At 74.5% G+C, this 57,671-nt stretch carries 49 protein-coding genes and 1 pseudogene (1 of these 50 running past the window's edge); 22 read left to right on the top strand and 28 right to left on the bottom strand.

What is annotated here, in order from left to right; all coding sequences use genetic code 11:
* Window positions 1–97, bottom strand: a pseudogene (locus tag MN205_RS22340) (hypothetical protein) (its annotated part extends 113 nt beyond the left edge of the window); the annotation flags it as partial.
* Here MN205_RS22340 and MN205_RS11780 point away from each other — a divergent pair.
* Window positions 83–1,069 carry a GNAT family N-acetyltransferase gene (locus MN205_RS11780; RefSeq protein WP_242127449.1) on the top strand — a complete coding sequence of 329 codons (987 nt, stop codon included), beginning with the start codon at window positions 83–85 and terminating at the stop codon, window positions 1,067–1,069. The pseudogene MN205_RS22340 and the gene MN205_RS11780 overlap by 15 nt on opposite strands.
* A 20-nt stretch (window positions 1,070–1,089) precedes the next feature.
* On the opposite strand, the gene MN205_RS11775 is transcribed toward MN205_RS11780, so the two are convergent.
* Window positions 1,090–3,849, bottom strand: a complete 2,760-nt coding sequence (locus tag MN205_RS11775; RefSeq protein ID WP_242127447.1) for a SpoIIE family protein phosphatase — start codon at window positions 3,847–3,849, stop codon at window positions 1,090–1,092.
* A gap of 230 nt (window positions 3,850–4,079) precedes the next feature.
* Between MN205_RS11775 and MN205_RS11770 the strand changes: the two genes are divergently transcribed.
* A complete protein-coding gene (locus MN205_RS11770) occupies window positions 4,080–4,469 on the top strand; it encodes an ATP-binding protein (protein WP_242127445.1) in 390 nt (129 codons plus the stop codon).
* Window positions 4,470–4,569: 100 nt separating this feature from the next.
* On the opposite strand, the gene MN205_RS11765 is transcribed toward MN205_RS11770, so the two are convergent.
* From MN205_RS11765 to typA, 3 genes are all read right to left on the bottom strand, one after another.
* Entirely contained in the window at window positions 4,570–6,537 is a 1,968-nt protein-coding gene (locus tag MN205_RS11765) for an AAA family ATPase (RefSeq protein ID WP_242127909.1), read from the bottom strand.
* A 189-nt stretch (window positions 6,538–6,726) separates the two neighbouring features.
* Window positions 6,727–7,668, bottom strand: coding sequence for an N-acetyl-1-D-myo-inositol-2-amino-2-deoxy-alpha-D-glucopyranoside deacetylase (gene mshB / locus MN205_RS11760; protein WP_374115928.1), 942 nt, complete (start codon window positions 7,666–7,668; stop codon window positions 6,727–6,729).
* Window positions 7,669–8,007: 339 nt separating this feature from the next.
* Complete coding sequence (typA, locus tag MN205_RS11755) at window positions 8,008–9,900, bottom strand: translational GTPase TypA (RefSeq protein ID WP_242738377.1); 1,893 nt, start codon at window positions 9,898–9,900, stop codon at window positions 8,008–8,010.
* 192 nt (window positions 9,901–10,092) lie between these two features.
* On the opposite strand from typA, the gene MN205_RS11750 reads away from it, so the two are divergent.
* A complete protein-coding gene (locus MN205_RS11750) occupies window positions 10,093–11,709 on the top strand; it encodes a BCCT family transporter (RefSeq protein WP_242127441.1) in 1,617 nt (538 codons plus the stop codon).
* Here MN205_RS11750 and MN205_RS11745 read toward each other — a convergent pair.
* The 4 genes from MN205_RS11745 to MN205_RS11730 form a co-directional block, all read right to left on the bottom strand.
* Window positions 11,706–12,116, bottom strand: a complete 411-nt coding sequence (locus tag MN205_RS11745) for a (deoxy)nucleoside triphosphate pyrophosphohydrolase (RefSeq protein WP_308220274.1) — start codon at window positions 12,114–12,116, stop codon at window positions 11,706–11,708. The two genes, MN205_RS11750 and MN205_RS11745, sit on opposite strands and share 4 nt — an antisense overlap.
* Complete coding sequence (locus MN205_RS11740) at window positions 12,113–12,787, bottom strand: DUF305 domain-containing protein (RefSeq protein WP_242127439.1); 675 nt, start codon at window positions 12,785–12,787, stop codon at window positions 12,113–12,115. Before MN205_RS11740 ends, MN205_RS11745 begins: the two co-directional genes overlap by 4 nt.
* Window positions 12,788–12,789: 2 nt before the next feature.
* Window positions 12,790–13,431, bottom strand: a complete 642-nt coding sequence (locus MN205_RS11735; protein WP_242127436.1) for a DUF3105 domain-containing protein — start codon at window positions 13,429–13,431, stop codon at window positions 12,790–12,792.
* 129 nt (window positions 13,432–13,560) lie between these two features.
* Complete coding sequence (locus MN205_RS11730) at window positions 13,561–13,725, bottom strand: hypothetical protein (protein ID WP_242127434.1); 165 nt, start codon at window positions 13,723–13,725, stop codon at window positions 13,561–13,563.
* A gap of 96 nt (window positions 13,726–13,821) precedes the next feature.
* On the opposite strand from MN205_RS11730, the gene MN205_RS11725 reads away from it, so the two are divergent.
* Window positions 13,822–14,535 carry a VIT1/CCC1 transporter family protein gene (locus tag MN205_RS11725; protein ID WP_242127433.1) on the top strand — a complete coding sequence of 238 codons (714 nt, stop codon included), beginning with the start codon at window positions 13,822–13,824 and terminating at the stop codon, window positions 14,533–14,535.
* A 45-nt stretch (window positions 14,536–14,580) separates the two neighbouring features.
* Here MN205_RS11725 and MN205_RS11720 read toward each other — a convergent pair whose 3' ends face one another.
* From MN205_RS11720 to MN205_RS11690, 7 genes are all read right to left on the bottom strand, one after another.
* Entirely contained in the window at window positions 14,581–16,329 is a 1,749-nt protein-coding gene (locus MN205_RS11720) for an ABC transporter ATP-binding protein (protein ID WP_242127431.1), read from the bottom strand.
* Window positions 16,326–17,273 carry an ABC transporter permease gene (locus MN205_RS11715; protein WP_242127429.1) on the bottom strand — a complete coding sequence of 316 codons (948 nt, stop codon included), beginning with the start codon at window positions 17,271–17,273 and terminating at the stop codon, window positions 16,326–16,328. Before MN205_RS11715 ends, MN205_RS11720 begins: the two co-directional genes overlap by 4 nt.
* Window positions 17,266–18,192, bottom strand: a complete 927-nt coding sequence (locus MN205_RS11710; protein ID WP_242127427.1) for an ABC transporter permease — start codon at window positions 18,190–18,192, stop codon at window positions 17,266–17,268. Before MN205_RS11710 ends, MN205_RS11715 begins: the two co-directional genes overlap by 8 nt.
* Before the next feature lie 123 nt (window positions 18,193–18,315).
* On the bottom strand, window positions 18,316–19,947 hold the full coding sequence (locus MN205_RS11705; RefSeq protein ID WP_374115927.1) for an ABC transporter substrate-binding protein: 1,632 nt from the start codon (window positions 19,945–19,947) through the stop codon (window positions 18,316–18,318).
* Between the two features lie 306 nt (window positions 19,948–20,253).
* The gene (ychF, locus tag MN205_RS11700; protein ID WP_242127423.1) at window positions 20,254–21,339 is read right to left on the bottom strand and encodes a redox-regulated ATPase YchF; all 1,086 of its coding nucleotides are present in this window, start codon (window positions 21,337–21,339) and stop codon (window positions 20,254–20,256) included.
* Between the two features lie 74 nt (window positions 21,340–21,413).
* Window positions 21,414–21,680: an acyl carrier protein gene (locus tag MN205_RS11695; RefSeq protein ID WP_242127420.1), complete on the bottom strand. Its 267-nt coding sequence runs from the start codon at window positions 21,678–21,680 to the stop codon at window positions 21,414–21,416.
* On the bottom strand, window positions 21,677–23,731 hold the full coding sequence (locus MN205_RS11690; RefSeq protein WP_242127418.1) for an HAD family hydrolase: 2,055 nt from the start codon (window positions 23,729–23,731) through the stop codon (window positions 21,677–21,679). Before MN205_RS11690 ends, MN205_RS11695 begins: the two co-directional genes overlap by 4 nt.
* Window positions 23,732–24,180: 449 nt before the next feature.
* On the opposite strand from MN205_RS11690, the gene MN205_RS11685 reads away from it, so the two are divergent.
* Window positions 24,181–25,365: a DNA recombination protein RmuC gene (locus MN205_RS11685; protein WP_242127416.1), complete on the top strand. Its 1,185-nt coding sequence runs from the start codon at window positions 24,181–24,183 to the stop codon at window positions 25,363–25,365.
* Here MN205_RS11685 and MN205_RS11680 read toward each other — a convergent pair.
* The gene (locus MN205_RS11680; protein WP_255819297.1) at window positions 25,352–26,353 is read right to left on the bottom strand and encodes a 4-hydroxy-3-methylbut-2-enyl diphosphate reductase; all 1,002 of its coding nucleotides are present in this window, start codon (window positions 26,351–26,353) and stop codon (window positions 25,352–25,354) included. The genes MN205_RS11685 and MN205_RS11680 overlap by 14 nt on opposite strands.
* A 130-nt stretch (window positions 26,354–26,483) precedes the next feature.
* Between MN205_RS11680 and xseA the strand changes: the two genes are divergently transcribed.
* Together xseA and MN205_RS11670 are read left to right on the top strand one after the other, a co-directional pair.
* A complete protein-coding gene (gene xseA / locus MN205_RS11675; RefSeq protein ID WP_242127412.1) occupies window positions 26,484–27,770 on the top strand; it encodes an exodeoxyribonuclease VII large subunit in 1,287 nt (428 codons plus the stop codon).
* Between the two features lie 126 nt (window positions 27,771–27,896).
* Window positions 27,897–28,145, top strand: coding sequence for an exodeoxyribonuclease VII small subunit (locus MN205_RS11670; RefSeq protein ID WP_374115926.1), 249 nt, complete (start codon window positions 27,897–27,899; stop codon window positions 28,143–28,145).
* A 17-nt stretch (window positions 28,146–28,162) separates the two neighbouring features.
* On the opposite strand, the gene MN205_RS11665 is transcribed toward MN205_RS11670, so the two are convergent.
* Window positions 28,163–28,786 (bottom strand): DUF4245 domain-containing protein, encoded by a 624-nt coding sequence (locus MN205_RS11665; RefSeq protein WP_242127408.1) that lies wholly within the window; start codon window positions 28,784–28,786, stop codon window positions 28,163–28,165.
* Between the two features lie 130 nt (window positions 28,787–28,916).
* Between MN205_RS11665 and glpX the strand changes: the two genes are divergently transcribed.
* From glpX to MN205_RS11650, 3 genes are all read left to right on the top strand, one after another.
* Window positions 28,917–29,882 (top strand): class II fructose-bisphosphatase, encoded by a 966-nt coding sequence (gene glpX, locus MN205_RS11660; protein WP_242127903.1) that lies wholly within the window; start codon window positions 28,917–28,919, stop codon window positions 29,880–29,882.
* On the top strand, window positions 29,879–30,796 hold the full coding sequence (locus tag MN205_RS11655) for a carbohydrate kinase (RefSeq protein ID WP_242127406.1): 918 nt from the start codon (window positions 29,879–29,881) through the stop codon (window positions 30,794–30,796). The genes glpX and MN205_RS11655 overlap by 4 nt, the downstream gene beginning before the upstream one ends.
* A gap of 157 nt (window positions 30,797–30,953) precedes the next feature.
* On the top strand, window positions 30,954–32,162 hold the full coding sequence (locus tag MN205_RS11650; RefSeq protein WP_305037205.1) for a mandelate racemase/muconate lactonizing enzyme family protein: 1,209 nt from the start codon (window positions 30,954–30,956) through the stop codon (window positions 32,160–32,162).
* 46 nt (window positions 32,163–32,208) lie between these two features.
* On the opposite strand, the gene MN205_RS21875 is transcribed toward MN205_RS11650, so the two are convergent.
* The 5 genes from MN205_RS21875 to MN205_RS11625 all read right to left on the bottom strand — a co-directional run bounded on the left by MN205_RS21875 (window position 32,209) and on the right by MN205_RS11625 (window position 38,172).
* The gene (locus tag MN205_RS21875; protein WP_242127404.1) at window positions 32,209–33,633 is read right to left on the bottom strand and encodes a GNAT family N-acetyltransferase; all 1,425 of its coding nucleotides are present in this window, start codon (window positions 33,631–33,633) and stop codon (window positions 32,209–32,211) included.
* Between the two features lie 162 nt (window positions 33,634–33,795).
* The gene (locus MN205_RS11640; protein WP_242127402.1) at window positions 33,796–35,049 is read right to left on the bottom strand and encodes an ABC transporter ATP-binding protein; all 1,254 of its coding nucleotides are present in this window, start codon (window positions 35,047–35,049) and stop codon (window positions 33,796–33,798) included.
* Window positions 35,050–35,072: 23 nt separating this feature from the next.
* Window positions 35,073–35,915, bottom strand: a complete 843-nt coding sequence (locus tag MN205_RS11635; RefSeq protein ID WP_242127400.1) for a carbohydrate ABC transporter permease — start codon at window positions 35,913–35,915, stop codon at window positions 35,073–35,075.
* On the bottom strand, window positions 35,915–36,868 hold the full coding sequence (locus MN205_RS11630) for a carbohydrate ABC transporter permease (protein ID WP_242127399.1): 954 nt from the start codon (window positions 36,866–36,868) through the stop codon (window positions 35,915–35,917). Before MN205_RS11630 ends, MN205_RS11635 begins: the two co-directional genes overlap by 1 nt.
* A complete protein-coding gene (locus tag MN205_RS11625) occupies window positions 36,865–38,172 on the bottom strand; it encodes an extracellular solute-binding protein (RefSeq protein ID WP_242127397.1) in 1,308 nt (435 codons plus the stop codon). The genes MN205_RS11630 and MN205_RS11625 overlap by 4 nt, the downstream gene beginning before the upstream one ends.
* 214 nt (window positions 38,173–38,386) lie before the next feature.
* On the opposite strand from MN205_RS11625, the gene MN205_RS11620 reads away from it, so the two are divergent.
* The 8 genes from MN205_RS11620 (at window position 38,387) to MN205_RS11585 (ending at window position 48,191) form a co-directional block, all read left to right on the top strand.
* Window positions 38,387–39,829, top strand: a complete 1,443-nt coding sequence (locus tag MN205_RS11620; protein ID WP_242127395.1) for an aspartate ammonia-lyase — start codon at window positions 38,387–38,389, stop codon at window positions 39,827–39,829.
* 173 nt (window positions 39,830–40,002) lie between these two features.
* Complete coding sequence (locus tag MN205_RS11615) at window positions 40,003–40,656, top strand: DUF624 domain-containing protein (RefSeq protein WP_242127393.1); 654 nt, start codon at window positions 40,003–40,005, stop codon at window positions 40,654–40,656.
* Between the two features lie 73 nt (window positions 40,657–40,729).
* Entirely contained in the window at window positions 40,730–42,268 is a 1,539-nt protein-coding gene (locus MN205_RS11610; protein ID WP_242127391.1) for an extracellular solute-binding protein, read from the top strand.
* A 74-nt stretch (window positions 42,269–42,342) separates the two neighbouring features.
* Window positions 42,343–43,239: an ABC transporter permease subunit gene (locus MN205_RS11605; RefSeq protein ID WP_242738455.1), complete on the top strand. Its 897-nt coding sequence runs from the start codon at window positions 42,343–42,345 to the stop codon at window positions 43,237–43,239.
* Window positions 43,239–44,120, top strand: a complete 882-nt coding sequence (locus MN205_RS11600; protein ID WP_242127387.1) for a carbohydrate ABC transporter permease — start codon at window positions 43,239–43,241, stop codon at window positions 44,118–44,120. Before MN205_RS11605 ends, MN205_RS11600 begins: the two co-directional genes overlap by 1 nt.
* The gene (locus MN205_RS11595) at window positions 44,117–44,785 is read left to right on the top strand and encodes a rhamnogalacturonan acetylesterase (protein WP_242127385.1); all 669 of its coding nucleotides are present in this window, start codon (window positions 44,117–44,119) and stop codon (window positions 44,783–44,785) included. The genes MN205_RS11600 and MN205_RS11595 overlap by 4 nt, the downstream gene beginning before the upstream one ends.
* The gene (locus MN205_RS11590; protein WP_242127383.1) at window positions 44,782–45,483 is read left to right on the top strand and encodes a DUF1961 family protein; all 702 of its coding nucleotides are present in this window, start codon (window positions 44,782–44,784) and stop codon (window positions 45,481–45,483) included. The genes MN205_RS11595 and MN205_RS11590 overlap by 4 nt, the downstream gene beginning before the upstream one ends.
* On the top strand, window positions 45,480–48,191 hold the full coding sequence (locus MN205_RS11585) for a hypothetical protein (RefSeq protein ID WP_242127378.1): 2,712 nt from the start codon (window positions 45,480–45,482) through the stop codon (window positions 48,189–48,191). Before MN205_RS11590 ends, MN205_RS11585 begins: the two co-directional genes overlap by 4 nt.
* Window positions 48,192–48,263: 72 nt before the next feature.
* Here the strand turns inward: MN205_RS11585 and rpsD are convergent, their stop codons facing one another.
* Window positions 48,264–48,872: a 30S ribosomal protein S4 gene (gene rpsD, locus MN205_RS11580; protein WP_242127376.1), complete on the bottom strand. Its 609-nt coding sequence runs from the start codon at window positions 48,870–48,872 to the stop codon at window positions 48,264–48,266.
* 98 nt (window positions 48,873–48,970) lie between these two features.
* Here rpsD and MN205_RS21870 point away from each other — a divergent pair, with 98 nt between their 5' ends.
* Window positions 48,971–49,906, top strand: a complete 936-nt coding sequence (locus MN205_RS21870; protein ID WP_242127374.1) for a DUF2470 domain-containing protein — start codon at window positions 48,971–48,973, stop codon at window positions 49,904–49,906.
* A gap of 40 nt (window positions 49,907–49,946) precedes the next feature.
* On the opposite strand, the gene MN205_RS11570 is transcribed toward MN205_RS21870, so the two are convergent.
* From MN205_RS11570 to MN205_RS11560, 3 genes are all read right to left on the bottom strand, one after another.
* Window positions 49,947–50,642, bottom strand: coding sequence for a hypothetical protein (locus MN205_RS11570; RefSeq protein ID WP_242127372.1), 696 nt, complete (start codon window positions 50,640–50,642; stop codon window positions 49,947–49,949).
* Window positions 50,643–51,042: 400 nt separating this feature from the next.
* Window positions 51,043–52,365 (bottom strand): PhoH family protein, encoded by a 1,323-nt coding sequence (locus MN205_RS11565; protein WP_242127369.1) that lies wholly within the window; start codon window positions 52,363–52,365, stop codon window positions 51,043–51,045.
* 304 nt (window positions 52,366–52,669) lie between these two features.
* Window positions 52,670–53,431 carry an isoprenyl transferase gene (locus tag MN205_RS11560; protein ID WP_242127367.1) on the bottom strand — a complete coding sequence of 254 codons (762 nt, stop codon included), beginning with the start codon at window positions 53,429–53,431 and terminating at the stop codon, window positions 52,670–52,672.
* A gap of 104 nt (window positions 53,432–53,535) precedes the next feature.
* On the opposite strand from MN205_RS11560, the gene MN205_RS11555 reads away from it, so the two are divergent.
* The gene (locus MN205_RS11555) at window positions 53,536–54,201 is read left to right on the top strand and encodes a hemolysin III family protein (RefSeq protein WP_242127366.1); all 666 of its coding nucleotides are present in this window, start codon (window positions 53,536–53,538) and stop codon (window positions 54,199–54,201) included.
* A 65-nt stretch (window positions 54,202–54,266) separates the two neighbouring features.
* Here the strand turns inward: MN205_RS11555 and MN205_RS11550 are convergent, their stop codons facing one another.
* Window positions 54,267–56,333 (bottom strand): thioredoxin domain-containing protein, encoded by a 2,067-nt coding sequence (locus tag MN205_RS11550; protein WP_242127364.1) that lies wholly within the window; start codon window positions 56,331–56,333, stop codon window positions 54,267–54,269.
* A gap of 420 nt (window positions 56,334–56,753) precedes the next feature.
* Between MN205_RS11550 and MN205_RS11545 the strand changes: the two genes are divergently transcribed.
* Together MN205_RS11545 and MN205_RS11540 are read left to right on the top strand one after the other, a co-directional pair.
* Window positions 56,754–57,014: a hypothetical protein gene (locus MN205_RS11545; RefSeq protein ID WP_242127362.1), complete on the top strand. Its 261-nt coding sequence runs from the start codon at window positions 56,754–56,756 to the stop codon at window positions 57,012–57,014.
* Between the two features lie 297 nt (window positions 57,015–57,311).
* Entirely contained in the window at window positions 57,312–57,665 is a 354-nt protein-coding gene (locus MN205_RS11540; protein ID WP_242127359.1) for a hypothetical protein, read from the top strand.
* Window positions 57,666–57,671 lie beyond the last annotated feature (6 nt).

Below are 57,671 nucleotides of genomic sequence, written 5' to 3'. Positions count from 1 at the left end.
TCCTAGTATCGCGGACGCCGTCGGTGCTCGCCGTCGGGGAGCGGGGGCTGCGGTGGACGAGGGCGGTTCGGGACTGGCGCACGTGCTGCGCGAGCACGAGCTGGTGGTGGGCGCGCGGGTGGTCGTGCGCCACCGGCTGGCGGACGGCTCGGCGAGCGACGCCCTCGGGGAGCTGGTGGCCGCCGGGGAGGCGGAGCTGGTCGTGGCGACGCGCCGCGGCGAGGTGCGGGTGCGTCGCGCGGACGTGCTGGCCGCCAAGGCCGTGCCCCCGCCGCCGCGCAGGCGCGGCGCCGCGCACGAGGCCGTCGGCGTCGACGAGCTGGAGGCCGTGGTGGCCGAGCACTGGCGTCCCGACGAGCGGGTGGACCTGGGCGGCTGGCGGCTGCGCGCGGCCGGCGGGTTCACCGGCCGGGCGAACTCGGCCCTGGCGATCGGCTCACCGGGGGTTCCGCTGGACGGGGCGGTGGCCGCGGTGGAGGACTTCTACGACCGGCGCGGCCTGCCGCCACGGGTGGCGGTCCCCCACCCGGCGGGCGCGCCCCTGGACTCCCCGGCCGTGGCGGGCGAGCTGGCCGCGCGCGGCTGGGCCGTGGACACGCCGACCCTGGTGCTGACCGCGGCGCTGCGCGCGCTGCCCGCCGCCGCGGACGCGCCGCTGCCGGCGGGCTGCTCGGTGGCGAGCACCCCGGAGCCGGACGAGGAGTGGCTGGCGCACTACCGCTACCGCGGCACCACGGCGGTGCCGCCCGCCGGGCGGCGCGTGCTGGTCTCCGCCGACGAGCAGGTGTTCGTGCGCGTCCTCGACGGCGACGCCACCGTCGCCGTGGCGCGCGGCTCGCTCAGCCCCGGCTGGGTGGGGCTCACGGCCGTGGAGGTCGCCCCGTCCCACCGGCGACGCGGCCTGGCCCACCGGCTGCTCGCGGAGGTCGCCGACTTCGGCCGCGCGCGCGGGGCGGTCTCGGCCTGCTTGCAGGTGGCGGAGGCGAACACCGGGGCCCGGGCCCTGTACGCGGCCGCGGGGTTCTCGGTGCACCACGCCTACCACTACCGGGTGCGCCCCGGCTCCTGACCTCCCCGCCCGCGGGGGCCTCAGGTCGCGGGCGGCGGGGGTTCGTCGGGCACGTGCGGCGGCACCCGTCGGGGGCCCGCCCCGGCGGGGCGGGGGCGGTCCTGGGGGTGCAGGCGCACGGCGACGAGGGCCACGTCGTCCTCGGCGCGCTCGGGCAGCAGTCGCTCCAGCACGCCGTCGCACAGGCCGTCCAGGTCCTCCCCCACCAGCTCGGCGATCGCTGCGCGCAGCCGCAGCAGGCCCTCGTCGTAGTCCTGGCCGCGTCGTTCCACCAGCCCGTCGGTGTACAGCAGGACCGTCGAGCCGCGGTCCAGCGCGACCTCCTCGTCGAGGCGCGGCAGGTGCGGGTCGATGCCCAGCAGCAGGTCGTGCCGCAGGCCCGTCAGGGCGGTCACGGTGCCGTCGGGGGTCAGCAGCATCGGCGCGGGGTGCCCGGCGTTGGACCAGCGCAACCGGGTCACGTCGCGCTCGCGCTCGTCCACGCTCTGCTCCAGGCGCGCCACCACCGCGGTGGCGGTCATCCCGACGGTCAGGCCCTCCATCGCCGCGTCCAGGCCGGACAGCACGGCGGCGGGGGCACCGCCGCTGAAGTAGGCGATGCCGCGCAGCAGGGAGCGCACCTGGCTCATCCCCGCGGCCGCGTCGATGTCGTGGCCCATGACGTCGCCGATGACCAGGACGGTGGCGCCGTCGCGCTGCATGAACGCGTCGTACCAGTCGCCGCCGACCTGGGCGGCCTGCGCGGCGGGGCGGTAGCGCACCACGATCTGCAGGTGGTCCGGCTGCACCGGTGCGGTGAGCAGGCTGTGCTGCAGCCCCTCGGCGATGCGCTGCTGCTGGCCGTACAGGCGGGCGTTGTCCAGCGCCAGGCCCGCCCGGTCGGCGACCTCGCTGGCGGTCAGCAGGTCCTGGCTGCTGAAGTCGCCCGAACCCGCGCCGCGCAGGATGGTCACCAGCCCCACGGTGCGCCCCCGCGCGCGCAGCGGCAGCACCTGCCCGCTCTCCGGGGCCAGCTGCACCAGCAGGTCTCGCGCCTCACCGTCCAGCAGGGCCGCGATGGCCCCGGTGGCACCGGAGGGCACCAGGACCGGGCTGTTGGCGCGCAGCGCCTGGTGCAGGAAGGAGGTGGGTGAGCTGAGCGAGCCCAGCCGGATCTCGCGGTAGCGCTGGACCAGCGGGCGCATCTCCTCCTGCGCGTGCCAGGCCCCGATGTCGCGCAGGGCGCCCCCCTCGTCGACGAGGGTGACGAGGCACCAGTCCCCCAGCGCCGGCACCAGGTGCTGGGCCAGGCGGGCGACCGCCTCCTCGGTGTCCAGCGTCGCGCTCAGGTCGGCGCTGACCCGCGCCAGCAGCTGCAGGCGCTCGGCGGTGCGCTCGGCGGCCGTCTGCGCCCGCTGCGCCTCGCGCCGGGCCTGCTCGGCGGCCCGCAGGGCCTCCTGCGCCGCCGCCCGCTCGGTCTCGGCCTGCTGCTGCGCGGTCTTGCGCGCGGTGATGTCCAGGAAGTACACCGACAGCCCGTCCGGGTCGCGCCAGGCGCGCACCTCGTACCAGCGGTCCAGGGGCGCGGGGTAGTACGCCTCGAAGTCGACCTGCTCGCCCGTGGCCATCGCGCGGCGGTACTGCTCCTCGAACTGCGAGCCCACCGCGTCGGGGAACAGCTCCCACACGTCCCCGCCGAGCAGCTCCTCGCGCGGGCGCTGCAGCACCCGCTCCGCCTCGGCGTTGACGTAGCTGAAGCGCCAGTCGCGGTCCAGGGAGCAGAACGCCGACGACATCGCCTCCAGCACCCGGGACACGCGGACGTCCTCGCGCCGCTCGGCGGTGGTGTCGTACACCGCGCCCAGCAGGTGCGCGGGGCGCCCGTCGGCGCCGACCAGCGCCTCCCCGCGCGCCTTGACCCACCGGGTGTCCCCGTCGGGCAGGACGAGGCGGTACTCGGCCTCGAAGGTGGCACCGGTGCGCACGGCCTCGGCCAGCAGCCGCCGGACCCGCCCCAGGTCGTCGGGGTGGACGCGGTCCTCGAAGGCGCCCATGGTGCCGTCGAAGTCGCCGGCGTCGTAGCCGAACAGCTCCAGGACCCGCTCGTCCCAGGTCAGGACGTCGGCGCGCAGGTCCCAGTCGAAGCTGCCGACCCCGCCGGCGGCGATCGCCAGCTGCCAGCGCAGCCGGTCGGTCTCGTACTGCAGCGACAGCGCCGACAGCTCCAGCTCCGCGATCGCCGCCTCGGCCAGGTCGACCAGCACGGCGACGTCGCTGGTGGCCCACTGGCGCGGGGCCGGGTCGAAGACGCACAGCGCACCGACGACGTGACCGTCCTGGCCCACCAGCGGGACACCCAGGTAGGCGCCCACCGCCCCGCTGGTCACCGGCGGCAGCGCGGCCACCCGCGCGTCGGCGACGGCGTCGACCACGATCAGCGGCTCCGCGCCGGAGGCCGTCACCGTGCACAGCGACTCCGCCAGCGGGCCGGTGCTCCCCAGCAGGTCGGGGTCCTGCCCCGCCTGCGCGCTGATGGTCTGCACGTCGGTCAGCAGCGAGACCTGCGAGGCCGATGCCGACAGCAGCCGCGCCGCCAGCTCCGCCAGGTGCTGCAGGGCCGGGTTCGCCGGGGCGCTCGCCAGCCGCCGGGCGGCCCGGACCCGCTCGTCGGCCGCCGACCCCGCCGGTGCGGGCGCCGGCGGGTCCCCCGGCTGCGGGACGGGCGCCGCACCGGCCCCCTCGCCACCCGGAGCACCGGTCCTCGGAGCGCTCTCGCCTCCCGGCACGGGTGCTGCGACCACTTGCACGACCTCGACTCCAGCGCTGCACCGCGTGCAGACGCACCGACAGGTGCGACGGTGCGCTCCGGGGAGCACCACCGCCCGCATCGACCTTACGGCAGCACCCGCGGACCCTGCGCTTGCCGCCACCCCGCCGTGGCGGCACAGTGGCGGTGCCGGGCCCCCGGTTCCCCGCGGATCCGCGGTACCAGTGAGCGATCACCCCTGGTGATCGGGTGGGAAGAGGACCGATGGCTCAGCTCGTCGTGGCCCCTGAGCTCTCAGCGGTCTGCACCGCCCGGCACTGGGTCAGCGACGTGGTCGCCCGCTGCTGCGCGACCTCGGGGCCGCAGGTCGACGAGGACCTCGTGGAGCTGCTGACCTCCGAGGTGGTCGCCAACGCGGTGCGCCACGGTCAGGGCCCGGTCACCGTCGAGGTGGCGTGCGCCGAGGAGCACGTGCGCATCGCCGTCACCGACGCCAGTCCCACCGCCCCCGTGGTCCGCCACGTGGGACCGGAGGCCACCGGCGGGCGCGGCATGGCCCTGACCGACCTCCTCGCCACCCGGTGGGGCGTGGAGACCGCCCACCCCCCGGCCAGGGGCAAGACGGTGTGGTTCCAGCTGTCCGGCAGCACCTGAGCGCCCGGCCCGCCCGCGCTCCCTCCCCCCGGAGGGCGCGGGCGGGCCCGGCCTCGGTCCCCGCGCGTCCGCGCCTCCCCTCCGGGCGCGGTGGCGCGGGTCAGCCCCGGGGCGTGCCCGGGGACGTGCGCAGCGCGGCGCCGTCGCGCAGGTCGAGCACGCGCGGCGCGCCCGCGGCCCGCGGGTCGGCGCCGTGCGCGGCGTGCGCCGCTTCGAGGACGTCGGTGATCTCCCGGCCGATGAGCTCGTGCCGCTCCAGCAGGGCGTCGCGCAGCGCCGCGACGAGGTAGCGGTGGCGCTCGAGCAGCTCGCGCACGGCGCCCTTCTGCTCGGCGAGCAGGCTCTCCACCAGGCGGCGGCCCTCCGCGTCGCCGAGGACGCGGGCGACGAGGTTGCCGTCGGCCAGGGCACCGTTCTGCACGGCGGCGAAGGACACGAGCGTGCCGGCCATGCCCGCGGCGCCGACCATCTGCGCCGCCGTGGAGGTGGCCGCCTGCAGGTCCCCGGCCGGGCCGGTGGACACGTCGCCGAAGAACAGCTCCTCGGCGACCTGCCCGCCGAAGGCGATCTTGATGAACCCGGCCAGCTCGGCGCGCGAGCGGGTGTAGACGTCCTCGGCGTCGCCGTGCGCGAGCAGCCCCAGGGCGTCGGCGCGCTTGACGATGGTGAGCACCTCCAGGCGGCGCTGCGGCGCCACGAGCCAGGCGACGGTGGCGTGCCCGGCCTCGTGGGTGGCGATGAGCCGCTCCTCGTGGGCGGTGTAGCCGACGGGCTGACCCAGCCCCACCTCGGTGACCAGGCGGGCGTGCTCGACGTCCGCCCAGGACATGCCGTCGGCGCCGCGGCGCACCGCGTTGACCAGCGCCTCGTCGAGGAGGTTCTCGATCATCACGGGGCTGTAGCCGTTGGTGATGCCGGCCAGGGCGTCGCGCCGCTCCGCGTCGTCCAGCTGCGGCTCGTGGGCCTTGGCCGCCAGGAAGTGGTCGACGAGCTCGCGGCGGCCGGTCTTGTCGGGCAGCCCGAAGGTCAGGCGGCGGTCGAAGCGCCCCGGGCGCAGCAGGGCGGGGTCGAGGGCGTCGGCGCGGTTGGTGGCGGCGATCACGAGGACCTCGGCGGGTTCGCTGCGCGGGCGAGCCAGGCGCCGGTGCGCGGGCAGGAACCGGTTGACGGCGTCCACGGCCCAGCCGTGCAGCCGCTCGGAGGCGGTGGGCTCGTCGAAGGACTGCATCTGCACCAGCAGCTCGTTGACGACGCCGCTGGCGCCCTCGCTGCTGGCGAGGCGCTCCACCCGCACCGGCGCGGCGGCGGTGGGCGCACCCATCGCCAGCCCGGTCAGGCCGCCGCAGCCCAGCACGGCCGCGGCGGGCGCCGGGGTGGCGGCGGCCATGCCGCCGCGGGCTGCGGCGATGGCGTCGATCTCCTCGATGAAGGCGATGGCGCCGCCCTCGGCGCGGGCGGCCTTGCGCAGCGCCCGGAAGTACGAGCGCACCTTCCGGGCGGTGGCGCCGTACCACATGGACTGGAACGAGGTGGCGGAGACGAACAGGAACGGCACCCCGGCCTCGTGGGCCATGGCCTTGGCCATGTGCGTCTTGCCGGTGCCGGGTGAGCCCTCGAAGAGCAGGCCGCGGCGGGGGCGGCCACCCATGTCGCGGCGGAAGCTGCGCGCGGACAGGAAGAGGTCGAGGCTGCGCTCGACGTCCTCCTTGACGGGGGCCAGGCCCTTGACGTCCTCGAGGGTCACGTCGATCTGCTCGGGCCGGTAGACCACGTGCGGGGAGCGCCCGGCGACGAGGGTCTGCCCGAGGAGCACCGCGATGAGCACCGCGAAGAACAGCCCGGACATCAGGTACAGCGGGTCGATCGAGGGCCACGCCGGCAGCAGGGTGCGGCCGCTGGCCACGCGCGCGGCGCCGGCGGCGACCACGGCGAGGACGATCCCGGCCAGCACCGCGGTCCGGCGGCGGCGGCGGCGCTCGCGGAGCCGGCCGACGTCCCCCGCGTCGCGGCCCGTGCGCCGCACGGGGGTGATCCCCGCACCGTCCCGCCCGTGCGGTGCCCTGAGCATCTCGGCCACGGTCGCTCCCCTCCTCGCCGCCCGGACGGAGCACCGGGCCTGACGCCCACCCAACCCCCGCCGTGCAGGGACCACGACCGGTCGTGACCTGTTCGGAGGATCGTGTTCCCCCGACCGGCGCAACGGAGGGTGAAGCTGCGACCACGTGGAGGCGGGTGGGCGACGGGGTGGGGGGTGGGATCAGGAGGTGGCGATGCCCGCGAAGAGGTCCGTCTCGCGGCCGTCGGCGTCGAGGGGGCCGGCGGCCACGCCGTGCACGAGCCGGAAGTGCTCGCGGGCGACCAGCGGCTGCGGCACCCCGTTGGACAGCCGCACCGCGGGCACCTCCGCGTCCAGGTCGAGGGCGACCTGGGTGGCGTGGGCGCGCAGCGCGGCGATCTTCGCCGGGAGCTGCTCGGCGCCGTCGACCACGGTGGTGACCTCCCCGTCGGGCACGACGACGCTGGGCAGCGGGCCGTCGGGGTCCGCGGCTCCGGGCGCCCCCGTCTCCACCAGCCGGCGCAGCGCGACGCGCGCCTCGCTGAGGGGCTGGACGATCTCGTAGACCTTCGCGACCTGCCACGGCACGTCCGCGTCCGCCGCGCCGTCGCCGTCGGCGCCCCGGCCGGCGGCCAGCACGAGGGCGCGGGCGGTGGCCTCGGCGACGCGCACGTGGTCGGGGTGGCCGTACCCGCCGCCGGGCTCGTAGGTGACGACGACCTGCGGGCGCACCTCGCGCAGCACCTGCGCGATGCGCCCGGCGACCTCCTCGGGGTCGGCGGCGGTCAGCGCGCGCGGGTCGACGTCCTCGCCGGCGGCCGCCCGGCCCGGCTCGGCCCACACCATCCCCGAGTCGCGGTAGCCGCTGCCGTCGGGGCGGGTGAGGAAGCGGTGGTCCTCCACGCCGAGCGCCTCCATGGCCGCGGCCAGCTCCCCCGTGCGGTGCCCGGCGAGCTCGTCGGGCGTCAGGTGGGCCAGCTCGGGCGGGATGACCTCGCCCAGCTCGCCGCGGGTGGCGGTCAGCAGCACCACGTGCGCACCGGCGTCGGCGTAGCGCGCCATGGTCAGGGCGGTGCCGAGGGACTCGTCGTCGGGGTGGGCGTGCACGAGCAGCAGCCGGTGCGGCTGGTCCAGGCGCTCCATGGAGGCCAGCTCGGCGGGGTCCAGCTCGCGGGCGACGTCGTCCACGACGTCCTCGGCGATCTCCATCGGGTCCCGCCCCTGCGTGGCGGCACCGGCGGCACCCTCGGTCGCGGCGTCCGGCTCGTCGGGGGGTCCGGGCAGGGTCGTCATGCTCCCATCCTGCCCCGCACGGGGATCACCGCAGCCCGGAGCGGGCCGGCACCGCCACCGCGGTCGCTGCCGCGGTGCTGTGGCCGGCGGCCGGCACGGCTCGTGGGGCGGCGGGGGGTGCGCGTCACGCACGCGCGGCGGGCCGCCCCGGCAGCGACACCGGGGCGGCCCGCGAGGGTCGGGGGCGCGTCAGCCGCGGCGGGCCTTCGAGGCCGACTTGGCGCGCTGGGAGGCGTCCAGCTCGACCTTGCGGATGCGCACCGCCTCGGGGGTGACCTCCACGCACTCGTCCTCGCGGCAGAACTCCAGAGCCTGCTCCAGCGAGAGCTTCTTCGCCGGCACCAGGCGCTCCAGCTCGTCGCCGGTGGAGGAGCGCATGTTGGTGAGCTTCTTCTCCTTGGTGATGTTGACGTCCATGTCGTCGGCGCGGGAGTTCTCCCCGACGATCATGCCCTCGTACACCTCGGTGGTCGGCTCGATGAACAGCTGGCCGCGCTCCTGCAGGTTCGCGATGGCGAAGCCGGTCGCCGCGCCGGAGCGGTCGGCGACCAGGGAACCGGAGTTGCGCGTGCGGATCTCACCCGCCCAGTGGTCGTAGGCGTCGAAGACGTGGTGGGCGATGCCGGTGCCGCGGGTCTCGGTGAGGAACTCGGTGCGGAAGCCGATGAGGCCGCGCGAGGGCACGACGAACTCCATGCGCACCCAGCCGGTGCCGTGGTTGGTCATCGTCTCCATGCGGCCCTTGCGCGACGCGAGCAGCTGGGTGATGGCCCCCAGGTACTCCTCGGGGGAGTCGACCGTCAGGTGCTCGAAGGGCTCGAGGACCTTGCCGTCCTCGTCCTTGCGGGTGACCACCTGCGGCTTGCCCACGGTCAGCTCGTAGCCCTCGCGGCGCATCTGCTCCACGAGGATCGCCAGCGCCAGCTCGCCGCGGCCCTGGACCTCCCAGGCGTCGGGGCGCTCGGTGGGCACGACGCGGATGGAGACGTTGCCGATGAGCTCCTTGTCGAGGCGGTCCTTGACCAGGCGCGCGGTGACCTTGGCGCCCTTGACGCGCCCGGCCATCGGGGACGTGTTGGTGCCGATGGTCATGGAGATCGCGGGCTCGTCGACGGTGATGAGCGGCAGCGGCCGCGGGTCGTCCGGGTCGGCGAGCGTCTCGCCGATGGTGATGTCCGGGAAGCCGGCGACGGCGACGATGTCGCCGGGACCGGCCTTCTCCCCCGGCACCCGCGTCAGCGCCTCGGTGACGAGCAGCTCGGTCACCTTGACGCGGTCGACGGAGCCGTCCTGCTTGCACCAGGCGACCTGCTGGCCCTTCACGAGCTCACCGGCGCGCACGCGCACCAGCGCCAGGCGCCCCAGGAACGGGGAGGCGTCGAGGTTGGTGACGTGCGCCTGCAGCGGCGCCTCGGGGTCGTACTCCGGGGCCGGCACCGCCTCCAGGATGGTCTGGAACAGCGGGACGAGGTCCTCGGCGTCCGGCAGCCCGCCGTCGGCGGGGCGGTTGGTCGAGGCCCGGCCGTTCTTCGCCGAGGCGTAGACGACGGGCACCTCCAGCAGCGACTCGGGATCGATGCCGGCCGCGTCGTCGGCGACGTCGAGCAGCAGCTCGTAGGTGTCCTCCAGGACGCCCTCGATGCGGGCGTCGGGGCGGTCGACCTTGTTGACCACGATGATGATCGGCAGCCCGGCGGCGAGCGCCTTGCGCATCACGAAGCGCGTCTGCGGCAGCGGGCCCTCGGAGGCGTCGACGAGCAGCACGACGCCGTCGACCATGGACAGACCGCGCTCGACCTCACCGCCGAAGTCGGCGTGGCCGGGGGTGTCGATGATGTTGATGGTCATGCCACCCTCGGGGGCACCCGGGCCGGCGTACCGGACCGAGGTGTTCTTCGCGAGGATGGTGATGCCCTTCTCGCGCTCGAGGTCGCCGGAGTCCATGACGCGGTCGGCGACGTCGGCGTTGGCCCGGAACGCGCCGGACTGCCAGAGCATCGCGTCGACGAGCGTCGTCTTGCCGTGGTCGACGTGGGCGACGATCGCGACGTTGCGCAGGTCTTCGCGGGTGCTCAGGGGCATGGGGAGGAGTCTCGATCCGGTGCGCGGGGGTGGGGACGCCCCATTCTAGCCGCCGGGGCGGGCCGGCCTGCTCGCCGCGCCCCGGAGCACCCCGCTGACCTGCGACGACGCCTCGCGCGAGGCCCTGCGGGAGGGTGCCTCCACGGGATCTCGATTGGTTCCAGACAACCGCACCGTGCCATCCTGGGAGTCATGTCAGCACCCCCTGACCACCGATCGCCCACCCCCCCGACGGCCCCGGAGCACCCCGCGGCGGGCCCCAGCCGGTACCCGGTCGACAAGGTCGTGTTCGGCGTCAGCGCCCTCGCTGTCGTCGCCTTCCTGACCCTGGCCCTCGCCTTCCCCGCCGGCTTCAACACGGCCGCGGCCGACGCGCTCGGGTGGTTGACCGAGAACTTCGGCTGGGCCTTCGTCCTGGCCGCCACCGGCTTCGTCGGCTTCGCCTTCTGGCTCATGCTCTCCAAGCACGGCAAGAAGCGCCTGGGGCGCGACGACGAGCGCCCGGAGTTCTCCACCGGTTCCTGGTTCGCGATGATGTTCAGCGCCGGCATGGGCATCGGCCTGCTCTTCTACGGCGTCAGCGAGCCGCTCTCGCACACGCTGACGCCGCCCGAGGCCGGGATCGCGCCGGGCACCGAGAACGCCGAGCGCTACGCGATGATCTACTCGATGTTCCACTGGGCCCTGCACCCGTGGTCCATCTACGCCGTCGTGGGCCTCGCACTGGCCTACGCCTGGTACCGCAAGGGCCGCACGGGCGGCTTCTCGGCGCCGTTCGCCCCGCTGCTGCGCGGCCGCACCGGCCTGGCCAAGCTCATCGACATCCTCGCGATCTTCGCGACGATCTTCGGCACCGCCACCTCGCTGGGTCTCGGTGCCGCGCAGATCAACGGCGGCCTCGACCAGGTCTTCGGCGTCGAGGTCAGCAGCTCGACGCAGGTCTGGATCGTCGTGATCCTCACCGCCTGCTTCGTGCTGTCGGCCTTCAGCGGCATCGAGCGCGGCATCAAGTGGCTGTCGAACACCAACATGGTCTTCTCGGTCCTGCTGCTGCTCTTCCTCTTCGTGGTCGGCCCGACCGTCTTCATCCTCAACCTGGCGCCGTCGACCGCCGGGAACTACCTCTCGCAGCTGCCGCGGATCTCCTTCCGCACCGGCGCCTACGGCGGCACGGAGTGGCTCGGCGGCTGGACGATCTTCTACTGGGCCTGGTGGATGTCCTGGGCGCCCTTCGTCGGGACGTTCCTGGCGCGCATCTCCCGCGGCCGCACCATCCGCGAGTTCGTCCTCGGCGTCGTGGCGGCCCCGAGCGCGATCGCCCTCGTGTGGTTCTCCGTGCTCGGCGGGACGGCCCTGTACGAGCAGTTCCAGGGCGGCACGGACATCAGCGAGCTCTCGCAGGAGAGCCAGTTCTTCACGGTGCTGGACGCGCTGCCGCTCAGCGCCGTCAGCTCCCTGCTCGTCATGACGATGATCGTCATCTACTTCGTCACCAGCGCGGACTCCGCGAGCGTCGTCATGGGCTCTCTCAGCTCCCACGGGGCCGACGAGCCGAACCGCTGGGTGACGGTGACGTGGGCGCTGCTCACCGGTGCGACCGCGGCGATCCTGCTGGGCGTCGGCGGCTCCGAGGGTGAGGGCATCCAGGCCCTGAAGAACGTCGCCATCATCGTCGCGGCGCCGTTCCTCGTCGTGATGATCGGGCTGTGCGTCGCGCTGGTGAAGGACCTGGGCGCCGAGCGGAGCACCGTGCCCGTCTCCGACGCCCCGCAGCGCGGCACCGGGGCGGAGAGCGCCCCGCGCGCCTAGGCGCCGGCCAGCTCCTCCAGCCGCTGGGCGAGGGCGACGTCGGCCGGCAGCCAGTCGACCGAGCGCCACTCGCCCGGCGCCAGCCACCGCAGCTCGTCGTGGTCCTGCAACGGCGCAGGCCCACCGAGCACCACGCGGGCCCACCAGACCCGCATCACGAGGTCCCCGCCGAGCGGCCACGCGCCCCGGGCGGGACCGGGCACCTCGACGCCGAGCTCGACGCCCACCCCGAGCTCCTCGCGCAGCTCCCGCAGCAGCGCCGCCTCCGGCTCCTCCCCCGGCTCCACCTTGCCGCCGGGCAGCTCCCACCGGCCCGCGAGCGCCGGCGGGGCGCTGCGCCGGGCGGCCAGCAGGGAGCGGGGGCGGCGCAGGTCGTCCACCAGCGCCGCCGCCACCACGAGCCTCACGCCCCGGCCGCCTCGTCCGCCGGGAAGGGCAGCGGCTGCGCGCCCCGCTCGGCCAGCAGGTCCGTCAGCACCTGCGTCTCGCTGCTCTGGCTGGCCAGGATCGCCGCGGCCAGCTCGCGCAGCTGCTCGTCGCCGACGAGCTCGGCGCCGGACTCGGCCATCTGCAGGCCGCCCGCGTGGTGGCGCAGCATCAGCTGCAGGAAGAAGACCTCGAACTCCTCGCCGGTCAGCTCGGACAGGCGGGCCATCTCCTCGGCGGTCGCCATGCCCGGCATGGCCCGCCCCTCCTGCTGCGCCAGCTCGGCGTGCCCGGCGTGGCCCTGGGAGGTGCTCATCCACGCCATGGCGGGCGCCGAGCCGGTGAGCGGGTGGCCCCACTCGCGCAGCAGGGCCTGCATGCGCCCGACCTGGTTGCCCTGGGTGGAGGCGATGTCCACGGCGAGCTGGCGGACCTCGGCGCTGGGCGCCTCCTGGACCGCCTCGAACGCCATCGCGATCGCCTGCTGGTGGTGGGTGGTCATGTCCCGGGCGAACCCCACGGCGGCGGACCGCTCGCCGGGCGCGTCGGGCAGGGCCCGGCCAGCGAGGACGCCGCCGACCAGGGCCACCAGCACGGCGGCCGCGACCAGCAGGACCCGCCCGGCGCGGGGGCGGGAGTCGCGGGGGGACACGGTCAGCCGACGGGGGTGCCGACGCCGTTGCTGCACAGGGCGCCGGGCTCGGGGGTCTGCGGGCCGTTGACGTACTCCGACAGGAACGCGCCGATGCGCGGGTCGTCGGCGTCCTGGAGCGTCAGCTGGTGGTTCCAGGCGGACAGGACGACCGGCGAGGGCAGGCCCTCGTAGGGCGAGAGCAGGGTGTACTCGCGGCCCTCGACCGCCTCGCGCAACTGCTCCACCTGCTCGGCGGGCAGGTCGGGGCCGTAGGTGATCCACACCGCGCCGTGCTCGAGGCTGTGCACGGCGTTCTCGTTCGGCACGGGCTCGGCGTAGACGCCGCAGTTCAGCCACACGGGGGCGTGCTCGCCGCCGACGGGCGGGGTCTCGGCGTACTGCACGGCCTCCTGGGTGTGCTGGCCGCCGGTGTACTCGAAGGTGCTCACCGCCTCCAGGGACGGCGGGTCCGGCTGGGCGGCGATGACGGCGGCCACCCCGGCCCCGGCGCCCAGCACCAGCACGGTCGGGACGGCGATCAGCGCCACCCGGCGCCGGCGTGCGCGCGCCTTGTCGGCCCTCTGCATGGCGGCCACCCGCGCCGCGCGGTCCTGGCGGCCTGCGGCCGCCGAACCGGTGCGCTCGTCCTGCGTGTCGGCCATCGACTCCCTCTCCCCGGGGGCGCTCGGGTGGCGCCCCTCACCAGTCTGCAACGTCGCAGCGGGTGCGGGGGTTCGGCCCGCGCCGGGGGGACCTGCGTGATCCCCGCCACGGGCCCGGCCCGGGGCCGCTCAGCCGTGGTGGGGCGTGCCCGAACTCTCGCGGTCGCGACGGGCACGGCTGCCGTACCCCACCCGCTCGCAGGCGTCGAGGCGGTGTCGCGGGTCCGTGCGCCAGTACACGACGGCGACACCGGCAGCGACGGCCAGCACGATCAGTGCGACGGCGAACTGCATCCGGCCACGGTAGCGGCCCGACGCGGCGACGGCAGCCGCAAGGGGGTGGCGCGGTGCGCCCGGTGGTGCGGGAGCACCCCGCTCTAGGCTCCCGGCGTGGTCGAGACGCACCCGGACGAGCCCGCCCTGCACGTCTCCGACGTCGACGCGCGGCTGAACCGCCTGCGCGCCGGTGTCCTGGGCGCCAACGACGGCGTCGTGTCGGTGGCCGGGGTGGTCCTCGGCGTGGTGGCGGCCACCGACCACGGCAGCGCGCTGGCGGCGGCGGGCGTGGCCGCGCTCGTCGCCGGGGCCCTGTCGATGGGCACCGGCGAGTACGTCTCGGTGAGCACCCAGTCCGACACGCAGCGGGCGCTGCTGGCGAAGGAGCGCCGGGAGCTGGCGGAGATGCCCGGCGAGGAGCTGGCGGAGCTGGCGGCCATCTACGAGGGCAAGGGGCTCTCACCGCAGCTGGCCCGGCGCGTCGCCGAGGAGCTGACCGCGCACGACGCGCTCGCAGCGCACGCCGAGGCGGAGCTGGGGCTGGACCCGGAGGAGGTCACGAGCCCCTGGCAGGCCGCGGCCGCCTCGACGGTGGCGTTCACGCTCGGCGGGCTGCTGCCGCTGCTGGCGGTGCTGCTGCCGCCGCCGGGGACGCGGGTGGCCGTGTGCGTGGCGGCGGTCGTCGTGGCGCTGCTGGTCACCGGGGTGGTCAGCGCCCGCCTCGGCGGTGCACCGGTTCCGCGCGCGGTGGCCCGCAACGTCGGCGGCGGCCTGCTGGCGATGGCCGTCACCTACGGCATCGGCCACCTGGTCGGTGTCACCCTGTGACCGCGCCCCCGCCCCCGGCGGACGGGGCGGGGCGCGCTGGACCGGTCAGGCGCCGAGCCGGATGCTCCCCCCGGGGATCGCCTCCAGCAGCGCCTTCGTGTATGCCTGCTTCGGCGACTCGAACACCTCGTCGGTCGTGGCCGACTCCACCAGCCGGCCCTTCTCCATGACGACCACGTCGTCGGCGATCTGGCGCACCACGGCCAGGTCGTGGGTGATGAACAGGTACGTCAGCCCCAGCTCCGCCTGCAGGTCGTTGAGCAGGGTGAGGATCTGGCCCTGCACGAGGACGTCGAGGGCGCTGACCGCCTCGTCGCAGACCACGACCTCCGGGTTCAGCGCCAGGGCCCGCGCGATGGCGACGCGCTGGCGCTGGCCGCCGGAGAGCTCGTTGGGGAAGCGGCGCAGCGAGCTCGCCGGCAGGGACACCTTCTCCAGCAGGTCGCGCACGCGCGCCTCGCGGGACTTCGCGTCGCCCACGCCGTGCACACGCAGCGGCTCCTCCACGGTGCGGAAGATGCTCCAGCTGGGGTCCAGGGAGCCGTAGGGGTTCTGGAAGATCGGCTGGACGCGCCGGCGGAACTCGAACAGCTGCTTGCGGTCCAGCTCGGTGAGGTCGACGCCGTCGAAGAGCACCGAGCCGCTGGTGACGGGCAGCAGGCTCAGCACCATCTGCGCGACGGTGGACTTGCCGGAACCGGACTCGCCGACCACCGCGGTGGTCGTGCCGCGGCGCACGCTGAAGCTGACGTCGTCCACGGCGCGCAGGGTCTCCCCCCGCAGGCCGGAGCCGCGCAGGTGGAACTCCTTGACGAGGTTGCGGACCTCGATGACGTTCGGCGTGGCGGTGTCGGCGCCCACCGCCGCGTGCGTTCCCCCGGCGACGCGCTCGTGCGCCTCCACGGCGTGCTCGCGGGCGTGCTCGACGACCTCGGCGCGGTGCACCGACTCCAGGCGGCGCGAGGCCAGGGAGGGTGCCGCGCTCACCAGGCGCTGGGTGTACGGGTGCTGCGGCCGCTGCAGGATCTCCAGCGCCGGGCCGGACTCGACGACCTGGCCCTTGTACATGACCACCAGGTGCTCGGCGCGCTCGGCGGCCAGGCCCAGGTCGTGGGTGATGAGCAGCACGGCGGTGCCCATCTCGGCCGTCAGGGTGTCCAGGTGGTCGAGGATCTGCCGCTGCACGGTGACGTCCAGGGCGGAGGTCGGCTCGTCCGCGATCAGCAGCCGCGGCCGGGAGGACAGCCCGATGGCGATGAGGGCGCGCTGGCGCATGCCGCCGGAGAACTCGTGGGGGTACTGCTTGGCGCGCCGGGCGGCGTCGCCCAGCCCCGCCTCCTCGAGCAGCTCCACCGCGCGCTCCTTCGCCGCGGCGCCCTTGGCGAGGCCGTTCGCCTCCAGCGCCTCCCGGATCTGGAAGCCGATCGACCACACCGGGTTGAGGTTGGACATCGGGTCCTGCGGCACCAGGCCGATGTGCCGGCCGCGCAGGGCGACGAACTCCTTCTTCGAGGCGTGGGCGATGTCCTGCCCGTCGAAGAGGACCTGCCCGCCGACGACCTTGCCGTTGCCCGGCAGCAGCCCGATGACGGCCTGCGCGGAGGTCGACTTGCCGGAGCCGGACTCCCCCACGACCGCGACGGTCTGCCCGGGGTAGACGGAGAAGTTCACACCGCGCACGGCGTGCACCGGCTTGCCGCCGGAGCTGAAGTCCACGTGCAGGTCGCGGACCTGCAGCAGCGGGGCGTCGCCGCCCACGGGGCGTTCGGCGGGCGTCGAGGTGGGCTCGGTCACCGGGTGCGGCCCTTCGGGTCGAGGGCGTCGCGCAGGGCGTCGCCGAGCATGAGGAACGACAGGACGGTCACCGACAGGGCGATCGAGGGCCACAGCAGGATCCACGGGTCGGTGCGCACCGACGGAACCGCGTTGCTGATGTCACCGCCCCAGGAGACGACGCTGCTGGGCAGGCCGATGCCGAGGAAGGACAGCGTGGCCTCGGCGGCGATGAAGGTGCCCAGCGAGATGGTCGCGATGACGATGACGGGCCCCAGCGCGTTGGGCAGCACGTGGCGCGCCAGCGTGCTGAAGCGGCCGAGCCCCAAGGACTTCGCGGCGGTGACGTACTCGTTGCCGCGCACCTGCAGCACGGAGCTGCGCATGATGCGGGCCACCTGCGGCCAGCCGAAGAGCGACAGGGTCAGCGCGACCGTCCACACGTTGCGGCCCTGCAGCGCCTGGAGCATGACGATGGCGCCGAGGATCAGCGGCAGCGCGAAGAACATGTCCACCAGCCGGGACAGCAGCGCGTCGATCCAGCCGCCGAAGAAGCCGGCGAGGGCGCCGACGACGCCGCCGACCACGACGACGATCGCCGTGGTGATCAGGCCGACGCTGATCGAGGCGCGGGCGCCGTGCACGAGGCGGGCGTAGACGTCGGTGCCCAGGCGGGTGAACCCCAGCGGGTGCCCCTCCGAGCCGCCCTCCAGCGCGCGCGACAGCTCCTGGTAGCGCGGGTTCACCGAGGTGAACAGCGAGGGGAACAGCGCCACCACGATCAGCAGCACGATGATCAGCGAGGGCACGATGAACAGCGGGCGGCGGCGCAGCTGCTTCCAGGCGTCGCCCCACAGGCTCGCCGAGGGCGTGCTCTCGTCGACGGCGTCCACGGCCGCCAGGGGCGTCGTGTCCAGCGGGGCGACGTAGTGCTCCTGCCCGGGGCGCACGGTGGTCTCAGACATAGCGGATCCTCGGGTCCAGGACGGCGTAGAGCAGGTCCACGACGAGGTTGGCGAGAAGGTAGACGAGCACCAGCACCGTCACGACGGACACCACGGTGGGGCCCTCGCTGCGGATGACGGCCTGGTACAGCAGCCGACCGACCCCCGGGACGTTGAAGATGCCCTCCGTGACGAGCGCCCCGCCCATCAGGGCGCCGAGGTCGGCGCCCAGGAAGGTCACGACGGGGATGAGGGAGTTGCGCAGGACGTGCACGGTCACCACCCGCGGACGGCCCAGCCCCTTGGCCGTGGCGGTGCGCACGTGGTCGGCGCTGAGCGCCTCGGCCACGGAGTTGCGGGTCAGCCGCAGCACGTAGGCGAACGACAGCGCCCCGAGCACCGCTCCCGGCAGCAGCAGCTCCGCGAAGGTCGGGTCACCGCCCACCGTGGGGTCGACGACGCCCCACTTCACCCCGAAGAGGTACTGCGCGGTGAAGCCGAGGACGAAGACGGGGATGCCGATGACGACCAGGCTGAGGAACAGCACGGTCGAGTCGAACAGGCCGCCGCGGCGCAGGCCGGCGAGGAAGCCGAAGGCGATGCCGAACACGGCCTCGATGGCCAGGGCGATCAGGGCCAGCTTGATCGTGACGGGGAACGCCTCGGCCAGCTGCTCGATCACGGGCCGGCCGGAGAAGGACTCCCCGAAGTCCAGCGTGAAGATGCCCTTGATGAAGAGCAGGTACTGGACGATGAACGGCTCGTCCAGGTTGTACCGCTCGCGCAGCTCGGCGACCGCCGCCGGGCTGGCCGGGCGCTCGCCGAACAGCGCGAGGATCGGGTCCCCCGGCAGCAGGAAGACGAGCGCGTAGATCAACAGCGTCGCGCCGAAGAAGACGGGCACCATCTGCAGCAGACGGCGTCCGATGTACCAACCCATCACGAGCCTCCTCGGGGAGCGGGCCCTCGCTGCTCGCCCCCGGCCGTTGTCCTTGCCGGCGTCGGTCCTCCACGCGCGTCAGGGGTGGACCGGCCGGAAGCGGTCCACCCCTGAGCGCTGCGGTCAGCTCTTGGTGATCTGGTAGTACAGCGGCACGCTGTTCCAGCCGAACTGGACGTCGCTGGCCGCCTCCGAGGAGCCGCCGGTGACGTTGGAGTACCACAGCGGGATCGCGGGCAGGTCCTCGAAGAGGATCGTCTGCGCCTGCTGCAGCAGCTCGTTCGACGCCGCGGCGTCCGTCTGGGCCGCCGCCTGGTTCAGCAGGGCGTCGAACTCCGGGTTGCTGTAGTCGCCGTCGTTGGAACCGGCGCCCGTGGCGTAGATCGGGGCCAGGAAGTTGTACAGACCCGGGTAGTCCGCCTGCCAGCCGGTGCGGAAGGCGCCGGTGATGGTGCGGTTGGTGACGTCGGTGCGCAGCGCCGCGAACGTCGGGTACGGCGCGCCCTCGGCCTGGATGCCCAGCGTCTGGCGGATGTAGGCGGCGGTGGCGTCCACCCACTCCTGGTGCCCGCCGTCGGAGTTGTAGGCGATGGTGAACGTGCCCGTGTACGGGGAGATCGCGTCCGCCTCCGCCCAGAGCCGCTTGGCCTCCTCCGGGTCGTAGGCGAGCACCTCGCTGCCCGGGACCGTCTCGGAGTAGCCGTCGATGACGGGGGACGTGAAGTCCTTCGCCGGGGTGCGGGTGTCCTGGAAGACCGTCTCGCAGACCTGGGCGCGGTCGATGGCGTGGGAGATCGCCTGCCGGCGCAGCTTGCCCTCCTCGCCGCTGAAGTGCGGGAGGTTCTGCGGGATGGTGAAGGACTGGAAGACCGCCGCGGGCTGGTTGACGGCGCGCTCGCCCAGGTCGTCCTGGAAGGTCGCCAGCGCCGACGGCGGGATGTTGTCGATGACGTCCAGGTTGCCGGACTGCAGGTCCGCGTACGCCGCGTCGTAGGTCTCGTAGAAGACGAAGGCCAGCGAGTCGTTCTGCGCCTGCCGCGGGCCGGTGTAGGTCTCGTTCGGCACGAAGTCGATGCGCACGTTGTGCTGCCAGGCGTCCGGGGCGGCCAGCTTGTACGGGCCGTTGCCGATCGGGCTCTCGCCGAAGGCGGCCATGTCGTCGAACGCGGAGGCGGGCAGCGGGTAGAAGGCCGAGTAGCCCAGGCGCAGCGGGAAGTCGCTCTCCGGCTGGGTCAGCGCCACCGTGAAGGTGGTGTCGTCGACGACCTGCAGGCCGGACATGGTCTGCGCGACCGGCGGCTCGGCCTGGACGTCCTCGAAGCCCTGGATGGGCTCGAAGAAGTAGCTGGACAGCTGGGCGTTGGTGCCCAGCGCGCCGTAGTTCCAGGCGTCCACGAAGGACTGCGCCGTGACGGGCGTGCCGTCGGAGAACGTCTGGTCCGGCTTGATCGTGATGGTGTAGTTCTGCGCGTCCGCGGACTCGATGGACTCCGCCACGTCGTTCTGGGGCGAGCCGTCGGCCTGGTAGTACACGAGGCCGGCCCACAGGGAGTCCAGCAGACGGCCGCCGCCCACCTCGTTGGTGGAGGTCGGCACCAGCGGGTTCTGCGGCTCGGTGCCGTTGGCGATGACGTCGCCGCCGGAGCCGCCGCCCTCGGTGCCGCCGCTGCCCTCCTCCTCGCTGCCGCCGCAGGCCGCGAGCGTGGTGACGGCCGCGGCGCCGAGCAGGCCGGCCAGGCCGGCGCGACGGGTGATGACGGGGCCGCGGGAGACGAGACCGACGCGGCGCGAGCCGCTCTGCTCGTCGTCCTTCTCGAAGCTGCTCACGGTGGGACTCCTCCTAGCAAGCACGTCTGCTTGGGCACCTTGCCCAGGTGTGGCGACTCCTGGCGAGCAGGATGTCCACCTCTAGCGGTCGGGCTGCACGTTAACACCCGGGGGCGCGGGTGTGGCGCGAAGTCGTCCGGACACCCCTCGGTGCCGGGGCGACTCCCCTCCAGTGTCACTCCACGTAGGTGGTGCTGCACGCCACGCACCCCGACCGGCACGGGGCGGTGCGGGTCAGACGTTGAAGCGGAACTCCACGACGTCGCCGTCGGCCATCACGTAGTCCTTGCCCTCGATGCGCACCTTGCCCTGCGCCTTCGCCTCGGCCATCGACCCGGCGGCGACCAGGTCGGCGAAGGAGACGACCTCGGCCTTGATGAAGCCGCGCTGGAAGTCGGTGTGGATCACGCCCGCGGCCTGCGGGGCCGTGGCGCCCTCGCGGATCGTCCAGGCCCGCGCCTCCTTCGGCCCGGCCGTCAGGTAGGTCTGCAGGCCCAGCGTGGCGAAGCCCACCCGCGCCAGCTGGTTCAGGCCCGGCTCGTCCTGCCCGACCGAGGCCAGCAGCTCGGCGGCCTCCTCCGCGTCGAGCTCCGCCAGCTCCGACTCCAGCTTGGCGTCCAGGAAGACGGCCTCCGCCGGCGCCACCAGGGCGCGCAGCTCGTCCATCCGCCCCTCGTCCCCCAGCACGGTCTCGTCGACGTTGAAGACGTAGAGGAAGGGCTTGGTGGTCAGCAGCCCCAGCTCGCGCAGCAGCTCGACGTCCACGTCGTCCGCCGCGGTCGCCGCCGACAGCGGCCGGCCGGAGTCCAGCACGGCCTGCGCCGCCTGCGCCGCCCGCAGGACCGCCGGGTCGGTCTTCTTGCCCTTGACCTCCTTGTCGAGGCGCGGCAGCGCGCGCTCGAGGGTCTGCATGTCGGCCAGGACCAGCTCCGTGTGGACGGTCGCGATGTCCTCGGCCGGGTCGACCGCGCCGGCGACGTGCACCACGTCCGGGTCGGCGAAGGCGCGCGTGACCTGGCAGATCGCGTCCGCCTCGCGGATGTTGGCGAGGAACTTGTTGCCCAGCCCCTCGCCCTCGCTGGCGCCCTTGACGATGCCGGCGATGTCCACGAAGGAGACGGTGGCGGGCACCGTGCGCTCGCTGGCGAAGAGGCGGGCCAGCTCGTCCAGGCGCGGGTCCGGCAGCGGGACCACCCCGACGTTCGGCTCGATCGTCGCGAACGGGTAGTTCGCCGCGAGCGCGTCGTTCTCGGTGAGCGCGTTGAACAGGGTGGACTTGCCGACGTTGGGCAGACCGACGATGCCGATGGTGAGGGCCACGGGGACAGCAGCCTACCGCCGTCCGGCCCGCGAGCCCGCCACGGGCGGGCCCGCGGGCCGGGTCGCGGGCAGGGTCAGCCCGCGGCCGACGCGAGGAAGCGGCGCAGCTCGCCGACGTCCGCGAAGGAGGTCATCTGGGCGTCGGTGAACTGCACGCCGAACTCCGACTCCAGGGAGAACATGATGTTGACGTGGGCCAGGGAGTCCCAGCCCGGCACGTCCTTCGCCGTCGTGGTCTCGCTCAGCTGCAGCTCCTCGTCGCCCAGCACGTCGCGGAAGACGCGCAGCACGCGCCCGTCCACGCCGTCCTCGCCCAGCAGCTCACCCGTCGTCTCGCTCACCGCGACACCTCCTGCTCCTGCCGGCGCTGCGCCGGCACCTCGTCACCGTCCTGCTGCAGCCCGCGCGCGCCGCGCGGACCGGTACCCGCCGCCACGTCGACCTGCACCGCCACCAACCCGGGCGTGGCCGCCTCCTCGGGCACCTCGAGCACCCACCCGGTCGCCCCCTCCCCGGCCGCGCCGTCGGCGCTCTCGTCCCGGGTGAAGCCCAGCCGCTCGTACAGGCCCGCGACCTGCCCGTTCTTCGCCGTCGGCACGTACGTCCCGCGCAGCCGGGTGCACCCGGCCGCCCGGGCCTGCCGCACCAGCACGCCGAACATCTCGTCCTCCAGGGTGCGGCCGATGACGCGGCAGCTCATCAGCCAGCTGTCCACCTCCAGCACCGCCCCGGCGCGCCGCGCCAGCAGCACGCCCACCACGCCGTGGTCGGCGAAGCGGTCGCGCAGCCGGACGACCTGCGCGTGCCAGGCCGGGTCGGCCGCGAAGGACTCGACGTCGGCCAGGGAGTGCCTGCGGGTGGTGAGGTTGAACTGGTTCGTCTTGCCCAGCAGCTGCGCGACCCGCGCGACGTTCTCCGGCCCCAGCGGGGCCACCTCGGCGCGCATGTCCAGGCCGCGCAGGAAGTCCTCCAGCGACCCGGCGCTCTCGCGCTGCTCGGCGACCTGCGCGCGGGCGCGGTACTGGGCGGTGCGGGCGGCGTCCTCGGCCGTCAGGGCGTCCGTCTCGAAGAACGGGTAGCGCGACAGGGCCGCGACGTAGCCGGCCGGCTCGGCGGGCAGCGGCACCACGTCCACGGCCGGGGCCAGCTCCCGCACGGCCTCGCGCTCGGCGGGGTTGTCGTCGACGAAGACGAGCGCGTCCTCGCCGATGCCCAGAGCCGCCGCGATGCCGCGCACCGCGGTGGGCTTGTCCTGCCAGCTCGCCCTGAGCACGGCGACGTCGTCGAGGGAGAGGAGCATCTCGGGGTTCTGCTCGAAGGCCTCGCGCACGAGGTGCTCGTCGTTCTTGGAGCACACCGCCAGCACCACGCCCTTGTCCTTCAGCGCCAGCACGTGGCGCTGGAAGGCGCTGAACGCCTCCCCGGCCGCACCGGCCCCCAGCGCGATGCCGTGCACGCCGACCTCGCCCAGGACGCCGCCCCACAGCGTGTTGTCCAGGTCGAGCACCAGGCACTTGCGCGAGGCACCCAGCTGGGCGGCGAGGACCGCGGCGGTGTGCCGCGCCAGCAGGGGCACGCACGCCAGGGACACGGCCTGCTTGGCGGCGTGCACGTAGCGCGGATCGCTCCAGACGCGCTTGCCGACGTCGGAGGCGAGGCGCTCGCAGTCCACCAGGGCCACGCCCCGGCCCGCCTCGGAGGCGGCCACCTCCCCCATCCGCTCCTGGAGGCGGCGCAGCAGCGCCGACCGGGAGCCGGGCACGCGCGCGGCGAGGTGGCCCAGCGGCTCGTCGGGGGGCACCACGACGCCGTGCTGGACGACGCGGGCGCCGAAGCGCTCGCGCGCCAGGTCCCACAGGGACGTCCAGCGCCCCAGCTCCGCCTCGACGGCCGCCTCGGGGTCGTCGGCGAGCTGCGGGAGGTCCACCTCGGCGGCGTCGACGGCCAGGACCACGACGTCGGGGTCGAAGGCGTGCAGACCGCTGGAGGGGTCCAGCAGCTCCTGCCGGTAGAGCCCGTAGCCGCACTCGTAGACCTCCACGTCCACCCCGGCGCGCGCGCACGCCAGCGGCAGCAGGCCGGTCAGCTGGGTCGTGGTGTAGCTGCCGAGCACGGCGACGCGCGCCCGGCGCGCGGGCCGCGGCACGTCGTCGCGGTGGCGCTGCCACAGCCGGGACGCGGCGAGCCAGCCGGCGAAGTCCTCGCCGGCGTCGATCGACGCGAACGCCCAGCGCACCGCGCGGCCGGCGTCGCCCGCGCCGGACAGGGCCCGCGCCAGGTCCAGGCAGGCGCGCTGCGTGGGTACCTGCTCCCCGGACACGGTCGCCAGTGCCCGGGCCACCGGGTCCTGCGACCGTCCCGCCTGCTCGTCGGCGGCTTCGACGTGCTGCATCTGTTCCCCCCTGGTCGAGCGGTGCCGATCGGTGCCGATCGGTGTCGAGCAGCCGCGGGCGCGGACCGGTGCCCGCCGGTGCCGGGTGCCCCCCACCCGCCGCGCACCACGCAGCCGCCCCCGCAACTCTCTCGCTGCGTCACTGTAGTGGAGGGGCGCTGCGGCGCAGTAGGAAAGCGTCCGCTCCCGCGGCCCTCACTGGCCACGCCACGGAGCCGGTTGACCACGCAGCGCAGCGGTGTTGCGGGCGCCGCCCACCACCAGGCTCCCGGAGGGGTGGCGGCGACCGACATGCCGCCACGGTGAGCACCGAAGTGGTCACCGTGCGTACCGACAGGACTGCTCCAGCACCACCCGGACGGAGCAGTGCGCGGCACCGCCCGGACACCCGCCGCGACCGGCACCGCGACCGGCACCGCGACCGGCACCGCGACTGGCACAGTGCACACGTGGACGTCGGCCCCGCCCTGCTCCTGCTCACCGGCCTCGTCGTGGGCCTGCTCGCCGGGCTCGCCCTCGGCCTCGTGCTGGCACGCGCGCTGCGCGGTGCCGACACCGCCCGCGCCGCCGCCGCGACCGCCGAGCGCGACCTGCTGCGCCGGCGCGTCACCGAGCTGGAGGAGCGCGCCACCGACGGCCGCGCGCTCACCGCGGCCGTGGCCCCGGTCACCGACACCCTGGACCGCGTCGAGGCGCAGGTGCGGACCCTCGAGCGCGACCGGGTGGAGCAGTACGCGCGCCTGACCGAGCAGCTCACGGCACTCGCCGCCGGCGCCGACGCGCTGCGCAGCGAGACCGCCACCCTCGCCGGGGCCCTGCGCGCCTCCAGCTCCCGCGGCTCCTGGGGCGAGGTGCAGCTGCGGCGCGTCGTCGAGCACGCCGGGATGCTCGAGCGCGTCGACTTCACCGAGCAGGCCACCCTGACCACCCGGTCCGGGCGCACGGTGCGCCCCGACCTCGTCGTCCACCTGCCCGGCGGCAAGCACGTCGTCGTCGACGCCAAGGCGCCGCTGGCCGCCTTCCTGCGCGCCGGCGAGCTGGACGGCGGCCCCGCGCACGAGGCGGCGCGGCGCGCGGAGATGGCCGCGCACGCGAAGGCGCTGCGCGGCCACGTCGACGCCCTGGCCGCCAAGGAGTACCCCACGGCCGTGGAGGACTCCCCCGACGTCGTCGTGTGCTTCGTGCCCGGCGAGGCGTTCCTGGCCGCCGCCTGCGAGGCCGACCCGGCGCTGCTGGAGCACTCGATGAGCCGCCGGGTGGTGCTGGCGACGCCCACCACGCTGCTCGCGCTGCTGCGCACGGTGGCGCTGACCTGGCAGCAGGACGCCGTGACCGGCAGCGCCCGGGAGCTGTTCGCGCTGGGCCGCGAGCTGCACGAGCGCCTCGGGACCCTCGGCGGGCACACCGCCTCCCTGGGCCGGACGCTGCACCGCGCGGTGGAGGACTACAACCGCTTCGTGGGCACCCTGGAGCGGCGCGTGCTCGTCACGGCCCGGCGGCTGCGCGAGCTGGACGTCACCGACGGCGAGCTGCCGGCGGTGGGCCCGCTGGAGGACGCCGTGCGCCCGCTGACGGCCCCCGAGCTGCTCGAGGACCTCGACGACGAGGAGCGCGCGGGGCTCAGACGGGCGTGACCGGCAGGCTGCGGCGCTTGATGTCGCGGCGCAGGTCCGTGGGCAGGGAGAAGACGAGGTCCTCCTGGGCGGTGGTGACCTCCTCCACCGCCCCGTAGCCGCGCTGCGCGAGGTGGGCGACGACCTCGCGCACCAGCACCTCGGGAACCGAGGCGCCGGAGGTCACACCGACCGTGGTGACGCCCTCCAGCCAGGCGTCGTCGATCTCCGTGGCGGCGTCCACCCGGTGCGACGCCCCCGCGCCGGCGTCCAGGGCCACCTCGACCAGCCGCACCGAGTTGGAGGAGTTCGCCGAGCCCACCACGATCACCAGGTCGGACTCCGCGGCGATCTTCTTCACCGCCACCTGGCGGTTCTGGGTGGCGTAGCAGATGTCGTCGCTGGGCGGGTCGGCGAGGTTCGGGAAGCGCTCGCGCAGCCGCCGCACCGTCTCCATCGTCTCGTCGACGCTGAGGGTGGTCTGCGAGAGCCAGACGAGGTTGTCGGGGTCGCGCACCTGCACCGCGTCGGCCGCCTCGGGGCTGTCGACGACCGTGATGTGCTCCGGCGCCTCACCCGCGGTGCCCTCGACCTCCTCGTGCCCGGTGTGGCCGATCAGCAGGATCTCCGCGTCCCGCTCGGCGAAGCGCACGGCCTCCCGGTGCACCTTGGTGACCAGCGGGCAGGTGGCGTCGATCGCCTTCAGGGAGCGCGCCGCGGCCTCCTCGCGCACCGCGGGGCTCACCCCGTGCGCGGAGAACACCACGTGCGCGCCCTCGGGCACCTCGGAGGTCTCCTGCACGAAGACGGCCCCGCGCTCGGCGAGGGTCCGCACCACGTGCTTGTTGTGCACGATCTCCTTGCGCACGTAGACCGGGGCGCCGTACAGCTCCAGCGCCTTCTCCACCGCCTCCACGGCCCGGTCCACGCCCGCGCAGTACCCGCGCGGCGCGGCCAGCAGGACCCGCTTGCCGCCGTCCCACGCGGCGCGCTCGCCCGCCCCGGCCAGCGCGGCGGTGTCGTTGCAGTCGTCGTCGGCGGTCGCGGCGGGGGTGTCGAGGAGGGGCTGTGTCACGCCCCCATGGTAGGTCGGCCCCCGGACACCCCGCCCCCGCGCGGCGGGCGGGCAGGATGGGCCCGTGAGCGCGCAGCCGTCCCCGCAGCAGGCACCCGCCGACCCGCCGCGCCGTGCCGGCACCGCCGGGGAGACCAGCGCGGAGAACCCGTGGCCGGTGCGGCTGCTGGCCTCGAAGATGGACGCCTACATCGCCCGGATGCCCTGGACGTGGGTGGAGGGGCAGGTCGTGCAGGTCAGCGACCGCCCCGGCGCGCACGTGGTCTTCCTCACGCTGCGCGACACCGACACCGACATGTCGCTGACGGTGACGCTGACCCGCCGGGTGCTGGAGCGCCTGCGCGGCGCCCTGCCGGACGGCCTGCGCAGCGGCGCCCGCGTCGTCGTGCACGCCAAGCCCGAGTTCTACGCCAAGCGCGGCACCCTGAGCCTGAGCGCCGACGACGTGCGCCCCGTCGGCGTCGGCGAGCTGCTGGCCCGCCTGGAGCACCTCAAGCGCGTCCTAGCCGCCGAGGGCCTCTTCGACGCCGCGCGCAAGAAGCCGCTGCCGTTCCTGCCGCGCGTGGTGGGGCTGGTGTGCGGGCGCGCCAGCGCCGCCGAGCGCGACGTGGTCGACAACGCCCGGCTGCGCTGGCCCGCCGTGCGCTTCGAGGTGCGCGAGGTCGCCGTGCAGGGCCCGGCCGCCGTGACCGAGGTCGCCGCCGCGCTGCGCGAGCTGGACGCGCTGGAGGAGGTCGACGTCGTCGTGCTCGCCCGCGGCGGCGGCAGCGTGGAGGACCTGCTGCCGTTCAGCAACGAGGCGCTCGTGCGCGCGGTCGCCGGCGCGCGCACCCCGGTCGTCTCCGCCATCGGCCACGAGGTCGACTCCCCCCTGCTCGACCTGGTCGCCGACGTGCGCGCCTCCACGCCCACCGACGCCGCCCGGCGCGTCGTGCCCGACGTGGCCGAGGAGCTGGCGCGCGTGGACCAGCTGCGCTCGCGGGCGCGGCGCGCGGTGGGCGCCCGCGTGGAGCGGGAGGAGGCGGCGCTGCGGGCGCTGCGCAGCCGGCCGGTGCTGGCCGACCCGCACGTGCTGGTGGACGCGCCGGCCGCGGAGGTCGCCCGGCTGCGCGAGCGCGCCCGGCACGGCCTGGAGGGGCGCGTGCACCGGGCGGCGCTGGAGGTGGAGCGGCTGCGCGCCGCGGTGCGGGCGCTCTCCCCGCGCTCGACGCTGCTGCGCGGCTACGCCGTCGTGCAGGTGGCCGCCGGCGAGGACGCCGGCCGCGTGGTGCGCGAGCCGGGTGACGCCCCCGCGGGCACCGCGCTGCGGGTGCTGCTGGCCGACGCCGAGATCGCAGCGCGGGCGGGGTGACGCGCGGGCGGGGTGACGCGCGGGCGGGGCGACGCGCGGGCGGGGTGGCGCGCGCCGGCCCTAGGGTTGCCCACCGTGCCGAACGACCCCGCGGACGAGACCGCGAACGAGCCCGCGCCCGACCCCGTGGCCCAGCCCGGCCCCGCTCCCGAGCTCCCGGCCGACGTGGCCGGGCTCGGCTACGAGCAGGCCCGCGACGAGCTCGCGGACGTGGTGCGCCGGCTGGAGGCCGGCGGCACCGGCCTGGAGGAGTCGCTGGCGCTGTGGGAGCGCGGGGAGGCGCTGGCCGCGGTGTGCCGCCACCGGCTGGACGGCGCCCGGGCGAGGCTGGACGCCGCGCGCACCGGGGACGGCGGGGACGACGCGGAGGGCTGAGCGCCCCGGGAGGGCGCTCAGGCCGCGGGTGCGGCCGGGTCGACACCGGCCGACTCCCAGCCGGCCTCGGTGGCGCGCACCAGCTCGGCGAGCACCGGGTAGTCCGCCTCGCCCGTGACCACGACCGTCACGTCGTCCCCGGTGCGCACGAGGCTGCGCCGGCCGCGGTCGGGCTGGAGGTACCGCTGCCACTCGCGCCCGTCGACCTCGACGGTGCCGTCCTCGGCGCCGCCGGCGGTCTGCGCGCGCACCCACCCGGCGGTGCCGCCGGCGGCGACCTCCACGGCGAGGTACTCCCCCTCGTCGGTGCGGTACCCGACGTGCCAGGTCAGCACCGCGTCCGTGGAGCGGTTCACCTCCGCGGAGGTGGCCGTCCAGCCCTGCGGCACCTCGGGCACGGGCGGGACGAACGGCAGCTCGGTGGCGCCGGCGGCCGCGTTCGCCACGTCGGCGGGCGGCTGCTGCACGGAGCTGGGTCGCGGCACCACCCACACCACGAGCGCCACGACGGCCAGGATCAGCGCCATCGAGATCACCATCGACCGCACGCCGCCGGCGTGGCGCGTGCGGGGCACCCCGCGGGGGTCCTCGCCGCTGGGCGCGGGCGCCTGCCGGGCGGGGCCGGGACCGGTCGTGCTCACCGGCCCATGGTGCCGGATACCCTGGCGCCCCGACGACGCCGCCCCTGGAGGTCCCGTGTCCCAGAACCCCTCGCCCCAGCTGCCCCCGGCGCTCGCCGTGGGCACCGAGGCCCCCGACCGCAACCTGGCCATGGAGCTGGTGCGCGTCACCGAGGCCGCGGCCATGGCTGGCGGGCGCTGGGTCGGCCGGGGCGACAAGAACAAGGCGGACGGCGCCGCGGTCAACGCGATGCGCACCCTCATCGGCACCGTGAGCATGAACGGCACGGTGGTCATCGGTGAGGGCGAGAAGGACAACGCCCCGATGCTCTACAACGGCGAGCGCGTCGGCGACGGCACCGGCCCGGAGTGCGACGTGGCCGTGGACCCCATCGACGGAACCACGCTGACCGCCCGCGGCATGCCGAACGCGGTGGCGGTGCTGGCGGTGGCCGAGCGCGGCACCATGTACGACCCCAGCGCGGTCTTCTACATGGACAAGCTGGTGGCGGGCCCCGAGGCCGCCGAGGTGGTGGACATCCGCCTGCCCGTGAAGGAGAACGTGCGCCGGCTCGCGCGGGCGAAGAAGCGCTGGGTGGAGGACATCACCGTCTGCATCCTGGACCGCCCGCGCCACGCGCAGCTGGCGCAGGAGGTGCGCGACGCCGGTGCCCGCATCAAGTTCATCTCCGACGGCGACGTCGCCGGCGCGGTGATGGCCGCGCGCGAGGGCACCGGGGTGGACCTCCTCCTGGGCGTCGGCGGCACCCCGGAGGGCATCATCGCGGCCTGCGCCATGCACTGCCTCGGCGGCACGATCCAGGGCCGCCTCGCCCCCCGCGACGACGACGAGCGGCAGAAGGCGCTGGACGCCGGCCTCGACCTGGACGCCGTGCTGGACACGTCCTCGCTCGTGGCCAGCGACAACGTCTACTTCGTCGTCACCGGCATCACCGACGGGGAGCTGGTCGGCGGGGTGCGCTACCGCGGCGACACGATCAGCACCTCCAGCATCGTCATGCGCAGCAAGTCGGGCACGATCCGGCGCGTGGAGTCCGAGCACCGGCTGTCGAAGCTGCGCGCGTACTCCGCCGTCGACTTCACCGGCCCGCGGTGAGGACCCGCGCCCTCGTCGTCGGGGAGTCCCTCGTCGACGTGGTCCGCGCTGCGGACGGCGCCGAGTCGGTGCACCCCGGCGGCAGCCCGCTGAACGTGGCGTACGGGCTGGGCCGGCTGGGCCACGAGGTGTCCCTGCTGACCCGCCTGGGCGACGACGCGCACGGACACCTGCTGCGCGAGCACCTGGCCGCGGGCGGGGTCGGGCTCGCACCGGGCGCGGTGGACGAGCTGCCCACGTCGGTGGCGCGCGCGCAGCTCGACGAGCAGGGCCGCGCCTCGTACGAGTTCGAGCTGCGCTGGCGCCTGCCGACGGCGCAGGTGCCCGACGGGGTGGACGTGATGCACACCGGGTCGATCGGTGCGGCCGTCGACCCGGGCGCGCGGCAGGCGCTGGAGCTGCTGCGCTCCTGCCGGGAGCGGGCGACCACCAGCTACGACCCGAACGTGCGCCCGGCGTTCCTGGGTGCGCCGGAGCGGGCGCGGGTGCTCGTGGAGGAGTTCGTGGAGGCCGCCGACGTCGTCAAGGCGTCGGACGAGGACGTCGCCTGGCTGTTCCCCGGTGAGGACCCGGTGGAGGTGGCGCGGCGCTGGCAGCGCCGCGGCCCGGCGCTGGTGGTCGTCACCCGCGGTGGAGAGGGGGCGGTGGGCGTGGCCGGTGCCGGGACGCTGCGGGTGCCGACCCCGCCGACGCGGGTGGTGGACACCGTCGGCGCCGGCGACGCCTTCACCTCGGGGCTGCTGCACGCGCTGGCCGAGCACGACCTGCTGGGCCCGGTGGCCGCGCGGCGGCTGCGGGCGCTGCGCCTGGACGCGCTGGAGGACGTGCTGCGCACGGCCGCCCGGGTGGCGTCGATCACCTGCTCGCGCGCGGGCGCGAACCCGCCGACGCGCGAGGAGCTGGCGGCCGGCTGAGGGTGCGGGGGCCGTCCGTCCCCGGTCGAGCGGATGCCCCCAGGGCATCGCACGATGCCCGAAGGCTCATGGACAGGCATCGCGCCACTGCCTACGGTGACGGGCACCGTCGCCGACGACGCCCGCCGTCCTCGGCCCCCGCCCACCCGAGGAAGCCATGACCACCAGCGAACTCAGCGGACCCGGGCTCGTGCCGCCGGCCGCCCCGGCCCCCTCCCCCGCGTCCCCGGCCTCGCCCGTGCTGGACCGCATCGCGTCGGTGACGCTGTCGTCCGTCGTGCTGCCGCTGACGGCCGCCATCAGCGACGCGAAGGTCCTCACCGGCCGGCAGCGGGCCATGACGGAGGTCGTGTTCCTCTTCGCCGAGATCACCACCGAGGCCGGCCTCGAGGGCGTCGGCTTCGGCTACTCCAAGCGCGCCGGCGGCCCGGCGCAGTTCGCGCACGCGCGCGAGGTGGCCGCCGACCTGATCGGCGAGGACCCCAACGACATCGCCCGGCTGTGGACGAAGCTGGTGTGGGCGGGCGCCTCGGTGGGCCGCAGCGGCGCGTCCACGCAGGCGCTGGCCGCCCTGGACATCGCCCTGTGGGACCTGAAGGCGAAGCGGGCGGGCCTGCCGCTGGCGAAGCTGCTGGGCGCCCACCGCGACTCGGTGCGCTGCTACAACACCTCCGGCGGCTTCCTGCACGAGCCGCTGGAGCGGGTGCTGGCCAACGCCGACCGGACGCTCGCCGAGGGCATCGGCGGCATCAAGATCAAGGTGGGCCAGCCGGACGCCAAGGAGGACCTGCGGCGCGTGCGGGCGGTGCGCGAGCACATCGGCGACGACCTGCCGCTCATGGTGGACGCGAACCAGCAGTGGGACCGCCCCACCGCGCAACGGGTGGGCCGGGCGCTGGAGGAGTTCGGCCTGGTGTGGATCGAGGAGCCGCTGGACGCGTACGACACCGAGGGGCACGCGCAGCTGGCGCGGTCGCTGGACACCGCGATCGCCACCGGGGAGATGCTCACCAGCGTCCGCGAGCACGTCGCCCTCATCGACGCCGGCGCAGCGGACGTCATCCAGCCCGACGCGCCGCGCATCGGCGGCATCACCCAGTTCCTGAAGCTGGCCACGCTGGCCGAGCACGCGCACCTGCAGCTCGCCCCGCACTTCGCGATGGAGATCCACCTGCACCTGGCCGCGGCGTACCCGATCGAGCCGTGGGTGGAGCACTTCGACTGGCTGCACCCGCTGTTCGAGGAGCGCCTGGAGATCCGCGACGGCCGCATGCACGTCTCGCCGCGGCCGGGCCTGGGCGTGACGATCAGCGAGCAGGCCCGTGCGTGGACGGTGGACCGGGTGCGGGTGGACGCCCCCCGCTGAGACGGGAGGTCCCGACCGCGCACGGCCACCGGGCCGGGTGCCGCGTTCAGCGGCGCCCGGCCCCGCTGCCGCCCGCCCACGCCGCCAGCCGGGCCCGGCTCAGCGCGCCGCGAGCACCGGCCGCGCGCCGGCCGGCGGTGCGCACGGCGGCGGCGCGGCGGGTGAGGTCGGCGCGCACGTTCCCGGCGGCCCCGGCCACGGCCTGCACGGAGCGGCCCAGGCGCGCGGAGCGCTGCAGCTCGTCGCGGTAGGTGCGCCGCAGGAGCACGGCCCGGTCCACCGCCGCCGGCAGCAGCGGGAGCCCGGTGGGCGCCAGCGTCAGGCGCACGGTGTGCCTGGTGGTGCGCTCGAAGCGGCGCTTGTACGCCTCCTCGCCGCGCAGCAGGTCCAGCTCGGCGTACCCGGACAGCAGCGCGCGGCGGCGCACCCGCAGCAGCAGCAGCGTGCCGGGGCCGGTGGCGGCCACCTCGGCGCGGTACGACTGCACGTAGCCGTGCAGCGCGCGCGGCCCCGCCAGGCAGAACGCGTAGGCCACGAGGCGATCGTCCACGCGCAACCCGGACAGCTGCGCCACCCCGCGCGGGGCGGTACCCAGGAACCGCACCAGCGTGCGCCCGGACGCCCCGCGCCAGGGCTGGCGGCGGCGGGCGGCGTTCGGGTGGGCGGCGTCGACGGCGGCCAGCTCGGCCGCGAGGGTTGCCAGGTGCCGCCCGGCCGCGTCCGGGTCGGCCTCGCGCAGCTCGGCGAGACCGTCGAGCAGGTCGTCGACGACGACGAGGCGGCCGCGCTCGGCCAGGCGGCGCCACTGCCGGCGCTCCTCGTGACGGGCGTGGCGGCCGAGGGCGGCGTCGTGCTCGGCCACGGTGGCGGGCAGCCGCACGGCGTGCACGGTGGCCTGCCGCAGCAGCCGCGCGCCGTAGCCGCGGGCGGCGGCCCAGGCACCGGCGGCCTCGAGCAGCGGATCGTCCTCGAGGACCTGCTCGAGGTCGAACAGGGCCCCGGGGACCTCCGCCAGCACCGCGTCGAGCGCGGCGGCCACGAGCCGGACGGCGGGCACCGGGCTGTCCGGGTCGGTCGGCAGGGAGGCGTAGTCGCTGCCGCCCGCGCCGAGGAAGGTCACCACGGGCCGGCTGCCGCCGGGGCCGGCGCCGAGGACGGCGAAGGCGCCGAGGGCCAGCAGGCGCCCCTGACGGCGCACGCTGACCAGCAGCGGCTCACCGGCTCCCAGGTGCTCGTGCACGGCGCGCAGCCAGTCGGGGCCGCAGAACGGCGGGTGGCCGGCGCGGACGGCGAGGGCGCGCCACTCCGGCACGGGGGCGCCGTCCAGGGAGCGCCGCACGCTGACCTGCAGCCCCTCGGCGGGGTCGCGGACGACGGCGAGACCCGTGCCGGCCGGTCCCTCGGCGGGGCCGGGGGCGCTGCCCGGGGAGCGGGGGGCGGGGGGCAGGGCACCGGTGAGCGCGTCGACCACCCCGCGTACCCGCCTCTCGCCCGCCCGGCCGCCGGGAGGACGGCCTCGTGGCGGGCACCTTAACCGGGCGCGACGACGCTGCGGGACGCCCGGCGGGTGGAGTTCCCGAACTCCTACCCTGCGTCGCCGGGCATCACGCAGCGTCGATGGGTAGCGGGGGCGTCAGGCCGGGACCTGCTCCTGCTGCTGGGCCTGCGCCCGCTCCAGCGACCGCCGGCGCAGCGCCTCGGACTGCTCGGCGATGCGGCGGGCCCTCTCCTCGTCGCGCGTGAGGTTCGCGCCGCTGCCGGGGTCGAAGACGTGCATGCGCCGCGGGTCGAACCACAACCGGGCGCTGTCGCCGTCGCGCACGCTGCTCATGGCGTCCAGGGTGACGACGAGCTGGCTGCGCATGCTCTCGCCGTCCAGCTCGCGGTCGAGCTCCGCCAGCTGCTGCTTCGTCTCCGCGGCCGCCTCGAAGGGCACGTAGGCGTACAGCTCGTTGCCCAGCCACTCGGTGACGTCGACCTGCGCGTCGAAGGTCACCGCCTCGCCGGGCACGTCGGTGACGTCGGCGTCGTCGAAGTGCTCCGGGCGCACGCCCACGATGAGCAGCTTGCCGTCGTGCTCGCCGCTCACGACCGCGGGCCTGGGCACCTCGCAGAACGGCAGCTCCAGCCGGTCACCGCGCACCCGGGCCGGCAGGAAGTTCATCGGGGGCGAGCCGATGAAGCCGGCCACGAACAGGTTCACCGGCTGCTCGTACAGCTCGCGGGGGCTGGCGACCTGCTGCAGGACCCCCTTGCGCAGCACCGCCACCCGGTCCCCCAGGGTCATCGCCTCGGTCTGGTCGTGGGTGACGTAGACCGTCGTGGTGGCCAGCGAGCGCTGCATGCGGGCGATCTCGGTGCGCATCTGCCCGCGCAGCTTGGCGTCCAGGTTGCTCAGCGGCTCGTCGAAGAGGAACGCCTTGGCGTCGCGGACGATGGCCCGGCCCATGGCGACGCGCTGGCGCTGGCCGCCGGAGAGGTTGGCGGGCTTGCGGTCCAGGTGCTCGCCCAGCTCCAGCATGTCCGCGGCCCGCTGCACGCGCTGGCGCACCTCGTCCTCGGGCACCTTGCTGTGGTTGAGCTTGAGGGGGAACTCGATGTTCTCCCGCACCGTCAGGTGCGGGTAGAGCGCGTAGTTCTGGAACACCATCGCCAGGTCGCGGTCGCGCGGGGCCAGGTCGTTGACCCGCTTGCCGTCGATGAGCAGCTCACCGTCGGTGATGTCCTCCAGGCCCACGATCATGCGCAGCAGGGTGGACTTCCCGCAGCCGGACGGGCCGACGAGGATGACGAACTCGCCGTCGGCGATGTCCAGGCTGACGTCGTTCACGGCCGGGAAGCCGTCGCCGTACTTCTTGACGATGTTCTTCAGCTCGATGCGTGCCACGGTGCAGCTCCTGTTCTCCGGGGTCAGCCCTTGACGGCGCCGTTGGTGAGCCCGGCGACGATCCGCCGCTGGAACACCAGTGCGAGGAGGACGACGGGGATGGTGACGATGACGGCCGCCGCGGAGATCGCGCCGGTCGGCTGGACGAAGTAGCTGGACCCGGTGAACGAGCTCAGCGCCGCGGGCACCGGCTGCGCGTCGGAGGTCGAGGTCAGCGAGATCCCGAACACGAAGTCGTTCCAGGCGATGAAGAAGGCGATGATCGCGGTGGTGAAGACGCCCGGGGCGGCCAGCGGGACGATGACCTTGCGGAAGGCCTGCCAGCTGGTGGCACCGTCGACCTGGGCGGCCTGCTCCATGTCCCACGGGATCTCCCGGAAGAACGCCGACATGGTCCAGATGGAGATGGGCAGGGTCAGCGCCAGGTAGGGGATGATCAGGCCCGGGATGGTGTCGTACAGGCCGATCTGCCGCCACAGGTTGAACAGCGGCGTCACCATCGTGATGACCGGGAAGACGGCCACCGCCAGGGCGCTGGTGAGGATGAGCCGCTTGCCGGGGAAGTTCAGCCGGGCGATGGCGTACGCGGCGAACATCGAGAGCACCACGGCGATGAGGGTCGCCAGCAGGCAGGTGATGACGGAGTTGCGCAGCGCCGGCAGGAAGAGGTCGGACGCGGTGCCGCTGAAGATGCCCTCGTAGTTCTCCCACGTGACGTTGGTGGGCAGGAAGCTCCGGTTGGACAGGTCCGCCTCGGACTTCAGGCTCAGCGAGATGATCCAGGCGACCGGCACGAGCGCGTACAGCACGATGAGCAGCGCGCCGATGTACCAGAGCGTCTTCTCCTTGGTCGAGAGCGCACCCATCAGTTCTCCCCCCTCGCTCGGGCCAGGTCCACCCGGAACACCTTGATGGCCAGGAAGCAGATCAGCAGGACGCAGATGAACAGCAGGACCGAGACCGCCGACCCCAGGCCGATCTCCAGCCGGCTGATCGTCTGGTTGTACGCCAGCGACGACACCGTCTGGGTCCCCGCGGCGCCGTTGGTCATGATGTAGACGTTGTCGAAGATCCGGAAGGCGTCCAGGGCGCGGAACAGCAGCGCCACCATGATCGACGCCTTCATGTTCGGCAGCGTCACCCGGAACAGCCGCTCGCGCGCCGTCGCCCCGTCGACCTTGGCGGCCTCGTGCATGTCCTCGGGCACCTGCGCCAGGCCGGCCAGCAGCAGGAGGGAGATGAACGGCGTGGTCTTCCAGATCTCCGACAGGCAGATGACGGTCAGCGCCGTCCACTTGTTCGCGAACCAGTCGAAGTCCTCCGGCACCCCCGGCACCACCGCGTTCATGAACCCGGTGGTGATGGAGAAGGCGTACTGCCAGGCGTAGGCGGAGACGACCGTGATGATCGCGTAGGGCACGAGGATCGCCGTGCGCAGGATGGGCCGCAGGAAGCCGAGCACCTTGTGCATGACCATCGCCAGCGCGAAGCCGAGCACCAGCTCGACGGCGACCGTCACCAGGGTGATGAGCGCCGTGTTCGCCAGCGCCTCCCACCACAGCGAGTCGGTGAGGATGACGCCGTAGTTCTCCAGCCCGATGAACTCGCGGTCGCCGGGGGCGGTGAGCCGGTAGCTGAACAGCGAGTCGTAGACGGCCTGGACGATGGGGTACCCGGTGACGAGCACGAGGATGAAGAAGGCGGGACCGGCCAGGTACCAGCCCAGCCGGGCCTCCTGGCGCGAGCGGTCGGTCCCGCGGCGGCGCTTGTCGCGCGGCGAGTTCGCGAGCTCGACCTGCGGTGTGGTGACAGCGGTCACAACAACCTCTCCCCCCTCAGGACTTCGAGGACGAACTGCTCGGAGATCTCCGGCGTCTCGTCGCTGACCGCCGACACCGGCTGCCAGGTGTACTGGATGCCCGTGCTGACCTCGTTGTAGTAGGCCGTCTGCGGCCGCGGGGCGGCCGTCTGCAGCGACTCGCGGATGACGTCGGCCATGGGGTACGCCTCACGCACCTCGGGCAGGTCGTACACCTCCAGGGCTGCGGCCGGGTTGCCGTCGCTGATCATGTACGCCGCCTGGTTCTCCGGCGAGACGATGCACTCCATGGCCGCCAGCGCCTCCTGCTGGTGCTCGCTGTAGGCGCCGACGCCGACGTTGATGCCGCCCAGCGGCGGCGCGGACGGCTGGTCGGGGCTGATCCGCGGGTAGGTGGTCCAGGCGTAGTCCTCGAAGACCGCCGGGTCCACCGTGCCCTGCTCGGCGCCCTGCTGGGCCTGCGCGTAGACGAACGGCCAGTTGGTCGCGAACATCACCCCGCCCTGCTCGAACAGGTCGGCGGTGGCGGCCTCGTCGCGGTTGTCGATGCCGGGCCCGGCCACGCCCGCGGCGGTGATGGCCTGCATGACGCCGGCGGCGGCCTCCCCGGCCGGGGAGTCGATGCCCAGGCTGATCTCGTCGACGGGGGCGTCGGGGTTCTCGATGATCTGCCCCCCGGCGGACTCGATGAGGGCGTTGACCCACACCGTCATGGACTCCGCGCGCGTGCCCTGCACGCCGATGGCGCTGTCCTGCGACGCGGCGGCGTCGATGATCTGCTGCCAGGTCCACGTCTGCGCCTGCGCGGGGTCCAGACCGGCGGCGCGGGCCATCGACTCGCGGTACCACAGCAACTGGGTGTTGGCCCAGAACGGCGCGGTGACCAGCTCGTCGTCCCAGGTGGCGCCCTGCACGGCACCCTCGGCGATGCCCTCGGTCAGCGACTGCTGAAGGTCGTCCGAGATGGGCGCCAGGAAGCCCGCCTCGGCCGCCTCGGGCACGAACACGGGGTCCAGGCTCATCAGGTCGATCGAGGAGTCACCCCCGGCCAGGCGCCGCATGAGCTGCTCGCGCTGCGCCGCCGCGTCGCGCGGCAGGATGGACGTCTCGATCGTGTAGGCCCCGTCGGCCGCTGCGGTGCAGCGCTCGGCGATGGCCGCCTGGCCACCGGCGTCGGGGTTGGTGTACCAGGTGAGCACCGGCGGGCCGGAACCCCCGGTGCCGTCTCCGCACGAGGCCAGGCAGCTCGCCAGCACGACGCCGGCACTCACCGCCCCGACCCGGGTGCGCCACGCGCTGCTCACTCGCTCCTCCTCCGACGTCGTCGTCCGGCGGACCGCACGGCGAGCGGGTCCCGCCCGTCGTGCGTGCGGCCCCAGCGTGCACCCGCCGACGACGGCCCGCACGCGCAGATCGCCGCGACCGGGCGCTCCCCGCGGATCGTGAGCCGACCGTGATCTGCGCGACAGCCCGGCCGGGCGCCCGGGCGCGCGCGGCGCCCCTTGGCAGGATGAGCGCATGGCCACTGACGACCGCACCCGCGACCAGAGCGCGCAGGAGAACGAGTACCGCGTCGAGCACGACACCATGGGGGAGGTCCGGGTCCCGGCGGCCGCCAAGTGGCGCGCGCAGACGCAGCGGGCCGTGGAGAACTTCCCCCTCTCGGGCACCCCGCTGGAGAGCGCGCACATCGAGGCGCTCGCGCGCATCAAGAAGGCCGCCGCGCTGGCCAACGCCGAGCTGGGCGTGCTGGAGGGGGACCTGGCGCGCGCGGTGGCGGACGCCGCCGACGAGGTCGCGACGGGGCGCTGGGACGCGGAGTTCCCCGTGGACGTCTTCCAGACCGGCTCGGGCACCAGCTCCAACATGAACGCCAACGAGGTCATCGCCACCCTGGCGACGGAGCGCCTGGGCCGCCCGGTGCACCCCAACGACCACGTCAACGCCTCGCAGTCCTCCAACGACGTCTTCCCCACCTCGGTGCACGTGGCCGCCACCTCCGCGGTGGTGAACGAGCTGGTGCCCGCGCTGGAGCACCTGCACGCGTCGCTGCGCCGCAAGGCGGAGGAGTTCGCCGGCGTGGTGAAGTCCGGGCGCACCCACCTGATGGACGCCACTCCCGTCACGCTGGGCCAGGAGTTCGCCGGCTACGCCGCGCAGGTGCGCCGCGGGGTCGAGCGCGTGCGGGCGACCGTGGGCCGCGTCGCGGAGGTGCCCCTGGGCGGCACGGCGGTCGGCACCGGGATCAACACCCCGCCCGGCTTCCCGCAGCGCGTCATCGAGCTGCTGGCAGCCGACACCGGCCTGCCGCTGACGGAGGCCGAGGACCACTTCGAGGCGCAGGGCGCGCGGGACGCGCTGGTGGAGCTGTCCGGCGCGCTGCGGGTCCTGGCGGTCAGCCTGACGAAGGTCTGCAACGACCTGCGCTGGATGGGGTCGGGCCCGCGGACCGGGCTGGGCGAGCTGCGCCTGCCGGACCTGCAGCCGGGCAGCTCGATCATGCCCGGCAAGGTCAACCCGGTGGTGCCCGAGGCGGTCCTCATGGTGTGCGCGCAGGTCGTCGGCAACGACGCCGCGGTGGCGTGGGCGGGTGCCAGCGGTTCGTTCGAGCTGAACGTGCAGATCCCCGTGATGGCCCGCAACGTGCTGGAGTCCACCCGCCTGCTGGGCAACGCCTCCCGCCTGCTGGCGGACCGCACGGTCGACGGGCTGGAGGCCGACGTGGAGCAGTGCCGCCGGTACGCGGAGTCCTCCCCCTCCATCGTGACCCCGCTGAACCGGGTCATCGGCTACGAGGCCGCCGCGAAGGTCGCCAAGCACGCCGTGGCGCAGGGAACGACGGTGCGCGAGGCCGTGGTGGCGCTGGGCTACGTCGAGCGGGGTGAGGTCAGCGAGGCCCAGCTCGACGAGGCGCTGGACGTCATGTCGATGACGGCGCCGAAGCAGTCGAAGCAGCCCTGACCCGCGCGGCCGGGAACGGTGCGGGGGGCGCCCGGTGCGAGGAGGCACGGGCGCTCCCCCGCGGCACGACACGACGACGAGCACGCGGTAAGCGCTTGCTTCGATGATTCGTTTCATCCTACGGTGGCCGGGTCAGCAGGACCCCGGTCGACGTGGATCGCGAGGTGGTGTCGGTGAGCAGCACGGGGACGTCCTCCCCGGGCGGCTGGGCGGTGAAGGCGCACGACGCCTGCGACGCCCTCGTCTGGCTCGCCCTCGTCAACCTCCTGTGGGTGGCGGGCACCCTCGCCGGCGGCGTGGTCCTCGGCCTCGCCCCGGCCAGCGTGGCCGCCGCCGCCGTCAGCCGGCGCAGGCTGCGCGGGGAGACCACCGGCACGGCGCGGGCCTTCGCCCGCACCTGGCGCGCGGAACTGCTCCGCTCCAACGCGGTGCTGCTGCCGGTGCTGCTGACCGGCCTGCTGCTGCTGGCCAACTGGCGGGTCTTCGCCGGCCGCGAGGGTGCCGTCGCCGACGCGGTGGCCGCCGCCACCGCCCTGGCCGGGCTGGCGCTCGCCGCCGTCGCCGTGGTCCTGCTGCCGCTGTACGTCCACTACGACCTGCCGCTGCGGCGCTACCTGCCCACGGCCGCCTCGTTCCTGCTGGCCAACCCGGTCGCGGCGCTGCTGCCGCTGCTGAGCGTCGTGGTCGTGCTGGCCGCGACGCGGGCCCTGCCGGGCCTGGCGCTCTTCCTCAGCGCCGCGGCCCTGCTGCACCTCGTGACCGCGCTCGCGCTCGGCACCTTCGAGCGCAACGACGAGCGCGTGAACGCCCGGGCCGCCGCGGGCTGAGCCGCCCGCCGACCCCGCTCCCCACCACCCCGCCGGCACCCGCCGGCCGCACCCCCCTGACGAAGGAGTCACCGTGCCCAGGACCCCCCGCACGCTCGCCGCCGCCGCGACGCTCGCCGCCGCAGCGCTCGTCGCCTCCGGCTGCTCCTCCTCCGACGCCGCCGGCGGTGAGGGCGCCGCGCTGGACACCATCAGCATCCAGGCGCCGTTCCTCGGCGCGCAGCCGCCGCAGCAGGGCGACGAGGTCGAGAAGCGCCTGGAGGAGATGACCGGCAAGCAGATCGAGGTCACCTGGGTGCCGAACTCCTCCTACGAGGACAAGACGAACGTCACCCTCGCCGGCGACCAGGTGCCCACGGTCATGGTCATCCAGGGCAAGACGCCCGGCTTCGTGAAGAACGCCGAGGCCGGCGCCTTCTGGGACCTCACCGACATCCTCAGCGACTACCCGAACCTCACCACGGAGAACCCCGAGGTGCAGGAGGCGGCCAGCGTCAACGGCACCGTGTACGGCATCTACCGCGCCCGCGACGTCATGCGCACCAGCGTCATCGTCCGCAAGGACTGGCTCGACAAGCTGGGCCTGCAGATGCCGAAGACCACCGAGGACCTGGCGAACGTCGCCCGCGCCTTCACCGAGGACGACCCCGACGGCAACGGCGTGGACGACACCTCCGGCCTGATCGTCCCCAAGTGGCCCGGTGGCATCAACAGCAACAGCCCCTGGGACGTCATGGCGACCTGGTTCGGCGCGGGCAACGGCTGGACCGAGCGGGACGGCGAGCTCGTGCCGAACTTCACCACCTCCGAGTGGCTCGAGGCGGTGGACTACGAGAAGAGCCTCATCGACAACGGCTGGGTCAACCCCGACTACGCGACCCTGGACTCCGCCTCCTGGAACGATCCCTTCTTCCAGGGCAAGGGCGGCATCATCGTCGACGTCCACTCCCGCGCCGAGGTGATCCGCAAGCTCTTCAAGCAGCAGGACCCCGAGAACTTCCAGAACTTCGTGGACTCCACCGGCAACCTCGTCGGGCCCGACGGCGAGATGCACGCGCACCCCACCACCGGCTACAGCGGCTTCCTGGTGATCCCGAAGTCCCAGGTGCGCACCGAGGAGCAGCTGCGCGACGTCCTGCAGTTCCTCGACACGATGGCGTCGAAGGACGCGCAGATCCTCGAGAACAACGGCATCGAGGGGGTGAACTTCACCGTCGTCGACGGCAAGGCCGAGGCGATCGACACCCCCGAGGCGCAGGCCCTCACCGAGTCCGTGCAGAGCTGGGCGCAGCTCGGCACCAACGTCGCCGGCTACGTCGCCTACGACCCGAAGATGGCCACCGAGTACGAGCAGACCGAGTACGACGAGCGCCGGGCCATCGAGGCGGCCGACATGGAGTACGCCGTCTTCGACGAGGCCGCCCCCTACGTCTCGGAGACCTACGTCCTCAAGGGTGCCCAGCTGGACAACATCGTCTCCGACGCCCGCCTGCAGTACCTGGCCGGCCAGATCGACAAGGCCGCCCTGCAGGACGCCATCGAGCGCTGGCGCACCAGCGGTGGTGACCAGATCATCGCCGAGATCAACCAGCTGGACCAGGAGAACTCGTGACGGCGATCCAGCCGCCCCCCACCAGGGGCGTCCGCGAGGCGGTCGGGGTCCGTGGCCCCGACCCCTCGCGGCGGGTGGCCGCCCGGGTCCGCCGGAACTCCTGGCTGTACCTGCTCCTGCTGCCGGGTGTGGCGTACTTCCTGGTGTTCCGCTACGCCCCGATGGGCGGGGCGGTCATCGCCTTCAAGGACTACGTGCCGTTCCTCGGCATCACGGACAGCCCGTGGGTCGGCCTGGCGCACTTCACGGACTTCTTCACCAACCCGGACTTCGCCCGGCTGCTGGTCAACACCCTCGTCCTGGCGCTGCTGAACCTGTGCGTGGCGTTCCCGCTGACGATCGTCATGGCGCTGCTGCTCAACGAGCTGCGGCTGAACCTGCTCAAGCGCACGGTGCAGACGCTGGTCTACATCCCGCACTTCCTGTCCTGGACGGTGGTCGCGTCCCTGACCTACCTGCTGCTGTCGGTCGACGCCGGCCCGCTGCTGCAGCTGATCCAGACGGTGACGGGCTCGGAGGTCACACCGCTCACCGATCCGGGGTGGTTCCGGGCGATCATCGTCTCGCAGGAGGTGTGGAAGAACACCGGCTGGGGCACCATCATCTTCCTGGCCGCGCTGGCCACGGTCGACCAGGAGCAGTACGAGGCCGCGATCGTCGACGGGGCCGGCCGCTTCCAGCGGGTCTGGCACGTGACGCTGCCGTCCATCCGCGGCACGATCGTCATCATGCTGGTGCTGGCCATCGGGCAGATCCTCAACACCGGTTTCGAGCAGATCTACCTCATGACCAACGCGCTGAACCGCAGCGTCGCCGACGTCTTCGACACCTACGTCTACTTCGTCGGCATCACCCAGGGCGCCTACAGCTACTCCACCGCCGTCGGGCTGTTCAAGGCCATCGTCGGCGTGGTCCTGGTGCTCGGCGCCGACCGCCTCGCCAAGAAGCTCGACGGATCGGGGATCTTCTGATGGCCCGTGAGCCCTACCGCTTCAACACCCCGGCCGGCCGTGCGTTCGACGTCGCGAACGTCGTCGTGCTCAGCGTCATCGGCCTCGTCGCGGTCCTGCCGTTCCTGTACGTGATGGCCGGCTCGTTCGCGACGGAGGCGGAGCTGTCCCGCCGCGCGTTCTTCGTGTGGCCCGAGGAGTGGACGCTGGAGTCCTACCGCTCCATCCTCTCCTCCCCCGCGTTCGTCCGCGCCATGATCACCACGGTCCTCGTGACCGTGGTGGGCACCGCGATCCAGCTCCTGCTGACGGTGACGATGGCGTACCCGCTGGCGAAGAAGTCCCTGCCGGGGCGCAACCTCGTGCTGGGCATGGTGGTCGTCACCCTCGTCTTCTCCGCCGGCATGATCCCCACGTTCCTCATCGTGCGGGAGCTGGGGCTGCTGAACACCTACTGGGCGCTGGTCCTGCCCATGGCGATCAACCCGTTCAGCCTGATCATCATCAAGAACTTCTTCCAGGCGATGCCCCCGGAGCTGGAGGAGTCGGCCCGCATCGACGGCGCCACCGACGTCGGCGTGCTGCTGCGCATCGTGCTGCCGCTGTCCAAGCCGGTCCTGGCGACGTTCACGCTGTTCTACGCGGTGGGCATCTGGAACGACTTCATGTCGCCGCTGCTGTACCTGAACGACCCGGACATGTGGACGCTGCAGGTGTTCCTGCGGCAGGTGACGGCCGGCGCCGAGATGGCCTCCGGCGAGCTCGACCCGAACTACGTCCCGCCGGAGCAGGGCATGAAGCTGGCCGTCATCGCGGTGGCGACGCTGCCGGTGCTGCTGTTCTACCCGCTGCTGCAGAAGCACTTCGCCAAGGGCATGCTCATCGGGTCGGTGAAGGGGTGAGCGCGCCTCAGCGGGGACCGCTGCGCGTGCACCTGGCCGGCGACTCGACGGTGGCCGCGTGCCCGGCCACCGAGGAGCCGATGTCCGGGTGGGGCGCCCACCTGGGGCAGGCGTCCGGCTGGGCGGTGCGCAACCTCGCCGTCGCCGGGGCGAGCACGGCGTCCTTCCGCCAGGAGGGGCACTGGGCGGAGCTGCTGTCACGCACGGTCGAGGGCGACGTGGTCGTGCTGCAGTTCGGGCACAACGACCAGAAGAGGCCCGGGGAGCTGGACGCCCGCGGCGGGTACGACGCGAACCTGGCGGCGTTCGTCGCCGAGGTGCGGGACGCCGGGGCCCGGCCGGTGCTGTGCACCTCCGTGGCGCGGCGCCGGTTCACCGGTGCGGTGCTCGAGCCCACGCTGGGCGAGTACCCCGCCGCGGTGCGCGAGCTGGCCGCCCGCGAGGCGGTGCCGCTGGTGGACCTGGAGGTCTTCACCTCCTGGTGGTACGACCAGCTGGGCCCGCAGCGCTCGACGAAGCTGTTCGTGCACCTGGCCCCCGGCGAGCACCCGTGCTGGCCCGACGGCCTGGCCGACGACACGCACTTCAGCCACCGCGGTGCGCGCGGTGTCGCGGCCTACGTGGCGCGCGCGCTGCCCGCCGTCCTCGACGGGAAGGGATCGTGAGCACCACGAGCACGAGCACGACGACGCACACGAGCACGACCACGACCGGCAGGACGTACCGCAACCCGCTGCGCAGCACCGGGGACCTCGCGGGCTGGGTGGCCGAGGGGCCCGTGGTCGCCGACCCCGGCCCCGACGGGACCGTCCTGACCAGCTCGGCCACCGACCCCGACGCCGACTCCTCGCACTTCACGTTCTGGTGCCCGCAGGTGTTCGGGGACTCGGTGCGCCTCTCGGTGGGTTTCACCCCGCTGTCGGGCGAGGGCCTGGCGATGGTGTTCGCCGGAGCCGCCGGCACCGGCGGGGAGGACCTCTTCTCCCCCGCCCTGGCCCCTCGCGCGGGCCTGTACCCGCAGTACCACTCCTCGGATGTGCGGGCGGTGCACGTGTCGTTCTACCGGCGCAAGTGGGCGAGCGAGCGGCGGTTCCTGACGTGCAACCTGCGCAAGGCGCCGGGGTTCCACCTCGTCGCCCAGGGCGCGGACCCGCTGCCCCCGCACGACGACGCGGACGGCCCCTACCGGCTGGAGCTGGTCAAGGACGGCCCGCGGGTGAGGTTCTCGATCGACGGGCTGGAACTGCTGCGCTGGTCCGACGACGGGTCCACCGGCCCGGCCGCCGGTGCCGGGCGCATCGGGTTCCGGCAGATGGCGCCGCTGGTGGCGCGCTGGAGCGACCTGGAGGTGGAGCAGGCGTGAGCCTGGACGAGGTGACCACGACGGTTCCGGCCGCAGCGGCGGGTGACGAGGCGGGTGGCGGGGCGGTGCACGAGGTGCCGCTGCGCTGGATCGACGAGGACGCACCGGGCGGCCTGCCCGGCGGGGCGACCCTGGGCGTCCCGCTGCCGCGGGGCCTGGTGCGGGGCGCGGAGGGCCTGCGCGTCGTGGACGCCGCGGGGGCGGGGGTCCCGGCGCAGTTCTGGCCGCTGGCCACCTGGCCGGACGGCACCACCAAGTGGAGCGGGGTGGCGCTGCCGGCGACGGCGGCCCCCTCCCCCGCGTACCGGGTGCTCGTCGCCCCCGGCGCACCCGACCCGCTGCACGACGCCGGGGCACCGGTGGTGCGCGTGAGCGAGGACGGCGAGCGGGTCCTCGTCGACGCCGGGGGGCTGCTGCTGCGGGTGGCCCGCCGCGGTCCGGCGCTGTTCGAGTCGCTGGAGCTGGACGGCACCGTGGTGGCCAGGGGGGCGCGGCTGGTCAGCGAGCTGGCCGCCGACCCCGCCGGGCACGAGCGCACGGCCTTCGACGGCGCGGTGGAGGAGGTGGCCGTCGAGCAGCGCGGCCCGGTGCGCGCCGTGCTGCGGCTGCGCGGGAACCACCGGGGCACGGACCCGGCCGGCGCCGAGCGCACCTGGTTGCCGTTCACGGTGCGCCTGGTCGTGCACGCCGGCGCGCGCAGCGTGGGTGTGGTGCACTCCTTCGTCTTCGACGGCGACGGCGAGCGCGACTTCCTGGCCGCCCTGGGCGTGCGGGTGGACGTGCCGCTGCGCGCCGAGCCGCACGACCGGCACGTGCGCTTCGCGAGCGCCGAGGGCGGGGTCTTCCGCGAGGCGGTTCGCGGGGTCACCGGGCTGCGCCGCGACCCGGGCGAGGCGGTGCGCACCGCTCAGCTCGAGGGCCGGGCGACGCCGCCGGTGCGGACCTGGGCGGACCCGGTGCCGGCCCTGCTGCACCACGTGCCGGCCTGGTCGCAGTACCGGCTGCGCCAGCGCACCGCGGACGGGTTCGACATCGCCAAGCGCCTCGGACCGGACCGCGGCTGGGTGGGGGCGGCGGCCGGTACCCGCGCGGCCGGGTACGTGTGCCTGGGCGACCCCGCCGGTGCGCTGGCCGTGGCCGTTGCGGACTTCTGGCAGTCGCACCCGGCCGGCCTGGACGTCACGGGCGCGGCGGGGCGGGCCGGTGAGGACGAGGCGACGCTGACGGCGTGGCTGTGGTCGCCGGACGCCGTGCCCATGGACCTGCGCGCCTACAACGACGGCGCCTCCACCCCGGACCACGCCTCGCAGCTGGAGGCGCTGGAGATCACGTACGAGGACTTCGAGGAGGGGTTCGCGGACGCGCACGGCACCGGCCGCACCTCGGAGCTGACGTTCACCGCGCACCCGGGCACCCCCTCGGTGCAGCGGGTGGCGGACGACGCCCGCGTGGCGGGAGCTCCCCCGCAGCTGGCGGCCACCCCCGCCGCGCTGCACGCGGCGGGGGTGTTCGGGGACTGGGCGCCGGTGGACCGCTCGACGCCGGCGCGGGCCGCGCTGGAGGACCGGCTGGACTTCCTGCTGGACTTCTACCTCGACCAGGTGGAGCAGCGCCGCTGGTACGGGTTCTGGAACCACGGCGACGTCATGCACGCCTACGACGCCGACCGGCACGTGTGGCGCTACGACGTGGGCGGGTACGCGTGGGACAACTCCGAGCTGTCGCCGGACCTGTGGTTGTGGACCAGCTTCCTGCGCACCGGCCGTGCGGACGTCTTCCGCATGGCGCGCGCCATGACCCGCCACACGGGCGACGTGGACGTCTACCACCTGGGCCGCTGGGCGGGCCTCGGCTCGCGGCACAACGTGCAGCACTTCGGCTGCAGCGCCAAGCAGTTGCGCATCTCCAACCCGGCGTACCGCCGGTTCCTGCACCACCTGACGGCCGACGAGCACACCGGCGACCTGATGGCGGAACTGGTGGACTCCGACACCACGTTCCTGGCGCTGGACCCGACCCGCAAGGTCCGCCAGGACGCCGCCACGTACGCCCCGCGGCGCGAGGCGCTGGCGGTGGGCCTGGGAACGGACTGGGGGTCGCTGGCCGCGACCTGGCTGGCCGACTGGGAGCGCACCGGGTCGCAGCGCTCGCGGGACCGCCTGCTGGGCACGATGGCCGACATCGCCGCCCTGCCGCAGGGTTTCCTCACCGGTGAGGCGCTGTACGACCTGGACCGCGGCCGCTTCGACACCGCGCGCGACCGGGTCTCGGTGTCGCACCTGTCGGCGGTGTTCGGCCTGGTGGAGATCGCCAGCGAACTGGTGGACCTCACCGAGGGCACGGAGGTGGGCGCGGCGTTCGAGGCGGCCTGGCTGCGCTACTGCCGCCTGTTCAACGCGCCCGCCGCCGAGCAGGCCGCCGAGGTGGGCGCCCCGCTGGAGGGCACGCACCTGGAGCAGGCGCACAGCCGGCTGACGGCGTACGCGGCGGCGCGCACGGGCGACGTGGCGCTGGCGCGGCGGGCGTGGGAGGAGTTCGAGCGCGGCGGGGAGTTCCTGCGCGCGGAGGCGTTCACCCGGCGCCGGCTGGAACCGCCGGAGGTGCTGGCGCCCGTGGACGAGGCGCGCACGCTGTCCACGAACGACGCGGCGCAGTTCTCCCTGGCGGCGATCCAGAACCTGGCGCTGGCCGGGCACGCCCTGCCCTGAGGGGCCCGGGGACGACGGAGGGCGCCCACCCCGTGCGGGGTGAGCGCCCTCCGTGCTGGTGAGCGGGACGCGTCAGCGCGAGTAGTACTCGACGACGAGCTGCTCGTCGCAGGTCACCGGGATCTGCTCGCGCACGGGCAGGGCCTGCACGCGGGCGGTGAGGTCCTGGCGGGCGACGTCCAGCCAGCCGGGGATCTCGTTGTCGCTCCAGCCACCCTCGGCGGCCACGATGAACGGGGTCTTGGCCTTGCTGCGGGCGGAGACCGAGATCACCTGGCCGGGCTGCAGGCGGTAGGACGGGCGGTCCACGCGACGGCCGTCGACGTCGATGTGGCGGTGCACGACCATCTGGCGGGCCTGGTAGATGGTGCGGGCGAAGCCGGCGCGCCACACGACCGCGTCGAGGCGGGTCTCCAGGAGCTGGACGAGGTTCTGGCCCGTCTTGCCCGGCTTGCGCTTGGCCAGGTCGTAGGCGCGGCGCAGCTGCGTCTCGCTGATGTCGTACTGGTAGCGCAGGCGCTGCTTCTCGCGCAGCTGCGTGGCGTAGTCCGACGCCTTCTTCTGCTTGCGGCCGTGCATGCCCGGCGGGTACGGGCGGCGGTCCATGTAGCGGGCGGCCTTCGGGGTGAGGGCCACCCCCAGGGCGCGGCTGATGCGCACCTTGGGACGCGCGTTGTTCATTCGACCTCCTGATCGTAAGGTAAGCCTGACCTCAGTCGAGCGGACTCGACACGGCTGGTGCCGGAGGGTCAGGACGATCGCGCTCCGAGGAGGCACACGTGACCAGGTGGACCACGGCACCGGGCGAGCATTCGGAGCGCACCGGGTCCAACTCTACGGCCTGCGGGCAGGTGCCCCCGACACCGCCTCCGCTGCCGCGACGCACCACGCCCGCGCAGTGGGCCCGGACGCTGGCCGAGGGCACCGTGCCCGGGACGCTGCACCTGCCGCGCACCGGCACGGCCGGCACCTGCCCGCACCACGGCCCGGCGGGGCACGCGACCGGCGCCCGGGCGGGGCGCACGGACCAGCACCGCGTGCGGCACCTGACGGACGCCGCCGGCGGACTGCTGCTGCTGGTGGGCACCGACGAGCCGCTGCACGAGCGGCTGCGGGAGCTGACCGCCGAGGCGGCCGGCGCACCGGGCGCGAGCGGGCTCCCGGTGGTGCTGGACGTGCTGGACGTGCCGCCGGGGCAGGCGGCGCTGCCGCGGGCCCGGCTGTGCACGACGGGGTGGGTGCAGGCCCTCGACGCCCGCGCGCAGCGGGAGGCGGCGCAGTCCGCCGCCGCGGTGCACCCGCTGGGCGCGCTGCTGGACGTGGGCAGCACGCGCACCCTGTGGCGCCTGGAGGTGGGCGAGGTGCGCGTGACCACCTCGGAGGGCGTGCACCTGCTGGACGAGGACGCCGTGGCGGTGGCGACCGCCGACCCCTTCTACCCCGACGAGGACGGCGCCGTGACCCACCTGGAGACCGAGCACCGCGACGCGCTGGTCGGCTGGGTCCTGCGGGAACTGCCCCCCGAGGAGGCCGTGCGCACCCGGGAGGTCTCCGTCGTCGGCCTGGACCGCTACGGCCTCGACGTGCTCGTCACCGCCGACACCGGCACCCGGGTGCTGCGGGCGTCCTACGCGCGGCCGGCGAGCGGGCCGCACGAGCTGCGCGCGGCGCTGTGCTCGGCGCTGGGGTGCCCCTGCGGCGGCCTGGAGGTGTGAGCGGGCCGGGCCGCCCGCGGGCGGTCCGGCCCCCCCGCCCTCAGTACCAGTTGTGCGACTGCGAGTGCGACCACGCGGCGCACGGGGTGCCGTAGCTGCGGTCGATGTAGTCCAGCCCCCAGGCGATCTGGGTGACCGGGTTGGTCTCCCAGTCGGCGCCCGCGGTGGCCATCTTGCTGCCGGGCAGCGACTGCGGGATGCCGTACGCGCTGGAGGTGGGGTTGTCGGCGTTCCACTTCCAGCCGCTCTCCTTGGTCCACAGCGAGTCCAGGCAGGAGAACTGCCCCTCGCCCCAGCCGCGCTCGGCGGCCATCTGCCGGGCGATGGGCTTCGGGTCGCGCTGCGCGCTGCGGGCGGCCTCGGCCTCGGCGGCGAGGCGGGCCTCCTCCGCCAGGCGGACGGCCTCGGCCTCGGCGGCCAGGCGGGCCTCCTCGGCGGCGATGCGCTCGGCCTCGACGCGGGCGTCGGCGGCGGCGCGCAGCTCACGGGCGTCGAACCACGCGGCGGAGCGGGCGCTGCGCAGCTCCGCGCTGACGGCGGCGAGGACGTGGTCAGGCACGGCCGCCTCCGCCTCGGGCGCGGGGCCACCGGTCAGGACCGCACCGCCGAGGACGACGGCGCCGACGGCGAGGGCGGCCGGGGCGGCGAGGCGCCAGCGGCGCGCGCCGCTGGCGCGGCCGGCCGGACGGTCCTGCGAGGGGTCGTGCGGGGAGTGGTTCTGGGCGGTCGTCGGCAAGCCGGGCCTTCCCTCGGTCGCCGGCCCACGCCCGGTCGAGTCGTCTCCACCCCGCCGGCGGGCTGCCGTCGCCCTCCTCGCGGGGAGAGCGGCGGCCGTGGGCCCGGGCGGCACCGCGGCGGGCCGCGGGAGCGGCGGGCCGGTGCTCGGCGCACCGCCCGGTGGGTGCCGGGCGGGAGCGGCGGGGTGCTGTCTGGCAGGGAACGGTGCCCCGGCACGCACCGGTGAGGCAAGCCACGATCATCGTTTTCGTCACGCTGGAGCAACAACTCGTCAACACTCTGTCGACTTTTGTGGCGCTTCTCACGCCTTCAGTGCCACGATGACGCGTTTGAGGCGGCCGGGGAGCGGGCAGAAGACCCCCCAGCCGCCTCGACGACCACTCAGCCGATCTCGATGATCACGCTCCGAAGTCGTTCAGGAGCTCGGTGACCAGGGCAGCCACCGGCGAGCGCTCCGAGCGCGTCAGCGTCACGTGCGCGAACAACGGGTGCCCCTTGAGGGCCTCCACGACCGCGGCCACCCCGTCGTGCCGGCCCACCCGCAGGTTGTCGCGCTGCGCCACGTCGTGCGTGAGGACCACCTTCGAGCCCTGCCCGATGCGCGAGAGCACCGTCAACAGCACGTTGCGCTCCAGCGACTGCGCCTCGTCGACGATCACGTAGGCGTCGTGCAGCGAGCGGCCCCGGATGTGCGTCAGCGGCAGCACCTCGAGCATCCCGCGGTCCACGACCTCGTCCAGGACCGACGGGGCCACCAGCGCCTCCAGCGTGTCGAAGACCGCCTGGCCCCACGGCCCCATCTTCTCCGCCTCGGTGCCCGGCAGGTAGCCCAGCTCCTGCCCGCCCACCGCGTACAGCGGCCGGAAGACCACCACCTTGCGCTGCTCGCGGCGCTCCATCACCGCCTCCAGCCCCGCGCACAGCGCGAGCGCCGACTTCCCCGTCCCCGCGCGCCCGCCGAGCGAGACGATGCTCACGGCCGGGTCCAGCAGGGCGTCCAGCGCGATGCGCTGCTCCGCCGAGCGGCCCCGCACCCCGAACGCCTCCCGGTCGCCCTTCACGAGCAGCAGCTGCTTGTCGGCGCCCACCCGCCCCAGCGCGTGCCCGCGCGGGGAGGACAGCACCACGCCCGTGTTGACCGGCAGCTCGCGCGCCTCGGCGTGCTCCAGCGCCCCCGCCTCGTACAGGGCGGAGACCTCCTCGGCCGTCGCCGTCAGCTCCGCCACACCCGTCCAGCCCGAGTCCGGGGCCAGCTCCGCGCGGTACTCGTCGGCCGCCAGGCCCACCGCCGACGCCTTCACCCGCAGCGGCACGTCCTTGGAGACCACCGTCACGTCGTGGCCCTCGTCGGCCAGGTTGCGCGCGACCGCCAGGATGCGGGTGTCCCCGGCCGTGGCCAGCGGGCCGGCGCGCAGCGACGACGGCAGCGACGTGGCGTCGGAGTGGTTCAGCTCCACGCGCAGCGTGCCGCCCTGCTCCCCCACCGGGACGGGGCGGTCCAGCCGCCCGTGCTGCACCCGCAGGTCGTCCAGGCGGCGCAGCGACTCACGGGCGAAGAAGCCCAGCTCCGGGTGGTGGCGCTTGCCCTCCAGCTCGCTGACGACGACCAGCGGCAGGACGACGTCGTGCTCGGCGAAGCGGTTCAGGGCGGCGGGGTCGGACAGCAGGACGGAGGTGTCCAGCACGAACGTGCGGCGCGCGGGGCTGGGGGTGGTGACCACGGACGTCTCCCGTTTCCGGGGCCCGCGGCGAACGCGCCCGGGCCCCCTGCAGCAGCGGCGGACCGGGACCTGCGGGACACCGCGCGGGCGACCCGGGACCGGGCCTCCCCGCTGAGCTGGACAGCGCGCACGGCGACCTCCCGGACAGGCGGCGGGCGCCACCCGTCACGCACGACGCTAGCCCCGCACCCGTCGCGCGGTGGGCCGAACACGCCCACGGGCACGGCCGTCCGGGTGAGCATCCGGTGACGTCCGGGCGACGGCCCGGCGACGGCCCGGGGAGGCCGCGCGCGACCGCGCCGGCTCAGGCGCCGAAGCGGCGCTCGCGGGCCGCGTAGGAGCGCAGCGCCCGCAGGAAGTCGACCTTGCGGAAGTCCGGCCACAGCACCTCGCAGAAGTACAGCTCGGTGTGCGCGCTCTGCCACAGCAGGAACCCGGACAGCCGCTGCTCGCCGGAGGTGCGGATCACCAGGTCCGGGTCCGGCTGCCCCTTGGTGTACAGGTGCGCGGCGATGTGGTCCACGGTGAGCACGTCCGCCAGCTCCTCGATCGGCGTGCCGGCGACGGCGTGCTCGCGCAGCAGCGAGCGCACCGCGTCCGCGATCTCCTGCCGGCCGCCGTAGCCGATCGCCACGTTCACGACCGCGCCGTCGATGTCCGCGGTGACCCGTTCCAGCTCGCGCAGCCGCCCCGCCGTGGCCACCGGCAGCAGGTCCAGCGCTCCCACGGCGTGGATGCGCCAGCGCCGCGCCGCGGCCAGGCGCGCCACGCAGTCCTCGACGATCCCGATGAGCGGCGCCAGCTCCTCCTGCGGCCGGTGCAGGTTGTCGGTGGAGAGCAGGTACAGGGTGACGACCTCGATGCCCTCGTCGTCGCACCAGCCCATGAACTCGACGACCTTGTCGGCGCCGGCGCGGTGACCGTGCGCGCTGGGCGCTCCGAACGCCTTGGCCCAGCGCCGGTTGCCGTCGAGGATGATCCCGACGTGGCGCGGCAGCACGTCCGGGTCCAGCGACCGTTCCAGTCGCCGCCCGTACGCGCGGTAGAGGAGATCCCGGAGGGCCATCGGCGCTCACGGTATACCCGTGGCCCCGGGCACCGGCCGCGATCGCCGCACACCCCTCGACCGCCGCACACCGAACCTACGGTCCCGTAGCGTACGGTCGGGCCATGACGGTCTTCCCCACTGCGCTGAAGGCCCCGGCGAAGCCCCGGCTGCGCGGCTGGCTGCACGCCTGCACCTTCCCGGCCGCCGTCGTGGCGGGGGGCGCGCTGGTGGCGCTGGCCCCCACCGCCGCCGCGCGCGCGGCGGCGGGCGTCTTCACCGGCACGGCCGCCCTGCTGTTCGGCACCAGCGCCGTCTACCACCGCGGGACGTGGTCACCGCGTGCGGCGTCGGTGCTGCGGCGGCTGGACCACAGCAACATCTTCCTCATCATCGCCGGCACCTACACACCGCTCGCCGTGACGACGATGCCCCGGGGCGAGGCCCGGTCGCTGCTGACGCTGGTGTGGGCGGGCGCCGCGGCGGGGGTGGCCTTCCGCGTGCTCTGGCTCAGCGCGCCCCGCTGGCTCTACACGCCGGTGTACGTGGCGCTGGGCTGGGTCGCGGTGGGCCACCTGGGCGACTTCGCGCACGGCGGCGGCCGCTCCGTGGCGGCGCTCGTCGTGGCCGGCGGGTTGTTCTACTCCGCCGGCGCGCTCGTCTACGCGCTCAAGCGCCCGAACCCGGACCCGCGCTGGTTCGGCTTCCACGAGGTGTTCCACGCCTGCACCGTGCTCGGCTTCGCGTCCCACTTCACCGCCATCGCGATCGCGACCGCGCAGCACGGCTGACGCGCCCGGGGGCGGGCCACCGCCCCACCCCAGGGCGACCCAGCGCGTCGACCACGCGGTAGGGATCAGGGCAGGCGGGCCCCCACAGCGGCGCCCAGGGCGGCGACGTCGACGGTGGGCGCGTCGCACACCTGCCCCCGGCACACGTACGCGGCGGCCCGGCCGCCGACGAGGCCGCGCTCGGCCAGCAGCGGCGGCTCGGTCTCACCCGGTACCCCGCGAGCCACGACGAGGCCCGGCGCGGTGCCGGCCAGGGCGGTGCGGTGCAGCTCCGCGGCGGCCGGGTCACCGGGCTCGCCGAGGACGGCGACCTCGCGGGGCCCGTCGCGCAGCGCCTCGGCGACCGCGAGGCCCCAACCGGCGAAGCGCGGCGCCTGCTCCGCGAGCGCCGCCACCACGCCGAGGGAGCCCACGGCCGCGTCGGTGAACCGGGACTCCCCCGTCAGCGCCCCCACCGACAGCAGCGCTCCGGCAGCGGCCGTCCACCCGGAGGGGGTGGCGCCGTCGGAGGGGTCGGAGGGACGTTCGGCGCCGGCGCGCGCGGCGTGCAGGGCGGGATCGACCGCGTGGGCGGCGACGTCGTGGAACCCGCCGCCGTCGGCGGCGAACTCGGCCAGGACCTCCTCGCACACCTCGCGCGCCACCGAGGCCCAGCGGTGCTCCCCGGTCGCGGCGTGCAGGGCCAGCAGTCCCTCGGCGAGGTCGCCGAGGTCCTCCAGCACGGCTGCCGGCTCACCCACCACGCCGTCCCGGGACACCCGCCGCCAGCGGCCGTCGACCCGGTGCACGCGCACGAGGAACTCCGCGGCGGTGCGGGCCGCGAGCAGCAGGTCCGGGCGGGCCAGCAGCGCGCCGGTCTCGGCGAGCGCTGCGACCGCGAGCCCGTTCCAGGCGAGGACGACCTTGTCGTCGCGGGTGGGCTGGGGGCGGTCGGCGCGGGCGGCGGCCAGGCGTTCGCGCACCCGCAGCCAGCGGTCCAGGTCCTCGCCGTCGAGGGCGCGGGTCAGGCGGGCGGTGGAGGTGCCGTGCTCGAAGGTGCCCGCCTCGGTGACGCCGAGCAGTTCGGTGGCCCAGGGACCGTCGTCGATGCCGAGGACCTCCACGAGGTCGCCGGGCGTCCACACGTAGGTGGCGCCCTCGACGGCGCGCACGCGCCCGTCGGCGTCCAGGACGGGGGTGTCGGCGTCCAGCGAGGCGGCGAACGCGCCCTCGGGCGTCCCCAGGCCGGTGACGATCCACTCGCACGCCTGCTCGGCGACGCGGCGGTGCTCGGTGTTCCCGGTGGCGCGCCAGGAGTGCAGGTAGGCGCGGGCCAGCAGCGCGTTGTCGTAGAGCATCTTCTCGAAGTGCGGCACGACCCAGGAGGCGTCCACGGCGTAGCGGGCGAAACCCCCGGCGACCTGGTCGCACATCCCGCTGCGCGCCATGGCCGTCAGGGTGCGTTCCGCCAGCCCTGCAGCGGTTCCGGAGCCGGTGCGGGCGGCGTGGCGCAGCAGGAACTCCACGACCATCGACGGCGGGAACTTCGGGGCGCCGCCGAACCCGCCGTGCACGGTGTCCTCCTCGCGCGCGAGGGCGGCGACGGCGGCGGTGAGTTCGTCCTCGGTGGGCGGGGCGCCGCCGGAAGGGGCGGCAGCGGAACCCAGGGCCTGCGCGATGCGGGCGCTGGAGCCGAGGACCTCCTCGCGCCGGTTCACCCAGGCGTCGGTGACGGCGGCGAGGACCTGGGGGAAGGAGGGCACCTGCGGGTGCGGGCGCGGCGGGAAGTACGTGCCCGCGAAGAAGATCTCCCCGTCGGGGGTGCAGAACGTCGTCATCGGCCAGCCGCCCTGCCCGGTGAGCGCGGTGGTGGCGGACATGTGGACGGCGTCGACGTCGGGTCGTTCCTCGCGGTCCACCTTCACGCACACGAACCGCTCGTTCATCTGCGCGGCCGTGTCCGGGTCCTCGAAGGACTCGTGGGCCATGACGTGGCACCAGTGGCAGGCGGCGTACCCGGTGGAGACGAGGACGGGCACGTCGCGCCGGCGCGCCTCGGCGAACGCGTCCGGGCCCCACTCCCACCAGTCGACCGGGTTGTCGCGGTGCTGCTGCAGGTACGGGCTGCGGGAGTGCTGCAGGCGGTTGGCCATGCGCCCACGCTGCCACAGGGCACAGGCGCTCACCCGGCGACCTCGGGGCGGATCCGCTCGGGCCCCGACCCGGAGGCGCGCACGCGCACCGCCGGCCGGGTGGTCACTTGCGTCCGCTGCGGACCACCACCAGGGCGATCACCGCCACGACGACCACCGCGGTGATCACGGAGAACGCGAAGACGTGCCACGGTCGCAGTGCTCCCATGCACCCACCGTAGCCAGAGCGTCATCGCCGGGGGTGTCGCGCGAGGAAGGCATCGGCCGAGGCGGAGGTGGGTGCCGACGAGTCCGCGCAGCACGTGATCGAGACCCGCTCGGACCGGCTCCTGGCCGCCCGGGACGTGGCGCGCCGAACGCCGTGCACCACCCCGCTGGGCTCGACCGCGGCCGGCGACCCGCGCTCGTGCCGGTGAGCACGTGGCAGCGGTAGTGTCGAAGTTCGAGCGGTGCTCCTGCAGCGAAGCGGAGGTCAGCATGTCGTGGCTGGACGAGATGAGGCGCAAGCCCGCCGACGACAGTTCCGCCAGCGCCCCGGGGGAGCAGTCGCTGCTCGGGGTGGACAGCTGGGAGGGCGCCGGCCGGTGGCCGGAGGACGACTCCCCGGCGCCTCGCACGGACGAGCCGGAGGGGGATCTGTGGGTCAACGTGGACCCGGGGCGCCCCAGCGCCGGCATCTGACGGGTGCGATCGGCCGTCCCAGCGGCTGACCGCACCACCGTGCCCGGCGCACACCCGGATCCCGTGGGCTGCTCACGTGCTGGGTCCACCAGCCGCGTCACAGCGATCACCGGACCCTCCCGATGTCCTCGACGACGCGCGATCGACGCAGCACCGCGCGGGGGTTCGTCACCGTCCTCGCGGAGCGACGGGACGCACGCTCGTGCTGATCTGCGAGCGGTCACCAGAGGCGGCCGCGGCACCCGACTCGCGCAACTGGTGCCGCTCGACCAGCCACCAGCTGACACGATCCTCACCGTGGACATCGTCGTCGAAGCGGGTGACCGGGAGCACGAGTGCTGCGGGGCCGCCATCGAACGCGACGACGTCGTCACCTTCGACTGCATCCACCACGTGGAGCCGGACGGCCGGGTGCGACTGATCGAGAGCCACCACGACCGCGGGACCAGCGAGCGGGTGAAGGGACGAGTCAGCGACATCCACGTCGTCCAGGACGCAGGAGCGAGCCGGCCGATCCTCCGCGTGCCCAGCGGCAGCGCCCTGCGCGGCTTCGACCCCGAGGACGACGGGCACCTGGAAGACCCCTGGACCGGCGAGGTGATCACCTCGGACAGCACCGACTTCCTCGTCACCGTTCGCACGAGCCGCTAGCTGCGC

This window comes from Kineococcus sp. TRM81007 (assembly GCF_022669155.1).
In the GTDB taxonomy this organism is placed as follows: domain Bacteria; phylum Actinomycetota; class Actinomycetes; order Actinomycetales; family Kineococcaceae; genus Kineococcus.
Note: the sequence above shows the minus strand (reverse complement) of the source record. Positions and strands in the feature narration are given on the sequence as shown.

Coding starts and splice junctions, on each gene's coding strand:
- MN205_RS11765 (WP_242127909.1), bottom strand. CDS start 6,537: ATGCTCAGGGCACCGCACGGGCGGGACGGTGCGGGGATCACCCCCGTG.
- MN205_RS11555 (WP_242127366.1), top strand. CDS start 53,536: ATGACGGTCTTCCCCACTGCGCTGAAGGCCCCGGCGAAGCCCCGGCTG.
- MN205_RS11600 (WP_242127387.1), top strand. CDS start 43,239: ATGGCCCGTGAGCCCTACCGCTTCAACACCCCGGCCGGCCGTGCGTTC.
- MN205_RS11730 (WP_242127434.1), bottom strand. CDS start 13,725: ATGCAGTTCGCCGTCGCACTGATCGTGCTGGCCGTCGCTGCCGGTGTC.
- rpsD (WP_242127376.1), bottom strand. CDS start 48,872: ATGAACAACGCGCGTCCCAAGGTGCGCATCAGCCGCGCCCTGGGGGTG.
- MN205_RS11690 (WP_242127418.1), bottom strand. CDS start 23,731: ATGCAGCACGTCGAAGCCGCCGACGAGCAGGCGGGACGGTCGCAGGAC.
- typA (WP_242738377.1), bottom strand. CDS start 9,900: ATGCCCCTGAGCACCCGCGAAGACCTGCGCAACGTCGCGATCGTCGCC.
- MN205_RS11635 (WP_242127400.1), bottom strand. CDS start 35,915: ATGGGTGCGCTCTCGACCAAGGAGAAGACGCTCTGGTACATCGGCGCG.
- MN205_RS11770 (WP_242127445.1), top strand. CDS start 4,080: ATGGCTCAGCTCGTCGTGGCCCCTGAGCTCTCAGCGGTCTGCACCGCC.
- MN205_RS11650 (WP_305037205.1), top strand. CDS start 30,954: ATGACCACCAGCGAACTCAGCGGACCCGGGCTCGTGCCGCCGGCCGCC.
- MN205_RS11715 (WP_242127429.1), bottom strand. CDS start 17,273: ATGTCTGAGACCACCGTGCGCCCCGGGCAGGAGCACTACGTCGCCCCG.
- MN205_RS11750 (WP_242127441.1), top strand. CDS start 10,093: ATGTCAGCACCCCCTGACCACCGATCGCCCACCCCCCCGACGGCCCCG.
- MN205_RS11710 (WP_242127427.1), bottom strand. CDS start 18,192: ATGGGTTGGTACATCGGACGCCGTCTGCTGCAGATGGTGCCCGTCTTC.
- MN205_RS11550 (WP_242127364.1), bottom strand. CDS start 56,333: ATGGCCAACCGCCTGCAGCACTCCCGCAGCCCGTACCTGCAGCAGCAC.
- mshB (WP_374115928.1), bottom strand. CDS start 7,668: ATGGAGCGCCTGGACCAGCCGCACCGGCTGCTGCTCGTGCACGCCCAC.
- MN205_RS11560 (WP_242127367.1), bottom strand. CDS start 53,431: ATGGCCCTCCGGGATCTCCTCTACCGCGCGTACGGGCGGCGACTGGAA.
- glpX (WP_242127903.1), top strand. CDS start 28,917: ATGGAGCTGGTGCGCGTCACCGAGGCCGCGGCCATGGCTGGCGGGCGC.
- MN205_RS11735 (WP_242127436.1), bottom strand. CDS start 13,431: ATGGCCGACACGCAGGACGAGCGCACCGGTTCGGCGGCCGCAGGCCGC.
- MN205_RS11620 (WP_242127395.1), top strand. CDS start 38,387: ATGGCCACTGACGACCGCACCCGCGACCAGAGCGCGCAGGAGAACGAG.